The 55,614-nt window shown below is 67.8% G+C and carries 54 protein-coding genes, 1 pseudogene and 1 riboswitch (2 of these 56 only partly in view); of the genes and pseudogenes, 35 read left to right on the forward strand and 20 right to left on the reverse strand.

Going from position 1 to position 55,614, the window contains the following annotated elements; translation table 11 throughout:
- Window positions 1–71, reverse strand: partial view of an Lrp/AsnC family transcriptional regulator gene (locus tag AC4BCK_RS18380; RefSeq protein ID WP_251420397.1) — the 5' end (the start) only. The gene continues 958 nt to the left of window position 1, outside the view; only the first 71 of its 1,029 coding nucleotides appear in the window; its start codon is at window positions 69–71; its stop codon lies off the left edge, out of view.
- A gap of 135 nt (window positions 72–206) precedes the next feature.
- Here AC4BCK_RS18380 and AC4BCK_RS18385 point away from each other — a divergent pair, with 135 nt between their 5' ends.
- From AC4BCK_RS18385 to bcp, 10 genes are all read left to right on the forward strand, one after another.
- The gene (locus tag AC4BCK_RS18385) at window positions 207–1,436 is read left to right on the forward strand and encodes a M20 metallopeptidase family protein (protein WP_490566311.1); all 1,230 of its coding nucleotides are present in this window, start codon (window positions 207–209) and stop codon (window positions 1,434–1,436) included.
- A gap of 59 nt (window positions 1,437–1,495) precedes the next feature.
- Window positions 1,496–2,785, forward strand: coding sequence for an MFS transporter (locus AC4BCK_RS18390; RefSeq protein ID WP_490566312.1), 1,290 nt, complete (start codon window positions 1,496–1,498; stop codon window positions 2,783–2,785).
- A gap of 267 nt (window positions 2,786–3,052) precedes the next feature.
- Window positions 3,053–3,556: a hypothetical protein gene (locus tag AC4BCK_RS18395; RefSeq protein ID WP_490566313.1), complete on the forward strand. Its 504-nt coding sequence runs from the start codon at window positions 3,053–3,055 to the stop codon at window positions 3,554–3,556.
- A gap of 239 nt (window positions 3,557–3,795) precedes the next feature.
- Complete coding sequence (locus AC4BCK_RS18400) at window positions 3,796–4,596, forward strand: hydroxypyruvate isomerase family protein (protein ID WP_310113610.1); 801 nt, start codon at window positions 3,796–3,798, stop codon at window positions 4,594–4,596.
- Between the two features lie 50 nt (window positions 4,597–4,646).
- Window positions 4,647–5,525 carry a 2-hydroxy-3-oxopropionate reductase gene (locus tag AC4BCK_RS18405; RefSeq protein ID WP_251420386.1) on the forward strand — a complete coding sequence of 293 codons (879 nt, stop codon included), beginning with the start codon at window positions 4,647–4,649 and terminating at the stop codon, window positions 5,523–5,525.
- A 130-nt stretch (window positions 5,526–5,655) separates the two neighbouring features.
- A complete protein-coding gene (gene gcl / locus AC4BCK_RS18410) occupies window positions 5,656–7,434 on the forward strand; it encodes a glyoxylate carboligase (protein WP_400591741.1) in 1,779 nt (592 codons plus the stop codon).
- Window positions 7,435–7,464: 30 nt separating this feature from the next.
- Entirely contained in the window at window positions 7,465–8,679 is a 1,215-nt protein-coding gene (locus AC4BCK_RS18415) for a glycerate kinase (RefSeq protein WP_490566314.1), read from the forward strand.
- A complete protein-coding gene (gene allB, locus AC4BCK_RS18420; RefSeq protein ID WP_400591737.1) occupies window positions 8,672–10,015 on the forward strand; it encodes an allantoinase AllB in 1,344 nt (447 codons plus the stop codon). Before AC4BCK_RS18415 ends, allB begins: the two co-directional genes overlap by 8 nt.
- Before the next feature lie 9 nt (window positions 10,016–10,024).
- Window positions 10,025–10,711: a winged helix-turn-helix domain-containing protein gene (locus tag AC4BCK_RS18425; RefSeq protein ID WP_251420376.1), complete on the forward strand. Its 687-nt coding sequence runs from the start codon at window positions 10,025–10,027 to the stop codon at window positions 10,709–10,711.
- A gap of 80 nt (window positions 10,712–10,791) precedes the next feature.
- Window positions 10,792–11,271 (forward strand): thioredoxin-dependent thiol peroxidase, encoded by a 480-nt coding sequence (gene bcp / locus AC4BCK_RS18430; RefSeq protein WP_174175128.1) that lies wholly within the window; start codon window positions 10,792–10,794, stop codon window positions 11,269–11,271.
- 129 nt (window positions 11,272–11,400) lie between these two features.
- On the opposite strand, the gene AC4BCK_RS18435 is transcribed toward bcp, so the two are convergent.
- A complete protein-coding gene (locus AC4BCK_RS18435) occupies window positions 11,401–12,897 on the reverse strand; it encodes an MFS transporter (RefSeq protein WP_363957110.1) in 1,497 nt (498 codons plus the stop codon).
- 59 nt (window positions 12,898–12,956) lie between these two features.
- Window positions 12,957–13,160 (reverse strand): hypothetical protein, encoded by a 204-nt coding sequence (locus AC4BCK_RS18440; RefSeq protein WP_363957107.1) that lies wholly within the window; start codon window positions 13,158–13,160, stop codon window positions 12,957–12,959.
- A gap of 111 nt (window positions 13,161–13,271) precedes the next feature.
- On the opposite strand from AC4BCK_RS18440, the gene AC4BCK_RS18445 reads away from it, so the two are divergent.
- Window positions 13,272–13,850 carry a GNAT family N-acetyltransferase gene (locus tag AC4BCK_RS18445; protein ID WP_251420369.1) on the forward strand — a complete coding sequence of 193 codons (579 nt, stop codon included), beginning with the start codon at window positions 13,272–13,274 and terminating at the stop codon, window positions 13,848–13,850.
- A gap of 180 nt (window positions 13,851–14,030) precedes the next feature.
- Here the strand turns inward: AC4BCK_RS18445 and AC4BCK_RS18450 are convergent, their stop codons facing one another.
- The gene (locus AC4BCK_RS18450; RefSeq protein ID WP_251420367.1) at window positions 14,031–14,345 is read right to left on the reverse strand and encodes a hypothetical protein; all 315 of its coding nucleotides are present in this window, start codon (window positions 14,343–14,345) and stop codon (window positions 14,031–14,033) included.
- Window positions 14,346–14,567: 222 nt separating this feature from the next.
- Here AC4BCK_RS18450 and AC4BCK_RS18455 point away from each other — a divergent pair, with 222 nt between their 5' ends.
- The 4 genes from AC4BCK_RS18455 to AC4BCK_RS18470 are packed head-to-tail and all read left to right on the forward strand — an operon-like array spanning window position 14,568 to window position 18,396.
- Complete coding sequence (locus tag AC4BCK_RS18455) at window positions 14,568–15,680, forward strand: PP2C family protein-serine/threonine phosphatase (protein WP_251420364.1); 1,113 nt, start codon at window positions 14,568–14,570, stop codon at window positions 15,678–15,680.
- A complete protein-coding gene (locus AC4BCK_RS18460) occupies window positions 15,677–17,656 on the forward strand; it encodes a glycosyltransferase family 2 protein (protein WP_174175140.1) in 1,980 nt (659 codons plus the stop codon). Before AC4BCK_RS18455 ends, AC4BCK_RS18460 begins: the two co-directional genes overlap by 4 nt.
- On the forward strand, window positions 17,646–17,978 hold the full coding sequence (locus AC4BCK_RS18465; protein WP_174175141.1) for an STAS domain-containing protein: 333 nt from the start codon (window positions 17,646–17,648) through the stop codon (window positions 17,976–17,978). Before AC4BCK_RS18460 ends, AC4BCK_RS18465 begins: the two co-directional genes overlap by 11 nt.
- On the forward strand, window positions 17,971–18,396 hold the full coding sequence (locus tag AC4BCK_RS18470) for an ATP-binding protein (protein ID WP_310113590.1): 426 nt from the start codon (window positions 17,971–17,973) through the stop codon (window positions 18,394–18,396). The genes AC4BCK_RS18465 and AC4BCK_RS18470 overlap by 8 nt, the downstream gene beginning before the upstream one ends.
- Window positions 18,397–18,449: 53 nt before the next feature.
- Here AC4BCK_RS18470 and AC4BCK_RS18475 read toward each other — a convergent pair whose 3' ends face one another.
- Window positions 18,450–19,676: a GAF domain-containing sensor histidine kinase gene (locus AC4BCK_RS18475; RefSeq protein WP_174175145.1), complete on the reverse strand. Its 1,227-nt coding sequence runs from the start codon at window positions 19,674–19,676 to the stop codon at window positions 18,450–18,452.
- Window positions 19,677–19,948: 272 nt separating this feature from the next.
- Between AC4BCK_RS18475 and uraD the strand changes: the two genes are divergently transcribed.
- From uraD to AC4BCK_RS18525, 10 genes are all read left to right on the forward strand, one after another.
- A complete protein-coding gene (gene uraD / locus AC4BCK_RS18480; protein ID WP_174175147.1) occupies window positions 19,949–20,446 on the forward strand; it encodes a 2-oxo-4-hydroxy-4-carboxy-5-ureidoimidazoline decarboxylase in 498 nt (165 codons plus the stop codon).
- A complete protein-coding gene (uraH, locus tag AC4BCK_RS18485) occupies window positions 20,443–20,781 on the forward strand; it encodes a hydroxyisourate hydrolase (RefSeq protein ID WP_066279543.1) in 339 nt (112 codons plus the stop codon). Before uraD ends, uraH begins: the two co-directional genes overlap by 4 nt.
- Before the next feature lie 89 nt (window positions 20,782–20,870).
- Window positions 20,871–21,185, forward strand: a complete 315-nt coding sequence (locus tag AC4BCK_RS18490; protein ID WP_174175149.1) for a hypothetical protein — start codon at window positions 20,871–20,873, stop codon at window positions 21,183–21,185.
- A 58-nt stretch (window positions 21,186–21,243) separates the two neighbouring features.
- Window positions 21,244–22,923, forward strand: coding sequence for an amidophosphoribosyltransferase (gene purF, locus AC4BCK_RS18495; protein ID WP_174175151.1), 1,680 nt, complete (start codon window positions 21,244–21,246; stop codon window positions 22,921–22,923).
- A complete protein-coding gene (gene purM / locus AC4BCK_RS18500; RefSeq protein ID WP_490566315.1) occupies window positions 22,920–24,080 on the forward strand; it encodes a phosphoribosylformylglycinamidine cyclo-ligase in 1,161 nt (386 codons plus the stop codon). Before purF ends, purM begins: the two co-directional genes overlap by 4 nt.
- A 396-nt stretch (window positions 24,081–24,476) precedes the next feature.
- The gene (locus AC4BCK_RS18505; protein ID WP_363957091.1) at window positions 24,477–25,232 is read left to right on the forward strand and encodes an ATP-binding cassette domain-containing protein; all 756 of its coding nucleotides are present in this window, start codon (window positions 24,477–24,479) and stop codon (window positions 25,230–25,232) included.
- Window positions 25,229–26,086 (forward strand): ABC transporter ATP-binding protein, encoded by an 858-nt coding sequence (locus tag AC4BCK_RS18510; RefSeq protein ID WP_490566316.1) that lies wholly within the window; start codon window positions 25,229–25,231, stop codon window positions 26,084–26,086. The genes AC4BCK_RS18505 and AC4BCK_RS18510 overlap by 4 nt, the downstream gene beginning before the upstream one ends.
- Window positions 26,083–27,330, forward strand: coding sequence for an MFS transporter (locus AC4BCK_RS18515; protein ID WP_490566317.1), 1,248 nt, complete (start codon window positions 26,083–26,085; stop codon window positions 27,328–27,330). The genes AC4BCK_RS18510 and AC4BCK_RS18515 overlap by 4 nt, the downstream gene beginning before the upstream one ends.
- An 80-nt stretch (window positions 27,331–27,410) precedes the next feature.
- Window positions 27,411–28,961, forward strand: coding sequence for an ABC transporter substrate-binding protein (locus AC4BCK_RS18520; protein ID WP_490566318.1), 1,551 nt, complete (start codon window positions 27,411–27,413; stop codon window positions 28,959–28,961).
- Window positions 28,962–28,981: 20 nt separating this feature from the next.
- Window positions 28,982–30,793 (forward strand): ABC transporter permease subunit, encoded by a 1,812-nt coding sequence (locus AC4BCK_RS18525; RefSeq protein WP_490566319.1) that lies wholly within the window; start codon window positions 28,982–28,984, stop codon window positions 30,791–30,793.
- A 209-nt stretch (window positions 30,794–31,002) separates the two neighbouring features.
- Here AC4BCK_RS18525 and AC4BCK_RS18530 read toward each other — a convergent pair whose 3' ends face one another.
- The gene (locus AC4BCK_RS18530) at window positions 31,003–31,236 is read right to left on the reverse strand and encodes a DUF3073 domain-containing protein (RefSeq protein ID WP_050053419.1); all 234 of its coding nucleotides are present in this window, start codon (window positions 31,234–31,236) and stop codon (window positions 31,003–31,005) included.
- A 263-nt stretch (window positions 31,237–31,499) separates the two neighbouring features.
- On the opposite strand from AC4BCK_RS18530, the gene AC4BCK_RS18535 reads away from it, so the two are divergent.
- A complete protein-coding gene (locus AC4BCK_RS18535) occupies window positions 31,500–32,174 on the forward strand; it encodes a septum formation family protein (protein WP_490566320.1) in 675 nt (224 codons plus the stop codon).
- Window positions 32,175–32,220: 46 nt separating this feature from the next.
- On the opposite strand, the gene clpB is transcribed toward AC4BCK_RS18535, so the two are convergent.
- The 5 genes from clpB to AC4BCK_RS18560 all read right to left on the reverse strand — a co-directional run bounded on the left by clpB (window position 32,221) and on the right by AC4BCK_RS18560 (window position 38,207).
- Window positions 32,221–34,866, reverse strand: a complete 2,646-nt coding sequence (clpB, locus tag AC4BCK_RS18540) for an ATP-dependent chaperone ClpB (protein ID WP_363957070.1) — start codon at window positions 34,864–34,866, stop codon at window positions 32,221–32,223.
- Between the two features lie 204 nt (window positions 34,867–35,070).
- Complete coding sequence (locus tag AC4BCK_RS18545; RefSeq protein ID WP_490566321.1) at window positions 35,071–36,117, reverse strand: sulfate/molybdate ABC transporter ATP-binding protein; 1,047 nt, start codon at window positions 36,115–36,117, stop codon at window positions 35,071–35,073.
- Window positions 36,114–36,995, reverse strand: a complete 882-nt coding sequence (locus tag AC4BCK_RS18550; RefSeq protein ID WP_364271395.1) for an ABC transporter permease — start codon at window positions 36,993–36,995, stop codon at window positions 36,114–36,116. Before AC4BCK_RS18550 ends, AC4BCK_RS18545 begins: the two co-directional genes overlap by 4 nt.
- Window positions 36,996–37,020: 25 nt before the next feature.
- Window positions 37,021–37,758 (reverse strand): molybdate ABC transporter substrate-binding protein, encoded by a 738-nt coding sequence (gene modA / locus AC4BCK_RS18555; protein ID WP_490566932.1) that lies wholly within the window; start codon window positions 37,756–37,758, stop codon window positions 37,021–37,023.
- A gap of 41 nt (window positions 37,759–37,799) precedes the next feature.
- Entirely contained in the window at window positions 37,800–38,207 is a 408-nt protein-coding gene (locus AC4BCK_RS18560) for a TOBE domain-containing protein (RefSeq protein WP_174175169.1), read from the reverse strand.
- Window positions 38,208–38,462: 255 nt separating this feature from the next.
- On the opposite strand from AC4BCK_RS18560, the gene AC4BCK_RS18565 reads away from it, so the two are divergent.
- From AC4BCK_RS18565 to AC4BCK_RS18575, 3 genes and pseudogenes are all read left to right on the forward strand, one after another.
- Entirely contained in the window at window positions 38,463–39,332 is an 870-nt protein-coding gene (locus tag AC4BCK_RS18565; RefSeq protein WP_174175171.1) for a DUF4031 domain-containing protein, read from the forward strand.
- Entirely contained in the window at window positions 39,329–40,138 is an 810-nt protein-coding gene (locus AC4BCK_RS18570; RefSeq protein WP_251420322.1) for a 2-phosphosulfolactate phosphatase, read from the forward strand. Before AC4BCK_RS18565 ends, AC4BCK_RS18570 begins: the two co-directional genes overlap by 4 nt.
- A gap of 84 nt (window positions 40,139–40,222) precedes the next feature.
- A pseudogene (locus AC4BCK_RS18575) lies at window positions 40,223–40,610 on the forward strand (VOC family protein).
- Window positions 40,611–40,660: 50 nt separating this feature from the next.
- Here the strand turns inward: AC4BCK_RS18575 and AC4BCK_RS18580 are convergent.
- Both AC4BCK_RS18580 and AC4BCK_RS18585 read right to left on the reverse strand, forming a co-directional pair.
- A complete protein-coding gene (locus tag AC4BCK_RS18580) occupies window positions 40,661–41,062 on the reverse strand; it encodes a YccF domain-containing protein (protein WP_104186460.1) in 402 nt (133 codons plus the stop codon).
- Window positions 41,063–41,144: 82 nt separating this feature from the next.
- Window positions 41,145–41,756, reverse strand: coding sequence for a phosphoribosylanthranilate isomerase (locus AC4BCK_RS18585; RefSeq protein ID WP_174175177.1), 612 nt, complete (start codon window positions 41,754–41,756; stop codon window positions 41,145–41,147).
- A gap of 121 nt (window positions 41,757–41,877) precedes the next feature.
- On the opposite strand from AC4BCK_RS18585, the gene AC4BCK_RS18590 reads away from it, so the two are divergent.
- Window positions 41,878–42,486 carry a HutD/Ves family protein gene (locus AC4BCK_RS18590; protein ID WP_251420318.1) on the forward strand — a complete coding sequence of 203 codons (609 nt, stop codon included), beginning with the start codon at window positions 41,878–41,880 and terminating at the stop codon, window positions 42,484–42,486.
- On the opposite strand, the gene AC4BCK_RS18595 is transcribed toward AC4BCK_RS18590, so the two are convergent.
- Genes AC4BCK_RS18595 through AC4BCK_RS18620 form a run of 6 tightly spaced genes read right to left on the reverse strand, consistent with a single transcriptional unit; the run spans window position 42,476 to window position 49,422 of the window.
- Window positions 42,476–43,819, reverse strand: coding sequence for a Gfo/Idh/MocA family protein (locus AC4BCK_RS18595; protein ID WP_490566322.1), 1,344 nt, complete (start codon window positions 43,817–43,819; stop codon window positions 42,476–42,478). The genes AC4BCK_RS18590 and AC4BCK_RS18595 overlap by 11 nt on opposite strands.
- Window positions 43,820–43,822: 3 nt before the next feature.
- A complete protein-coding gene (gene ggh / locus AC4BCK_RS18600; RefSeq protein ID WP_377088176.1) occupies window positions 43,823–45,187 on the reverse strand; it encodes a glucosylglycerate hydrolase in 1,365 nt (454 codons plus the stop codon).
- The gene (locus AC4BCK_RS18605; RefSeq protein WP_490566323.1) at window positions 45,184–46,272 is read right to left on the reverse strand and encodes an ABC transporter ATP-binding protein; all 1,089 of its coding nucleotides are present in this window, start codon (window positions 46,270–46,272) and stop codon (window positions 45,184–45,186) included. The genes ggh and AC4BCK_RS18605 overlap by 4 nt, the downstream gene beginning before the upstream one ends.
- Before the next feature lie 23 nt (window positions 46,273–46,295).
- The gene (locus tag AC4BCK_RS18610) at window positions 46,296–47,180 is read right to left on the reverse strand and encodes a carbohydrate ABC transporter permease (RefSeq protein ID WP_251420304.1); all 885 of its coding nucleotides are present in this window, start codon (window positions 47,178–47,180) and stop codon (window positions 46,296–46,298) included.
- A complete protein-coding gene (locus AC4BCK_RS18615) occupies window positions 47,177–48,091 on the reverse strand; it encodes a carbohydrate ABC transporter permease (protein WP_217432137.1) in 915 nt (304 codons plus the stop codon). Before AC4BCK_RS18615 ends, AC4BCK_RS18610 begins: the two co-directional genes overlap by 4 nt.
- Complete coding sequence (locus tag AC4BCK_RS18620) at window positions 48,091–49,422, reverse strand: ABC transporter substrate-binding protein (RefSeq protein WP_174175187.1); 1,332 nt, start codon at window positions 49,420–49,422, stop codon at window positions 48,091–48,093. The genes AC4BCK_RS18615 and AC4BCK_RS18620 overlap by 1 nt, the downstream gene beginning before the upstream one ends.
- A gap of 127 nt (window positions 49,423–49,549) precedes the next feature.
- On the opposite strand from AC4BCK_RS18620, the gene AC4BCK_RS18625 reads away from it, so the two are divergent.
- The 4 genes from AC4BCK_RS18625 to AC4BCK_RS18640 all read left to right on the forward strand — a co-directional run bounded on the left by AC4BCK_RS18625 (window position 49,550) and on the right by AC4BCK_RS18640 (window position 52,228).
- Window positions 49,550–50,731 (forward strand): ROK family transcriptional regulator, encoded by a 1,182-nt coding sequence (locus tag AC4BCK_RS18625; protein ID WP_490566324.1) that lies wholly within the window; start codon window positions 49,550–49,552, stop codon window positions 50,729–50,731.
- An 86-nt stretch (window positions 50,732–50,817) separates the two neighbouring features.
- Window positions 50,818–51,348 carry a ferritin gene (locus AC4BCK_RS18630; protein WP_363939993.1) on the forward strand — a complete coding sequence of 177 codons (531 nt, stop codon included), beginning with the start codon at window positions 50,818–50,820 and terminating at the stop codon, window positions 51,346–51,348.
- 143 nt (window positions 51,349–51,491) lie between these two features.
- Window positions 51,492–51,557: riboswitch (guanidine-III (ykkC-III) riboswitch) on the forward strand.
- 9 nt (window positions 51,558–51,566) lie between these two features.
- Window positions 51,567–51,890, forward strand: coding sequence for a DMT family transporter (locus AC4BCK_RS18635; protein WP_251420290.1), 324 nt, complete (start codon window positions 51,567–51,569; stop codon window positions 51,888–51,890).
- On the forward strand, window positions 51,890–52,228 hold the full coding sequence (locus AC4BCK_RS18640; RefSeq protein WP_251420289.1) for a DMT family transporter: 339 nt from the start codon (window positions 51,890–51,892) through the stop codon (window positions 52,226–52,228). The genes AC4BCK_RS18635 and AC4BCK_RS18640 overlap by 1 nt, the downstream gene beginning before the upstream one ends.
- Here AC4BCK_RS18640 and AC4BCK_RS18645 read toward each other — a convergent pair.
- Window positions 52,203–53,255 (reverse strand): LacI family DNA-binding transcriptional regulator, encoded by a 1,053-nt coding sequence (locus AC4BCK_RS18645; protein WP_174175196.1) that lies wholly within the window; start codon window positions 53,253–53,255, stop codon window positions 52,203–52,205. The genes AC4BCK_RS18640 and AC4BCK_RS18645 overlap by 26 nt on opposite strands.
- Before the next feature lie 194 nt (window positions 53,256–53,449).
- On the opposite strand from AC4BCK_RS18645, the gene pulA reads away from it, so the two are divergent.
- Window positions 53,450–55,614 carry the 5' portion of a pullulanase-type alpha-1,6-glucosidase gene (gene pulA / locus AC4BCK_RS18650; RefSeq protein ID WP_490566325.1) on the forward strand. It continues 913 nt past the right edge of the window, so 2,165 of the gene's 3,078 nt are visible here — the first part of the coding sequence; it begins with the start codon at window positions 53,450–53,452; its stop codon lies off the right edge, out of view.

A 55,614-nucleotide genomic window follows, 5' to 3' on the forward strand; every position in this document is an offset into this window, starting at 1 on the left:
TCCGCCCAGCCGAGCCGCGGATACGTCTGCAGCACCTGGATGAGGGCCAGGTCTTCCTCGCTGAGTTCCATCAGGCACACCTCCTATTGCACGAATCCTGCGCATATTCGTTGCCGAAAGAATATTTCCAGTGCTTTCACGCGATGTGAGTTGCGCCACTCCAGAATAGTCCACAGACCCGGAAAGCTTAGCCAAGGAGCCGCACAGTGCCCGTAATTGAAGACGCCAAGGAACTGCACGGGGACCTCATCCGCCTCCGCCACGACCTCCACCGGCACCCGGAAATCGGGCTGCACCTCCCGCGGACCCAGGAGAAGGTCCTCCAGGCCCTCGACGGGCTTCCTTTCGAGATCACCCTGGGCAAGGAAACCACCTCCGTGACCGCAGTGCTTCGCGGGGGCAAGGCCGCGGCAGGCGGCGACGGTGCCCATCGGCCCGCAGTCCTCCTCCGCGCGGACATGGATGGCCTTCCTGTCCAGGAGAAGACGGGCGTGGAGTTTTCTTCCCAGGCCGACGGCGCCATGCACGCCTGCGGCCACGACCTGCACACCTCGATGCTCGCCGGAGCCGCCACCCTCCTTGCCGAGAAGCAGCACCTGCTGCAGGGCGACGTTGTCCTGATGTTCCAGCCCGGCGAAGAGGGCTGCGACGGTGCAAGCTACATGATCCGCGAAGGCGTCCTGGATGCCGCCGAAACCCGCGTGCAGGCGGCCTACGGAATGCATGTGTTCTCCTCGCTCGAGCCCCACGGCACGTTCTGCACGAAGCCCGGCGTGATGCTCAGCGCCTCGGACGGACTGGAGGTCACGGTGCTGGGCGCGGGCGGCCACGGTTCCGCCCCGCATGCCGCGAAGGATCCCGTCACAGTGGCTGCCGAGATGGTCACCGCCCTCCAGGTCATGGTGACCCGGCAGTTCAACATGTTCGATCCGGTGGTGCTCTCGGTGGGTGTGCTGCACGCCGGCACCAAGCGGAACATCATCCCCGAGACTGCCCGCATCGAGGCGACAGTCCGCACCTTCTCGGAAAGCTCCCGGCTCAGGATGATGGACGCCGTGCCGCGCCTGCTCCAGGGAATAGCGGCCGCGCACGGGGTGGAGGTCCACCTGGACTACCAGGAGGAATACCCCCTCACCATCACCAACGAAGACGAAACGCACACGGCGGAGAAGGTCATCTCGGGGCTCTTCGGCGAGCGCCGCCTGTCCCGCTGGGCCACCCCCCTGAGCGGTTCTGAAGACTTTTCCCGGGTACTCGCCGAGGTGCCCGGCACGTTCGTCGGCCTCAGCGCCGTCGCCCCGGGGGCCGATCCGGCCACCTCACCGTTCAACCACTCCCCTTATGCAACGTTCGACGACGGCGTGCTGGCTGATGGAGCTGCGCTGTACGCCGAACTGGCCACCTCGCGGCTTGCCGCGCTGTCGGCGGCGGCCTGACCCGCCGTCGTCCTTCCCATCCCCGCCATCCTCTTCACCACGAACCCGAGGAAGTAACCATGTCCATGGCAGTAACCAAGCAGCAGACTGGACGAGTGTCCACCCCCAAGACCATCGTCGGAACCGGCATCGGCAATGCCGTCGAATGGTACGACTGGGCCATTTACGCCACGTTCACGCCCTTCATTGCCAGCCAGCTCTTCAGCAAGGCCGACCCGGCGTCGGCGGTGCTGTCCACCCTGGCGATCTTCGCCGTCGGCTTTGTGGCACGGCCCTTCGGCGGCTTCCTCTTCGGCTGGATCGGCGACAGGGTGGGCCGCAAGACCTCGATGACCCTCGCCGTCGGACTCGCCTCGCTGGGCAGCCTGATGATCGGCATCGCTCCGACCTTCGCGAGCGTCGGCGCCTGGGCATCCCTGATGCTGCTCGTGGCACGGCTCATCCAGGGCCTGGCGCACGGCGGCGAGCTGCCGTCGTCGCAGACCTACCTGTCCGAGATGGCCCCCAAGGAGCATCGCGGATTCTGGGCCACCCTGATCTACACCTCCGGAACCGTGGGCATCCTGTTCGGCACACTGCTGGGCGCCGTCCTTAACATGACCCTGACTGCGGAGGCCATGAACGCCTGGGGCTGGCGCATCCCGTTCCTGCTGGGCGCGGCCATGGGGCTGTACGCGCTGATCATGCGGTCACGGCTGCACGAAACCGACGCGTTCGAGGGCGAATCGCTGGCCGAAAAGCGGGCGCCGCTCTGGCCGCAGATTGTCCGCCACCGCAAGCAGGCGCTGCAGGTCATCGGCCTGACGGTTGGCCTGACCGTCATCTACTACGTCTGGGGAGTTGTGGCTCCCAGCTACGCCACCACCGCACTGAAGATCGACCGCGGCGAAGCACTCTGGGCGGCCGTCATCGCCAACATCGTCTTCATCGCCGCCCTTCCCTTCTGGGGGAAGCTGTCCGACCGCATCGGACGCAAGAAGGTGCTGTGGTCCGGGGCCATCGGGTCTGCAGTGATGCACTTCCCCATGACCTGGCTGCTCAAGGATTCAGCCTGGCAGCTGGCCGTGGGCATGTCCGTCATGCTGGTCTTCATTGCTGCGAGCGCCGCCATTGTCCCGGCCGTCTACGCAGAGCTGTTCCCCACGTCCATCCGCACCGTTGGCGTGGGTGTGCCGTACTCCATCTGCGTGGCAGTGTTCGGCGGCACCGCACCGTACCTGCAGCAGTGGCTCGGAACCACCATGGGCGTTCCGCAGCTGTTCAACATCTACGCAGTGGTGCTCCTGGCCGTGAGCGCTGCATTCGTGTTCACCATTCCGGAGACGATGGGCAAGGACCTGACGCACTAGGGCAGGCTTGAAACGCAACCAAAAAGGGTAGACGCGGCCCTAGCGTGCGCCGAAGCGCAGGTGCACGATTTAAGTACCGGATCACAACATCCAATGAGGCCGGATAAGCGCCCCCACTAGCAGGGCGTGCAGTTTGAAAAGGGGACGGGCAGGCTGCGGCCGCCGCTGACCAACCGCGATGCTCAGTCAGGCGCTGGCTTACCCTGCCCCACATGGGGAATCGCGCCCTAACACAATTGGTGGATCGCATCCTTTTCAGGAGCACAAATGTCCATCACTCCAACAACAGGAATCCGCTCAACCCGGGCAAGGATCGCCCTGGTTCCGCTCCTCTCCCTGGGCCTGCTCGGGGGCTCCGTGGCATTCGCCGGCCCGGCCCAGGCACATGACGACCGGCGTGACGACCGGCACGGGTGTACCGTCAAGCCGCTGGACCCTAAGGACCTTCACGGAAAGTGGGTCGACTTCGGCATCAAGGTCAAGTGCGACGGCAAGAAGACTGTCCACATCCGCCAACTCCGCTACGAGGACGAGAAGGGCCCGCGGCGCACGGACGACTTCCTCGGCAGCTCGCACTTCTACGAGGAATTCGATAAGAAGGACGACGCCAGGATCATCCACAGCGTTGATAAGGTGCGCAACCTGGACAAGAGGGGCGCCGAAGAGGTGTACCACATGGTGTCCTACCGGGTGAAGAAGGACAACGGACACTGGTCCGACTGGTCCGAGTGGAAGAAGAGCGACGTCGTTGAAGTAACGAGAGGCCGGTAACCGGTTAGAACAGCACGGATCCATAAAAAGCACAGACGAAGAGCCAGGGGCCACGGCCCCTGGCTCTTTTGCCATGTGCGGACTGGACCAGGGACCCCCGACCACGCGCCCCTTGACTCCCCCACCCCTCATTCCCTACACTTTTCATAAAGCAGAATCTAAATTCCACAAAGCGGAAAGTTTGTAAAGACTGGAAGCAGGGGAAGATGGATCAAAGCCCCTCCTTGGAAGGACCTACGATGACGTACACAGTGAACTGCTCCATCCTCCTCACGGAGCTGCCCCTGCTCGAACGCCCCGCCGCAGCCAAGGCAGCGGGCTTTGACGCGGTTGAGTTCTGGTGGCCGTTTGAAAGCTCCGTCCCGTCCGACGCGCAGGTCACCGAATTCGAGAACGCCATCCAGGACGCCGGCGTTCAGCTCACCGGCCTGAACTTTAACGCTGGCAACATGCCCGGCGGCGATCGCGGCCTGGTCTCCTGGAAGGGACGCTGCTCCGAGTTCAAGGACAACATCGATGTTGTGGCCGGCATCGGCGGGCGACTGGGCTGCAAGGCCTTCAACGCCCTCTACGGCAACCGGCAGGAGGAGTTCACTCCCGAAGAGCAGGACGAACTGGCGGTCAGGAACCTCGCCGCAGCAGCAGAAGGCGTCGCCCGGATCGGCGGGACAGTCCTCCTCGAACCTGTCAGTGGGGCACCCAGGTACCCGCTCCTCACCGCCGACGACGCACTCAAGGTCATCGCCCGCGTGAAGGCGGAGGCCGGCGTCGGCAACATCAAGCTCCTCGCCGACTTCTACCACCTCTCAGTCAACGGCGACGACGTCCAGTCCGTCATCGAAAACCACGCCAAGGACTTCGGCCACATCCAGATCGCGGACAACCCCGGCCGCGGCGCCCCCGGCACCGGCACCCTCCCCCTCGGCGAGTGGATCGCCCGCAGCCGTGAACTCGGCTATGAGGGCTACATCGGCCTCGAGTACAAGGAACCGCAGGAAACGGCCTTCAGCTGGGCCATCCGCGAACACGCCGCCAAGTAATCCCCACCCGCCTGCCGCACCACCACAGACTTCCAGAAAAGAGAACCATCATGAGCAACGTTGCAGTTATCGGACTCGGAATCATGGGCCTGCCCATGGCCATCAACCTGGTCAAGGCCGGCCACACCGTCACCGGCTTCAACCGGAGCCAGGACAAGATCGACAAGCTCGTCTCCGAAGGCGGCAAGGGCGCCACCAGCATCGCGGACGCCGTCAAGGATGCCGACGTCGTCATCACCATGGTGCCGGACTCCCCCGACGTCGAGGGCGTCGTCAGCGGCAAGGACGGTGTCTTCGCCAACGCCAGGCAGGGCACGTTGTGGATCGACGCGTCCAGCATCCGCCCCGACGTCGCCAAGCGCCTGTCCGATGAAGCCCGCGAGGCCGGCATCCGCCCCCTCGACGCCCCGGTCTCCGGCGGGGAACAGGGTGCCATCGACGCCGTCCTCTCCATCATGGTCGGTGGCGACAAGGAAGACTTCGAGGCAGCCTCGGACGTCCTGAACGCCGTCGGCAAGACCATCGTCCACGTCGGCCCCTCCGGCTCCGGCCAGACCGTCAAGGCAGCCAACCAGCTCATCGTCGCCGTCAACATCGAGGTCCTTGCCGAGGCCATCGCTTTCCTTGAGGCCTACGGCGTGGACACCGACGCAGCCCTCAAGGTCCTCGGCGGCGGCCTGGCCGGCTCCAAGGTCCTCGACCAGAAGGGCCAGAAGATGCTGGACCGCAACTTCGACCCCGGCTTCCGCCTGGCCCTGCACCACAAGGACCTCGGCATCGTCACCTCCGCCGCCCGCGAAGCCAACGTCGCCGTCCCCCTCGGCGCCGTCGTCGCCCAGCTCGTTGCCGCCACCGTCAACCAGGGCGACGGCGCACTGGACCACTCAGGACTCTTCAAGCAGGTCCTCCAGCTCAGCGGCCGGAAATAAGCACCAGCGCCACAGGCGCCTCAGAAAAACCAGCAGGGGACCCGCCGTCGTCCATGAAAACGACGGCGGCTCCCTTAGCACACCCAATAACAGCCCAAAAGGGCCCCTAAAGTTTCCCAAGGAGCACACCATGAGCAAGATGCGTACCGTTGATGCAGCGGTTGCCATCCTGGAAAAGGAAGGCGCCATCGAGGCGTTCGGCCTGCCAGGCGCCGCGATCAACCCCTTCTATTCCGCAATGCGCGCCCACGGCGGCATCCGCCACACCCTGGCCCGCCACGTTGAAGGTGCCAGCCACATGGCGGACGGCTTCAGCCGCGCCAAGGACGGCAACATCGGCATCTGCATCGGCACCTCCGGCCCCGCCGGCACGGACATGATCACCGGCCTGTACGCCGCCTGGGCCGATTCCATCCCGATGCTCTGCATCACAGGCCAGGCTCCCGTGGCCAAGCTGCACAAGGAAGACTTCCAGGCCGTGGACATCGAGTCCATTGCCAAGCCCGTCACCAAGATGGCCATGACCATCCTGGAGCCCGGCCAGGTTCCCGGCGCCTTCCAGAAGGCTTTCCAGCTGATGCGCTCCGGCCGCCCCGGCCCCGTGCTGCTGGACCTGCCCATCGACGTGCAGCTGGCCGAGATCGAGTTCGACATCGACACCTATGAGCCCCTGCCCGTGGAAAAGCCGAAGGCCTCCCGGAAGCAGCTGGAAAAGGCCCTGGACATGCTGACCGCTGCCAAGCATCCGCTGATCGTGGCCGGCGGCGGCATCATCAACGCCGGCGCCTCCGCGCAGCTGGTGGAGCTGGCCGAGACCCTGAACATCCCCGTCATCCCCACCCTGATGGGCTGGGGCACCATCCCGGACGACCACCAGCTCATGGCCGGCATGGTGGGCCTGCAGACGTCCCACCGCTACGGCAACGAGAACTACCTGCGGAGCGACTTCGTGATCGGCATCGGCAACCGCTGGGCCAACCGCCACACCGGCGGCCTGGACACGTACACGGCCGGCCGCAAGTTCGTGCACATCGACATCGAGCCCACGCAGATCGGCCGCGTGTTCTCCCCGGACCTGGGCATCGCGTCCGACGCCGGTGCGGCGCTGGCCGGGCTGGTTGAACTCGCCAAAGAGCGCAAGGCGGCAGGGTTCCTGCCGGACTACAGCGCCTGGGTCGCGGAGTGCCAGGGCCGCAAGGCCTCCCTGCACCGCAAGACGCACTTCGAGAACATCCCCATCAAGCCGCAGCGCGTGTACGAGGAAATGAACAAGTCCTTCGGCCGCGACACCATCTACGTGTCCACCATCGGCCTGTCGCAGATCGCCGGCGCGCAGATGCTGCACGTGTTCGGCCCGCGCAAGTGGATCAATGCCGGCCAGGCGGGCCCCCTGGGCTGGACCGCCCCGGCAGCCCTGGGCGTGGTCCGCGGCAAGCCGGACGAGACCGTGGTGGCCCTCTCCGGCGACTACGACTTCCAGTTCATGATCGAGGAACTGGCCGTGGGCGCGCAGTTCAACCTGCCCTACATCCACGTGGTGGTGAACAACTCCTACCTGGGCCTGATCCGCCAGTCCCAGCGCGGGTTCAACATGGAGCAGAACGTGTCCCTGGCGTTCGACAACATCAACTCGCCTGAGACCAACGGCTACGGCGTGGACCACCTCAAGGTTGCCGAAGGCCTGGGCTGCAAGGCCGTGCGCGTGGAGGACCCCAACGACCTCGCCGCCGCCTTCGACAAGGCCAAGGCACTCATGGGCGAGTTCCAGGTTCCCGTGGTGGTGGAAGTGATCCTGGAGAAGGTCACCAACATCTCCATGGGCGTGGAAATCAACGCGGTGAACGAGTTCGAGGAACTGGCGGAAACCGCCGCCGACGCCCCCACCGCCATCCTGGCGCTGCAGGCCTAAACCCTGCAGGCCCTGGAAAGAAAGACAGCCATGCGCATCGTCATTGCCCCGGACAAGTTCAAGGGGTCGTTGTCCGCCCCCGAAGTCTGTGCGCACCTTGAGAAAGGGCTGCAGCGAGGCGCGGGCAACAACCTTGACGTGGTCCGGATTCCCGTAGCCGACGGCGGTGAGGGCACCCTCGACGCCGCCGTCGGCTCGGGCTTCACCCGCCGCAGCGCCGTGGTGGCCGGACCAACGGGGGAACGTGTCACGGCCGAGTTCGCCGTCCGGGGCAATGAGGCCGTCATCGAGATGGCCGCGGCCTCGGGCCTGGCGCTTCTCCCCGCCAGTGCCCTGGTGGACGGGCGCCCGGGTTCGATGGCGGCCCGCACCGCCACGAGCCTGGGCACCGGCCAGCTCATCCGTGCCGCCCTGGATGCCGGCTGCAACCGCATCATCCTGGGCGTGGGCGGCAGTGCCAATACCGACGGCGGCGCCGGAGTCCTGCAGGGCCTCGGCGCCAGGCTCCTCGATGCCGCGGGCACAGACCTTCCAGCCGGCGGCGCCGCCTTGGCCCGCCTGGACCGGATCGACTTCAGCGGGTTTGAACCCCGGCTGAAGGACACACGCTTTGTGCTGGCGTCCGACGTCGATAATCCCCTGCTGGGCGCCCAGGGCGCCGCGGCGATTTTCGGCCCGCAGAAAGGCGCCACACAACAGGACGTCGGCATGCTCGACGCCGCCCTGGCCAGGTTTGTCGAAGTCCTGGCCAGGGAAATCGGTTCGGAAGGCCCGTCCAACAGGGCCTTCAAAGCGGCGGAAGCGCCGGGCGCCGGAGCGGCGGGAGGCGTTGGCTACGCAGCCATCGCCGTCCTTGCCGCAACCCGGCGCCCGGGCATCGACGTCGTGCTCGAATTCACCGGCCTCGCCGATCGGCTGGCCGGCGCCGACCTGGTGATCACCGGCGAAGGCAGCCTGGACGAACAAAGCCTGCTGGGCAAGACCCCCATGGGCGTAGCCCGGGCAGCCGCCGCGCAGGGCGTCCCCGTGATTGCCGTCTGCGGGCGGACCACCCTGGCCGAGGGGCAGGCGGCCGCCGCCGGATTCGAGGACGTTTACGCTTTGACCGAGCTTGAAAGCAATGTAGACAGGTGCATAGCAGAGGCAGCGCCGCTTCTGGAGCAGCTAGGCACACAGATCAGCGGAAGGCTGGCAGCCACCACGCTGTCCCGCTCCGCAACCACCAAGGAGGACCTCCATGTCTGAAGAACGTTTTGACCTGGTCATCCGCGGCCAGCGCATCCTCACCACCGCCGGCCTGGCTCCGCGTGAAGTGGGCGTCCGCGGCGGAAAGATCGTGGCCCTCGAGCCGCTGGGCAACGGCCTGGCCGGCGCGGAAGTCATTGAACTGGCTGACGACGAAACCCTCATCCCCGGCCTGGTGGACACGCACGTCCACGTCAACGAGCCCGGCCGTACCGAGTGGGAAGGCTTCACCTCCGCCACCCGTGCGGCGGCGGCAGGCGGCGTCACCACCATCATCGACATGCCGCTGAACTCCGTCCCGCCCACCACCACCGTGGCAAACCTCAAGCTCAAGCGTGAGGTGGCCGAGGACCAGGCGTTCGTCGACGTCGGGTTCTGGGGCGGCGCGATTCCCGGGAACAAAGGCGACCTGCGCGCCCTGCATGACGAAGGCGTGTTCGGCTTCAAGTGCTTCCTCCTGCACTCCGGCGTGGACGAGTTCCCGCACCTGGACGCGGACGAGATGGAGGAGGACATGGCCGAGCTCAAGTCCTTCGACTCGCTCATGATCGTCCACGCCGAGGACTCGCACGCCATCGACCGCGCCCCGCACCCCGGCGGCGACCACTACCAGACCTTCTTGGCCTCCCGCCCGCGCGGCGCCGAGAACAAGGCCATCGCCGAGGTCATCGAACGGGCCCGCTGGACCGGTGCGCGCGCGCACATCCTGCACCTCTCGTCGTCGGACGCGTTGCCCATGATTGCCAGCGCAAAGCGCGACGGCGTGAAGCTCACCGTGGAGACATGCCCGCACTACCTCACGCTGATGGCCGAGGAAATCCCGGACGGCGCCACCGCCTACAAGTGCTGCCCGCCCATCCGTGAAGCCTCCAACCGCGAGCTGCTGTGGCAGGGCCTGCTGGACGGCACTATCGACTGCATCGTCTCGGACCACTCCCCCTCCACCCTGGACCTGAAAGACCTGGAGAACGGTGACTTCGCCGTGGCCTGGGGCGGCGTCTCGTCGCTCCAGCTGGGGCTCTCACTGATCTGGACCGAAGCCCGCCACCGCGGCATCCCGCTGGAGCAGGTGGTGTCCTGGATGGGCGAGAAGCCCGCCGCCCTGGCCCGGCTCTCCACCAAGGGACAGCTGGCCCTGGGCTACGACGCCGACTTCGCCGTCTTCGCCCCGGACGAGGCCTTCGTGGTGGACGTCTCCAAGCTGAAGCACAAGAACCCCATCACCCCGTACGACGGCAAGGCCCTCTCCGGTGTGGTCCGCAAGACCTTCCTGCGCGGCGCCGTCGTGGACGGACAGACCCCCACGGGCAAGCTGATCCGCCGCGGCGGAGTCTAAGGACGCGCCATGGCAGTGGAAGCCCACCATCCGAGGACGGGGGCACGTCCCGGATCCATCGCCAGGCCTGCCGCCACCGGGGCAACCGCCCGCGGCCTCGCCATGTGGGTGGTCCCGGAAGAAGGCACCAGCCCGGAACTCCTGGCCCGCGCCGCCCGGCTGGTCCTGGCCAGGGCCCTCGAAACTGCTCCGGAGGCGGAAGTCCACTGGCCCGCCGCCGGAGCTCCCACGCCGGGGTCCTCCGCCGACAAGGGGGGAGCCGCAGACGACTCCTCTCATTCCCCCTCCGCGGCGGAGGACCCTCCCGGCGCCCCCTGCGGGGCACCAGGGGAGGACGACGGCGGCACCCGGCTGCCGCCGTCGGCCGGCCCCGTGAGCCGCATGGCAGTGGACCTCGCCGCTGACCAGGTCCTCCTGGACGGGCGGCGGGTGCCGCTGACCGGCGTCGAATTCAAGGTCCTCCGGTACCTGGTCACCCACCTCTCCCGCACTGTGGGCAGGGAGGAACTGCAGGAGTTCCTGGACTCGTTCGAAACCCCCGGCGCCTCGGCCCGGTCCATCGACGTGTACGTGGGGAGGATCCGCCGCAAGCTCGGGAATGCCCGCCATGCCGTGGCCACCGTCAGGGGCGGCGGCTACCAGTTTGTGCCCGGTTCCTGCGCCACCGTCCGCGGACCGGCGGAATACTGCATATGACGCTGGAGTTGTATCACTGAGCGGGAAGCCGCTTCACTTGATGTTTTGCCAGTAATGACAAAGTCTTCCAAAGGAACACCATGAGCCCCACCCTGACCACCAAGCTCCAGCCCGGAACCCCGGCCCCTGACTTCACCCTTCAGGATGCCCAGGGCCGCGAGACTGCCTTGGCCGATTACCGTGGCAAGAACGTCATCGTGTACTTCTACCCGAAGGCCGCCACCCCCGGCTGCACCACCGAGGCCTGCGACTTCCGCGACAGCCTGGCCTCGCTGCAGGGCAAGGGCTACGAGGTCATTGGCATCTCGCCCGACGCCCCCGAGGCCCTGGCCGGGTTCACCGGGGACTTCGGCCTGACCTTCCCGCTGCTCTCCGACCCGGACCACGCAGTTGCCCTGGCCTACGGCGCCTGGGGCGAGAAGCTGGTCAACGGCGAAATCACCGAAGGGATTGTCCGTTCCACAGTCGTGCTGGACCCCGAAGGCAACGTCGTCCTGGCGCAGTACCAGGTCAAGGCCGACGGCCACGTGGCCGCCCTGAAGGAAGCCCTGGGAATCTGACCCCTCCCCGATCCTCTCTCACTTACTGCAGCTTTTCCCCAAACGCTCCCGCACTCAACGCGGCTTTTCCCCGAACGCTCCCGCGCTGGCCGCCAGTTCACTGGCCGCCCGTGCGGGGGCGTTCGGTGCTTATGCGGCTGTGTCCGTCGCCCGCGCCTCTTCTGCCGCCGCCTGTGCGTACGACGCCGAAACCCGGCGGTAGACCGGCGTAAGGAAAGCCAGCAGCGCTGCGATGATCATGATGACCCCGGCCACGAGGAAGACGAGGGCGATGCCGCGGGAGGTGCCCTCGCCCAGCAGCGGGGCCAACTGGGCAGCGCCGTCGGCGGACCGGGCGTAGGGGATGATCCAGAACTGGGCGATCGGGGCGATAAGGAACGCCGTCACGGGCGAGGCCGCAGATTCGAAGGCCATGGCGAACCCGAACACCCGGCCCTGCCGCTGCAACGGCACCACCTGCTGGATGACAGTCTGCTCGGCTGCCTCCACGAAGGGGACCAGGACCAGGTAGGCCCAGATGCCGGCGATGTAGAGCCACGCCCACTCCCGGATTGTGAAAACCGCACCGAGGAAGCCCATGAGGGCCACCGCAAGGAGCAGCGTCCGCAAGGGGTTGGACCCCAGTCCGAACTTGCCGATCAGCGCGCCTCCCACAAGGATTCCCGTGAACCCCACGGCGGAAAAGATTCCCCACAGCTCCACAGGGAACATCTCCAGGCCGTAGGGATCCATCAGGGCCATGTAGACGCCGCCAATGAAGTTGTTGAATGTGGAGAACAGGATCAGGGCGAACAGCCCGGAAATGGCCAGCACGGCAGCGAGCGAGCCGCGCAGGTCGAAGCTTCCATGGGCATCCGTGGCCGCTGCCCGGACTTCCTCGGGCATCCGCAGGGTGAGCAGGTGCAGGAACGCCAGTGCCGTGAGCGCCAGCGCGACGGCGATGGTCCAGCCCATCCCGAGCAGCCCCACCGAGAGCCCGGAGAGCACGGACGTGACTATGAACATCAGTCCCTGCACCATGCCCACCAGCCCGTTGGCGTTGGCGCGGCGGTCCGGCTCGATCAGGATGGTCACCGTGGTGGACAGGGCAATGTTGCGCATGTTTTCAACCACCGCGCCGATCAGGATGACCAGCGTGAAAACCCAGAACCACGGCCGGGCCAGGTCCAGCAGCCAGGCGGTGGGCGTCAGCAGGAACATGGCCCCGGACAGTGCAAACATCACCAGGGTGAAGGCCGCGGCGAAGCGCATCACTCCCAGTTTGCGGTAGCGGTCAACGAAGGTGCCGAAGCTGATGCTGGAAGCGGCGATCAGCAGCATGTACGCGCCGCCCACCACTCCGGTGGCGATCACGTTGCGCGTCTCCAGGTACACCCAGAAGGTCAGCGCGAACCAGAGATAGCTGGTGGTGAGGTTGGCGGCCGCGGTGTTCACCAGGATCCCGGCGAAGGTGCGGGACCGCTGCGCCGGGGTGCGCACAGAAGTGTCGACGGCGTCCGGATCAGTCAGGTGCGGAACGTCGCCCCCATCGAGCGCGGCGGACGCCACTGCAACGTCCTCGCCAAGTCTTTTCCCGCCGTCGGAAGCCGCAGCGGCGCGCGGCGGGACCGGCTCCTGCTCGGTCATGCGTCCCAGTGTAATGACAACCCGGGAGCAGGGACACGGTCAGGGTTTGGGGTTTTTGGTCAGCGCTTGTCGCGGTCGCTGAATTCCTCGTCCAGCTCGTAGTGGCGGAACTCGGTTTCGCGGTCCGATTCGCCATCCACCACCATCTCGTGGTCGAGCTGGCGCTGGACCTGGCTGTCCAGGACCTGCAGTTCCTGGTCCGTTAACTTTTCCAGGTCCTCCGGAAACTGGTCGTCCGGAGTGAGGTGCAGCTTGTCGTTCATTGTGCCCGCCATGTCTATCCGCAGTTGCCGTGTCGGTACAGTGTAGCGGTGCTTTCGCCGGCAGATGCAGGCGCCGTTGCGGGAGGCAGGACCCGGTGACAGGATGGCCGCATGGGCATCGAGGTCCGTCCCGCAACCAGCTTCGAGGACGTCAAAACCATGGTCGGACCCAAGCGGCCTGACGCCAACGTCTGCTGGTGCCTGAGCTACCGCATCCCGTCGAAGCAGAACCAGGCCCTGCGCGGGACCGAGCGCGGGGAGCTGGTGAAGCAGCTGGTGGCACAGGATCCCCCGCCGGGGGTCCTGGCGTACGACGGCGGCGAAGTAGTTGGGTGGGCGGCGGTCCACCCCCGCGCGGACACCAGTTTTGCCGGCAACCGAAAGATCCCGCATGTGGACGACGAAAAGGTGTGGTCCATCTGGTGCATCAGGGTGCGGCCCGGGTACCGGGGCAAAGGAATCTCGCACCAGCTGCTGGCCGGCGCGGTGGACATGGCCCGGACCTACGGGGCACCGGCAGTCGAGGGGTACCCGGTGGACAACGGCGGCCGGAACGTGGATCTCACCATGGCCTATGTGGGCACCCGCAAACTGTTTGAGGATGCGGGCTTCACCAAGGCCGCGGACACCAATTCCGTACTCAACGGGTTCCCGCGGGTCCTGATGCGGCTGGAGCTTCAGCCGCACTGATGGTGTCAGGGTTTCTTCCACCAGCTCCGGGGCCAGTCTTCGTCAATGGCCCACAGCGCCAAAAGGAGCGCGTCCACTGTCATGAGTCCCGCAATGAGGTACGCCCAACCTGTCCACCAACCCATAACAATCTCCTGACCCGGTAACCCCCAGCCACTCGATTGCTCATAAGTGTGGCACCTAAAGCGCCAGGACGGAACGCCCTCCACCCGCAGTCTTGAAAAGCGCCTCCAGCCTCACGTGTGCTTCCGTCTCCAGCTTGAGCCGGCGGGTCAGGCGTTCCACCTGCTGGGACATCTCGTCCCCTACCGGAAGCCGGTCTCCCGGCCAGCTCCAAACCTCCCGCGACTCCGCCAAAGCCGCCGCCAGCGCCGTGGCCGCAGCGCGCACTTTCCGCCTGTGGAAGTAGACCCGCAGCAGCGCCCTGCCTTTGTCCAAAGTCCCCAAGGCTGCGGCCTGGACCCGCGTCGCGTCTATGATCTTGATCTGCCCCATGACCTGCACCTTTTCCGAGCCGTCCAGCTTTCCGGCTGGCCGTCCTTGGCCCTGGTCCGGTGAAAGCTGCTCCGTGCCTTCGAGTGTCCCGGGCGTACCTCAATGTCCGGGCAAGCAGGTCCAAGGATTTCCACAAGATCTATACTCGCCGGTAGCAGCTTTGCACCCCGTGTGAAGCGCTGCGACATGCCCCGTAGGGGTTAATACGGTAGAAGTAGACCTATGGTCTCTCCCACCGAATCCCGGCGTGCCGTTGTCATCGAGGATGACCCGGACATCCGCGGGCTGCTGGTCCGTGTCCTTGTTAAGCAGGGATTCGACGTCACCCAGGCGGGAGCGGGCCTGGCGGGGGTGGAGGAAGTGCGCCGCGTGCAGCCGGACCTGGTCACGCTGGACCTGAACCTGCCGGACCTTGACGGCCTGGAAGTCTGCAAGCTGCTCCGTGAATTCTCGGACGCCTTCATTGTGATGCTGACCGCGCGGGCCGATGAGCTGGACAAGCTGACCGGCCTGGACAACGGCGCGGACGAGTACCTCAGCAAGCCGTTCAGCCCGCGCGAGCTCCAGTCCAGGATCAATGCCCTCTTCCGCCGCCGGCCGTCCGCAGCCGCGGATTCAGCCGCGCGCAGCGAACTGCAGCGCGCCACGGAGGTGCAGAAAAGCCTCCTGCCCCAGGAGGATATCCAGGTTGAAGGCTACGACGTCGCCGGCTTGTTCCGGCCTTCGCGGAACGTTGGCGGGGACTTCTATGACTGGTACCAGACCCCGGACGGGCTCCACCTGACCTTCGCCGACGCCATGGGCAAAGGCATGGGTGCCGCGCTCATCGCCGCAACGGTCCGCGCGGTGATGCGCTCCACGGGCCTGCAGCATGACCTGGACACTGCCTTCGGCTCCGCCAGCAAGGCGATCGCCGCTGACCTGGACTCTTCCAACTCCTTTGTCACCCTCTTCCATGCCCGCCTCAATGCCGCTTCCGGAACGGTCAGCTATGTCGACGCCGGCCACGGGCTTGCGCTGCATGTCCAGTCCGGCGGGACGGTCCGCCGCCTTCCCTCCGGCGGTCCCCCGGTGGGCGCCTGGGCAGGAACGGAGTGGCCGCAGTCGGCCCTGGAACTGCTGCCGGGGGATTCCCTGGTGGTGGTCAGCGACGGCGTGCTGGACGTTTTCGAATCCGTGGAGGACTTCACCGACGCCGTACTCCACGCAACGCACCACCAGGGGTCGGCGCAGGATGCCAGCACTGCCATCCTCGCCCTCGCGCCGGCCGCCACGGCCGAGGACGACGTAACGGTGGTTGTGGTCCGCAGGCTTCCGCAGGAGGCTGCGGCATGACCCGCTTCTGGACCCGGCTTGTTGTTGTCCTGACCGTCATCACGGGCGTCAACTACATCGCCTGGCGCTGGGCCGCCTCACTGAACTGGGACGCCTGGTGGATCGCGCTGCCGCTGGTGGTCGCAGAGACCTACAGCCTCATCGACGTCATGCTCTTCGGCATGACCGTCTGGAAGCTGAAGATCCGCAAGGCCGCCCCGCCGCCCCCGCCGGATGCCACCGTGGACGTCTTCATCACCACGTACAACGAAGACCTGGACATGGTGATGACCACCGCGCTGGCGGCGCAGAAGATCCGGCACCCGCACAGCACCTGGATCCTGGACGACGGCGCCCGCCCCGAGCTGAAGGCCCTCGCCGAGCAGCACGGCCTGGGCTACGTCACCCGGAGCGAGGACTGGACCTCCAACCTTCCCCGGCACGCCAAGGCCGGCAACCTCAACAACGCGCTGATGCAGACGCACGGCGAGTTCCTCCTGATCCTGGACGCGGACCAGATCCCGGAGCCGGACATCCTGGAAAAGACCCTCGGCTACTTCAACAACCGCCGGGTGGCGCTGGTCCAGACGCCGCAGTACTTCAGCAACGTTCCCGCCGACGATCCGCTGGGCAGCCAGGCTCCCCTGTTCTACGGCCCCATCCAGCAGGGCAAGGACGGCTGGAACGCCGCCTTCTTCTGCGGCTCCAACGCCATCCTGCGCCGCGAGGCCCTGATGCAGCTGGGCCTGGTGGGCTATGTCAAGGAGACCGAGAAGAGCATCCGCCGGGCGCTGGCTGCCTCGCGCTCCGCCATCAGGCAGGCCCGGAAGTCAGCGGATATGGAAACGCCGCTGGTGGGCCAGGTGCTCGATGAGGTCGAAGCCGCCACCCGCGAGGCCCAGCAGGAACTCGACGCCGGGCAGCCGCTGGGCGAAATCACCTACCGGGTCCGCCGCCGCGTGGACGCTGCCGTGCAGACCCTGGTGATGGCCGACGTCGAAGCCCTCCAGGCGGACCTCGAAGAGATCGCCGCCATGGAAATGGCCCACGTTGGCGAGTCCGGCGTTCCGGTGGTGGCGGACGACGCCGTGCAGCGGATGTCCGCCCGCGACTGGTCGCCGCTGGGAGCCCTTGAATCGGTGCAGGCCGTCCTGGACGCCTTGTCCGTGGAACGCAACGACGAAGCCCAGCCGGTCATGCCGCTGGCCACCATCTCCGTGACCGAGGACATGGCCACCGCCATGCGCATGCACGCCATGGGCTGGGAGAGCGTCTACCACCACGAGGTCCTGGCGTACGGCCTGGCGCCAGAGGACCTGAAGACCATGCTCACGCAGCGCCTCCGCTGGGCGCAGGGCACCATCCAGGTGCTGCTGCGGGAAAACCCGCTGGTCCAGAAGGGCCTCAAGCTGGGCCAGCGGCTGATGTACTTCGCCACCATGTGGACCTACCTGAGCGGCTACGCAGCAGTCATTTATTTCGCCGCGCCCATCATCTACCTGCTGCTGGGCATCCTGCCCGTCACCAGCCTCAGCTGGGACTTCTTCATCCGGTTCATCCCCTTCATGGTGGTCAACCAGCTGCTGTTCGCCGTTGCCGGCCGCGGCATCCCCACCTGGCGGGGGCAGCAGTACAGCCTGGCGCTGTTCCCCACCTGGATCAAGGCGTGCTCGACGGCGGCCCGGAACGTCTGGTTCGGCCGTCCCCTCGGGTTTGCCGTCACCCCCAAGGCCCGCCAGAGCGGCGGACCCAGCTGGAGCCTGATCCAGCCACAGATCGTGGTGTCAGTCCTGCTCGCCGTGGCCGCCGTCGTCGGAATCATCCGCCTGGCCACCGGCCTGGCGGAACCCCTGGGCACCCTGGTGAACGTGGCCTGGGTCATTTTCGACCTGGTGGTCATGAGCATCCTGGTCCGCGCCGTGCTCTACAAGGGGTACGAACCGGCCGCAGAACCCACAGAAGCAACCACTACGGAGAGGAATCCCGATGGAGTTTAGTTATGAGGTCAAGGACTCGTACGCCGAGGTGAAGGCGGACGGGCGGCTCAACATGGTCTCCGCGCCGAAGCTGCGGGAGTTCGTCACCGACGTGATCGCGGGCGGGTCCAACCGGATCGTGGTCAACCTGGAAAACACGGCGTTCATGGACTCCTCAGGCCTCGGGGCGCTCATCGGCTGCCTCAAGGCTGCGCGCCAGGCCGGCGGCGACCTGCGGATCGCGGCCGTCCAGCCGCAGGTGAAGATGGTCCTGCAGCTGACCAGCATGGACAAGGTGCTGACGTCCTACGGTTCAGCCGACGAGGCGTTCAGCAATGACTAACGTCCTGGCATCCCGCAGCTTCCGGGGACCGGCTGCGGACGAGGCCATCGAAGCCGTCCACAACCACCTGGACAGCCTCTGGCTCGACGTCCCCTTTGTGGGGGACATGGACCAGATGACGTTTACGACGGCAGTCATCGAGTCGGCGTCGAACATTGTCCAGCACGCGGAACCCGTGGGGCAGGATCCTGTGGAGCTCGGCGTGGACATCGAGGTCCAGCCCGCACTGCTGCAGGCCCGCGTCAGCGCCTATAACGCCAAGCCGCCGTTCGGACCAATGATCCCCGGATCACCGGACGAGGACGCCGAGTCGGGCCGCGGGCTGGCGCTGATCGAGGCGCTGGTTACCACCGTCACGTTCGAACGCCAGGACGGAACCAACACCTGGGTCCTCACCCGGACTTCCCAGCACGACTGACCACCCCCACGCCCGGCCACCCTGGTCTGGCCACGCCAGTGGGTGGGGGCTGCCTAAGGCTCGGCGGGGAACAGCACGGAGACAGTGGCCCCGCCGCCCGGGGTGTCCGTAATGGAGAGCTCTCCCCCGTGCGCCTGGGCGATCCGCTGGCAGGTGGACAGGCCCAGCCCTGTTCCGGGGCCGTCCCCGGGCCGGTTGAGCCTGACCAGCGGCTCCACGGCCCGCTGCCGCTCCGACGGCAGCATGCCCTTTCCGTTGTCTGCCACCTGGACAGTGACGCCGAGCGGCCCGGTGCCGGCGCTGACGGACACCCGCAGCGGGCGGGTGCCGCTCCGGTAGTTCAGGGAGTTGGCCAGGAGATTCTGGACCAGGGTCCGCAGCTGGGACCGGTCCGCAAACAGTTCGGCGTCCTCGCAGGAAATTCCACTCCCGGCCCCCAGGTCCACGCCAAGATCGCGCATTGCCTCCGCCGTCACCGCCAGCAGGGACACCCGCTCCCGGTTCAGCGCCCCGTCCGCCCTGGAGTAGTCCAGCACGTCCTCCAGCATTCCCAGCATGCGGCGCCCGCTGCTGCCGACGTAGCCCAGGTACTCCACGGAGGGGTGGCCCGCCGGGATGTCCGGATCGTCCTCCGCCAGCTCCACGTACCCCAGGATGGCGGTGAGCGGGGCGCGGAGGTCATGGCTGACCCTCCCGGCGAACTCGGACAGCAGCGCGTTACTGCGCCGCAGCTCGGCCAGGGCGTCGCTGAGCTGCAGGGTGCGGTGCTGCAGCTCCAGGAGCTCCACCACCTGCTGGGCCAGCATTTCCAGCATCCCTATCTGCCCGGTGCTGGGGCGTCCGGGCTCATTGGAGAAGACGCACAGGGAGCCGAGCACCAGCCCGGACGGGGTCTCCAGCGGCACGGACGCGTAGAATCGGACGTCGGCGATCTCTCCGGTGACGAACGGGTTGGCGGCAAAGCGGGAATCCTGCGAGGCGTCGGCCACCACCGTTGTGCTGTGGCTCAGGAAGACCGTGGCGCACATCGAGTCCTCCCGGGAGCAGATCCCGGGGTCGATGCCGAAGGCCGCGATCTGCAGCTGACGCTCCGCGGTGATGATGTTGACCACGCTGTAGGGCACGCCGCACAGGGAAGCGGCGAGCTTGACCAGGTTGTCCAGCGCGCTCCGGGTGGAGGGGTCCGCAAGGACCGGCAGCTCATCCGCAGCGGCCGGGACCAGCCCGTACTTCCGCAGCCCGGCCTCGCGTACCGCGTCCTGATCGGTCAGCATTTGCATAGCCGTCCCGTCCATCTTCTTATGAGCCCCCAGCATCATCCACTCGAGCTCCCCGGCTCTCCCGTGATGATACCGGCTGGCCCCGTGCGCTGTTGTAGTCTTCTTGACACCACCGGAAGCCTGCCTTTGAATATTACGTATGCTGAAATAACAGTTCCATGATGCGGAAGCCTAGGATGACGGAAAGTTGCGTCGCCGGGTGCCGGGAAGTCCGGCCTCCGCATAGCCGTCACCATGGATGCCAGCAGATTCTCACCAAGGGACCAGCCAGCATGAAGCTTGCCGAATTCAACTCCGCGGAACCCGCCCGGGCCGCCGACACCCTCCGACCCTGCATCGACGTCGCCCGCTGGGTGGAGACCGTCGCCGCAGCCCGTCCGTTTGCCAGCAAGGACTCGCTCCTGGCCTTTGCGTCCCAGGCTGCTAGCCCCTTCACGTCCGCCGAGGTCGAGTCCGCCATGGCGCACCATCCGCGCATCGGGGAACGTCCGACGGCGGCCACCACCGAAGCGTCCATGTCCCGTTCGGAGCAGGCCGGGGTGGACCCTGCGGACAGCGCGGTCACCGAGGCCCTGGCCCGGGGCAACAGGGACTACGAGGAAAAGTTCGGCCGGGTCTTCCTGATCCGCGCCGCCGGCCGCACGGCCCCTGAAATCCTGCGGGTCCTGAATGAACGGCTCGCCAACACACCAGCCGAAGAGGACACCATCGTGGCCCAGCAGCTGCGCGAAATCGCCGTACTGCGGCTGGAAGGACTGATCACCGAATGAGCGTCTCCCACGTCACCACCCATATCCTCGACACAGGCGCCGGACGCCCGGCGGCAGGGGTCGCCGTCGTGCTGTACCGGAACGACGGCGGCACCTGGCGGCATGTTGCCGACTCCACCACGGATGCCGACGGCCGAGCCAAGGACCTTGGCCCCGAGCAGCTGGAAGCCGGGCACTACAAGCTCAACTTCGCCACCGGGGACTACTACGCCGGACTGCAGACGGCCACGTTCTTCCCCGAGGTGGACCTGGTGTTCGAGGTGACCGGCCCGGAGCACTACCACGTGCCCCTCCTCCTCAGCCCGTTCGCGTACTCCACCTACCGCGGCAGCTGATCCCGCCCGTTGCCCTGCCACGTACGGTCCCTATCCTGGGGCCAGGCAGCCGTACCGGGAGGGCAACGGCGGAAATGTAGGCTTGATGCATGCCTTCTGAACAGCCCCCCGCCGAGCGCCGCGAAGTCACCGTCCGCCGCGCACCCAAGTATGTGCCGTTCCTTATCCTGGGCGCACTGGTGGGTGTCGCGGCCGCAGCGGTGGCCGCCTACGCGGTGCCCGCGAACCCCAGCTTCGACGCCGGCGCGGTCTTCGGCTTCTTCATGGTGTGGTTCGCCGGCGGCGGCGCGATCCTCGGTGCCATCCTGGCGCTGATCCTGGACCGCCGGAGCATCAAGCGGCAGCAGCGGGCCGTGGTGGAAGCCGTGCCGGACTCCGAACCGGACACGGACGCCCAGCCTTAGCCCGGTCATAAACGGGCAGCCGGAAAAGTCATACCCCATGTCGTGAGATAATCGACCAGTGGCACGCGGCGATGGAAAACTTTCCCATGATCTTCTCCCCGGCGAAAAAGGCCCGCAGGACGCTTGTGGCGTCTTCGGCGTTTGGGCACCAGGTGAAGAAGTAGCAAAACTTACCTATTACGGGCTGTATGCACTGCAGCACCGCGGTCAGGAGTCGGCTGGTATTGCCACCAGCGACGGCAAGCGGATCAACGTCTACAAGGACATGGGACTCGTCTCCCAGGTCTTCGACGAGACCACGCTGAACACCCTGACCGGGCATCTGGCGGTGGGACACTGCCGCTACTCCACCACCGGAGCCAGCCACTGGGCCAACGCCCAGCCCACCCTCGGTGCCACCAGCACCGGAACCGTGGCCCTGGCGCACAACGGCAACCTGACCAACACCGCCGAGCTCAACGCCATGATCCAGGAACGGAACGGCGGCCAGCTCACCGGCGAAATGAAGCAGGGCAACACCTCCGACACTGCCCTGGTCACCGCCCTGCTGGAAGGCGAGCCGGGCAAGAGCCTTGAAGAAACCGCCACCGAGCTGCTGCCCAAGATCAAGGGCGGCTTCTGCTTCGTGTTCATGGACGAAGGCACCCTCTACGCGGCGCGCGACACCTACGGCATCCGTCCGCTGGTGCTGGGCCGCCTGGAGCGCGGCTGGGTGGTGGCCTCCGAGCAGTCCGCCCTCGCCACCGTGGGCGCCAGCTTCATCCGCGAGATCGAGCCCGGCGAATTCATTGCCATCGACGAGCAGGGCGTGCGCTCCCAGCGTTTCGCGGAGCCGACGCCAGCCGGCTGCGTTTTCGAGTACGTCTACCTCGCGCGTCCGGACGCCGCCATCGCCGGCCGCTCCGTGTACGAGTCCCGCGTGGAGATGGGCCGCCAGCTGGCCCGCGAAAACACCCAGGTGGCGGACATCGTCATCCCCGTCCCGGAATCGGGAACACCCGCAGCCGTGGGCTACGCCGAGGAATCCGGCATTCCGTTCGCGCACGGCTTTGTCAAGAACTCCTACGTCGGCCGTACTTTCATCCAGCCCTCGCAGACCCTGCGCCAGCTCGGCATCCGGCTTAAGCTCAACGCCCTCGAGTCGGTAATCCGCGGCAAGCGCGTGGTGGTGGTGGATGATTCGATCGTCCGCGGCAACACCCAGCGCGCCATTGTCCGGATGCTCCGCGAGGCCGGCGCCGCGGCCGTCCACGTCAAGATCTCCTCCCCGCCCGTGAAATGGCCCTGCTTCTACGGCATCGACTTCGCGTCCCGCGCCGAGCTGATCGCCAACGGCGCCACCATCGAGGAAATTTCCCAGGCCATCGGCGCCGACTCGCTGGCCTACATCTCCGAAGACGGCATGATCGGCGCAACCCGCCAGCCGCGTGAGCGCCTCTGCACCGCCTGCTTCACGGGCAAGTACCCCATCGAGCTTCCGGGCTCGGACAAACTGGGCAAGAACCTGCTGGAACGCAAGGACCTCGGCGGACTCAAGCCCTCGCCGTCCGCCCTTCCGGGCGCCACGGCGGCCCTTTCCGTGGATTCCGAGGAGGATCCGGCAGAGAAGGCCGGAGCCACCGGCTGCGATCCCGGGCCGGACTCCGAGTTTGAAAACCTGCTCACCGAAGCCGACCTCGTGCCAGAGACCCATCACGTAGCCACCACCCCCGGCGCCGACAAGAAAGAGTCCGTATGACTTCCGCTGCCCCCGCCTCCGGCAACACCTCCGGGAACACTGCCGGCATCACCTACGCCTCCGCGGGCGTCGACGTTGAAGCCGGCGACCGCGCCGTCGAGCTCATGAAGGGTGCCATCAAGGCCACCCACAACTCCTCGGTTATCGGCGGGGTGGGCGGCTTCGCCGGCCTCTACGACGTCTCCAGGCTGCTCACCTACAAGAAGCCGCTGCTGGCTACGTCCACGGACGGCGTTGGCACCAAGGTGGCCATCGCCCAGGCCATGGACATCCACGACACCATCGGGTTCGACCTGGTGGGCATGGTGGTGGACGACATCGTTGTGGTGGGCGCGGAGCCGCTGTTCATGACGGACTACATCGCCTGCGGCAAGGTGGTACCCGAGCGCATTGCCGACATTGTCCGCGGCATTGCCGCCGCCTGCTCCGTGGCCGGCACCGCCCTGGTGGGCGGCGAAACCGCTGAGCACCCCGGCCTGCTGGGCGAGCACGAATATGACGTGGCGGGAGCCGCCACCGGCGTTATCGAGGCCGACCACCTGCTGGGACCGGACCGCGTCCGTGCCGGCGACGTGGTAATCGGCATGGCCTCCTCCGGCCTCCACTCCAACGGCTACTCCCTGGTCCGCCGCGTCATCAACCACGCAGGCTGGGCACTGGACCGCCAGGTCTCCGAGCTGGGCCGCACGCTCGGCGAGGAACTCCTCGAGCCCACCCGGGTCTACGCAGCGGACTGCCTGGACCTTGCCCGCACCTTCCCCGTCACCGGCGGTGCAGCCGTGCATGGATTCAGCCACGTCACCGGCGGCGGCCTGGCCGCCAACCTGGCCCGCGTCCTCCCCCACGGCCTCGTGGCCACCGTGGACCGCTCCACCTGGGAACTGCCCGCAATCTTCAAGCTGGTGTCCGAGCTGGGCAACGTCCCGCTGGCCGACCTCGAGCGCACGCTGAACCTGGGCGTGGGCATGGTGGCCATCGTGTCCCCCGAAGCCGCAGACGCAGCAGTTGCCCGCCTCAACGACCGCGGCCTGCCGTCCTGGGTCATGGGCACCGTCACCGAGGACTCGGACGCGATCCTCAAATCCGGACCGAACTACGTGCAGGGCGCCAAGGGCGTGGACGGCGGCGCTGTCCGGCTGGTCAACGCCTACGCCTAGACCCTTATCGAGTGCTCCGTACCGGCCGTTTTGACCCTTCAGAACGCCCGACACGGAGCACTCGATGCGCTTGTGCAGACATCGGTTCAATCGCGGTTCTCGGCGAAGCAGTTGATGCCACCGGCTCCGAGGAAACCGTCTGCGACACCGCGACCGGCCCGGTCCGCATCGAAAACAACAGGTAGGCGGAGCCACTTGAGGGACAAGCGGCAGCACACCCCACCCAGCACCCTCGTATAGAGCTCCACGCGAAGAGCCCCGGCCACCGGCCGGGGCTCTTTTGCGCACTCATGCCGGAGGTGGATGGCTTCATTATTTCGTTGCATCTTAATGCGAATGATTATTGATAGCATGTGAGTCGATCACTACTCAGTCCTCACATGAAACGACGTCGCCATGCCTGCAGCCGCCCTGTCCGTGAAAGACCTCGCCCTCTCGAGCGGCGGCCGGCAGCTGGTGCACCCCCTGACCTTCTCCGTGGCGGCTGGGGAGCGCGTTGCGCTGCTGGGCGCCTCAGGATCGGGCAAATCGCTGACGGCCTCCGCCCTGGCCGGTTCGCTTCCCGAAGGGATAACAGCCGGGGGAACCATTACCTTCGGGGCAGGCCCCGGCAAGGGCCGGGCCGTGCTGATCCGCCAGGACCCGGCAACGGCCCTCAACCCCCTGGTTCCGGTCGGCAGGCAGCTGGCCATCCCCCTGCGCTCCGCCGGATACAGCCGGGCAGCAGCAAAGGCCGAAGCCGCCCGGCTGCTGGAGCGGGCGGGCATCGGGGACCCCTCTCTCTTCCTGCCGCGCTACACGGGCCAATTGTCCGGCGGGCAACTGCAGCGCGTCTGCATCGCCCTTGCCCTGGCCTGCGGCGCCCCCGTCCTGGTAGCGGATGAGCCCACCACGGCCCTGGACGCCGTCACGCAAAACACCGTCCTGGAGACCCTCCGGATGTGGAGCACTGAGGGCCGCAGCCTCCTGTTCATCACCCATGACCTGGCAGCGGCCGCCTCCATCTGCACACGCGCCCTGGTGATGGAGGCCGGGCGCATCGTGGAGCAGGCTCCCATGGCGGACCTGCTGCGCAATCCCTGCCACCCCTACACCGTGCGCCTGGTGCAGGCTGCCTCAGGGTCCGTGAAACCGCTGGTGGCTGCAGCGTGAGCAACGGCGGCGGTGGCGTGAGCAACAGCGGCGGCGTGACAGGAGCACTCGCCGCAGACGGCGTCTCCTTTGCCTATCCGGCACCCCGCGTCGGCAGTTGCGGGGTGCACGGCACCCGCCACGACGGCACCCTCAAAAGCGTCAGCCTCCACCTGGCACCCGGCAGCAGCACCGCCCTGATGGGAAGCTCGGGTTCCGGCAAATCCACCCTGGTGCGCATCCTGCTGGCGCTGGCACAACCCTCCGCAGGAACGGTGGCCCTGGGCGCCCGCGAGGTGAAGCCCGGGCCCGCGCGGTCCCTCCGCTGGTACCGGCGGGCGGTGCAGTACATCCCGCAAAACCCGGCAGGAAGCCTGGACCCGCGCATGACCGTTTCCCAGCTGCTGAGGGAGCCCTTGCGCCAACTCCGCGTGGCGGGCAACCACAGGGCGCTGGTGGGTGAGGCGCTGGAACGCGTCGAGGTGCCTGCCGGGCTGCTGGAGCGCCGGCCGGGCGAACTGTCCGGCGGCCAGAACCAGCGGGTGGCCATCGCACGGGCACTGGCAGTGCAGCCGGCCTACCTGCTGGCCGACGAGCCCGTCAGTGGCCTGGATCTTCCCCTGCGGGACACCGTCCTGTCACTGCTCGGCACCCTGGTGCGCCAGGAGGGACTGGGCCTGCTCCTGGTCACCCACGACCTGGGCACCGCTGCCCGGGTGTGCGGCACCACCGCCGTCATGGCGCACGGCCGGATTGTGGAGCACGGACCTACACAGCGTGTACTGGATAGACCGGGCAGCCCCGAGGCGGCCGCGCTGGTGCAGGCATCAGCGGCCTTGCACTTTCCGCCAGCCATCCCGGCCGGTGCCGCGTGACGACGCTTGAGACCACGGGGCGGACGGCCACAGCGCTGCGTCCCGCTTCAGGTTTGCTCCTGGCCAGCCAGCTGGTCTTCAACATCGGCTTCTACGCCGTGGTGCCTTTCCTGGCCCTGGTCATGACCCGCGACTTTGGCCTGGCGGCAACGGCTGTGGGCATCGTCCTGGGCGCGCGCGTCTTCAGCCAGCAGGGGCTCTTCCTGGTGGGCGGCATGATCACGGACCGTTGGGGAGCACGGCGGGCAATGCTGGCGGGCTGCCTGGTCCGGGTTTCGGGCTACCTCACGCTGGCCATGGCCGGCAGCTTTCCGCTGTTCCTCCTGGGCGCGGTGCTCACGGGCATGGGCGGCGCCCTCTTCTCTCCGGCGTTGGAATCACTGGTGGGGACGGCGGAAGAACGACGGCGGAGCACCAGCGGGAAGGCACCGGCGCTTTTTGCGCTGCTTGCCATCTGCGGGGAAATCGGAGCCGTGGCAGGTCCCCTGCTGGGCGCCCTGCTGCTGGGCGTTTCCTTCACCTGGGCGGCGCTGGCCGGGGCAGTGGTCTTCACCGTGATGGCCGCGGTGCTGTGGCACAGCCTGCCTGCGGAAGACCCACGACCGGCACCGGCCACGCAGAAGCGCGGCATCGCGCTGCGGACAGCCGCCATGCTGCGGGACAGGCGATTCGTGGCATTTGCCGCCCTGTACAGCGTGAACCTCCTCGCCTACAACCAGCTGTATTTCGGCCTTCCCGTCGAGCTGGCCAGGACCGATGCAGGCCCGGAGGTGCTGGCAGGCCTGTTCGCCGTCGCGTCCCTGCTGACCGTTGCGCTGCAGTGGCCGATTTCCCGGCTGACAGCCAAGATAGGCGCAGGACGGGCCCTCACTGCGGGATTCATCCTCAAGGGCCTCGCCTTCGGCACCAGGGCCGTCCTGGCCCAGGTTCCGGCCACCGGCACCATGCAGATCCTGCCGCCGCTGCTGCTTGTGGTGGGACTGTGCCTCGGCCACATGTGCATCGGCCCGGTGGCCATGCCGCTGGTCCTGGACTTTGCCAACGGCCGCCGGACCGGAATCTACTACGGCCTCCTCGCGAGCATGGGCGGCTGCGCCGTGCTGCTTGGCAACATCGTCCTGGGACCGCTGTACGCAGGAGCCGCCCAGCCGGGACCTGGCGCCGCCTGGCCCTGGGCGCTGCTGGCGGCACTCACGGTGATTCCCGCCGTCGGACTTCCCCGGCTCCTGCCCACCAAAACGTAACCTGCCGGCAGCTGGCGCGGGCGCCCACACCCGGCACCACAGCATTCAAACAACCCAACCGAAGGAAAAGGTACTCCCCCATGTCCAGACCCCGCCTCCGCCCGGCACTCACCGGCCTGTCAGTGCTGCTCCTGGCCACTGGCCTGACCGGCTGTTTCGCGGCCGGAACCGACCAGGCAGCCGGACCCGGCACCGATTCAGGCCGGATCAAGCTGGCCATGCTCCAGCCGCCGCGGTCCGGTTTATCCCCGCTGAGCGACGACGCGTTCAAGCTGTCCCGCTGGAAAACAGCCGAAACGCTGGTGGAGCTGGACGAACTCGGCGAGGCACAGCCTGCGCTGGCCACCGAGTGGCAGCAGGCCGGTCCGGCCTCCTGGAGCTTTACCTTGCGGGAGGGTGTCGGGTTCCATGACGGAACAGCGATGACCGCGGCAGAAGTGGTGGCTTCGCTGACCGCCGCGGCGCAGGCCAGCCCCAAGCCCAGGATCCTGGATGGCGTTGAGCTGACTGCCCAGGCCGGGGACGCCAACTCCGTCACCATCACCACGGCGACGCCCGACCCCCTCCTGCCCCAGCGGCTGTCCAGCCCCCAGCTGGCCATTCTCGCGGCCTCGGCGTACGGGGAAGGCGGCGTTGTCAGCCCGGTCAATGCCGGAACGGGTCCCTACCGCCTGGTTTCAGTCGACGGCACATCCTCGGCCAGGCTGGACCGGTTCGACGGATACTGGGGCCCGCAGGCGGAGGCGGAGGGCGTGGATGTCCAGTTCGTCCCGGACGGAACAGCCCGGGCTGCCGCACTCCGGACCGGCGATGCGGACATCGTCGAGGCCATCCCCGTGGGCCAGGTGGCCCAGATCGATCCGGCGCTGGTGCACGAGGTGCCCATGCCCCGGACCAACACGCTGTACCTCAACACCGCCTCGGGCCCGTTCGCCGATCCCGCTGTCCGCGCCGCCGCCCGGGCCGCCGTCGACGCCGGCACCATCGTGGACAGGGTCTACGAAGGCCGGGCGGACCAAGCCTCCGGGCTGCTGGGCCCCGCCCTTCCCTGGGCCGCGGAGCAGCGGAACAGCGGGGAGTACGCGGCCGCCCTGGCCACCCGGGCGGCGGCAGCCGCCGTCGCGGGAACGCCCATCCGGCTCGGAACCTTCACCGACCGCGCCGAACTGCCGGAGGTGGCCGTCCAGCTGGAGCAGCAGCTGGAGGCTGCAGGCTTCGTGGTGGAACAGGACGTGCGGGAGTACCAGCACATCGAGGCGGACGCCCTGGCCGGTAAGTTCGATGCCTTCATCCTCTCCCGCGCCACGGTGCTGGACTCAGGTGACCCGGTGGCCTACCTCTACAGCGACTTCTCCTGTGCCGGCTCCTTCAACATCTCCCAGTTCTGCGACCCCGCGGTGGACGCCGCCCTGGCCAAGGCCGCGGGTATTCCTGCCGGACCCGAGCGAAGGGCCGCCATTTCCGCGGCCGAAAGCCTCATCCTCTCCCGCGACGCCGCCGTCCCCCTCCTCCACGAACGCGTCATCCAGGGCGAATCCACCCGCGTGGGCGGAGTGGAGCGTGACCCGCGCGAACGCGCGCTGGTGACCAGCAGGACCCGACTTGCCGCCAGCACAGGCACTGCAGGCTGATGCCCGGCGGAACGGCTTTTGTGAAAGTCACCGTCTCACGGGTCCTCGCCCTGGTGGCCCTGGTGGTGCTGATCGGCATGATGCCGTGGCTCTCGGGCCGCGGCGCCGAGTACACGATCCTCCGGGCACGGTACTCGGACCGGGAGCCAACTCCCGAGGCGCTGGCCGCGGTCCGGGCGGAACTCGGACTGGAGCAGGGGCCACTCCCCCATTTCCTGTCCTGGATCCGCGGCGTGTTCGCCGGAGACCTGGGCACGTCCTGGATCAGCAACACGCCGGTGGCGCCCGGCATCGCGTCCGCCCTCAGTGTCTCCGTGACCCTGATGGCCTTTGCCCTTGCCGCGGCCGCCATCATCGCCCTGCTCCTCTGCACACCCGCGGTCATGGACGGGCTGCGGCAAAGGAGGAGGCCGGCGTCGGGAGCCCTGTCCGCAGCCCTCACCTCCCTGCCGGAGTTCCTGCTGGCCGCCATGCTGCTGGTGGCCGGTGCCATCTGGCTCCGGTGGTTCCCGCCCTTCGGATGGAAGGGGCCGGAGTACGCGGTGCTTCCGGCACTGTCGCTGGGCATTCCTGCAGGCGGGCTGATCGGGCTCCTGGCCTCAGACGCCATCCGTGCTGGGTTCGCCGAACAGTGGGTGGCCACCTGGCGGATGTCCGGGGCCGGGCCTGTCCGGCTGACCGCCGCGGTGCTCCGCCGAGCAATGCCGGCAGTGCTGCCGCAAATCGGGCTGGTCCTGATTGGACTGACTGGCGGTGCAGTAGCTGTGGAAAAGGTCTACGCCATCCCGGGGCTCGGCCGGGCGCTGCTCGGAGCCGCCAGCGCGCAGGACATCCCCACGCTCCAGGCGGGCATGCTGGCGCTCATGGGCCTCGCCCTGCTGGTGGGAACGCTGACGACGGCGGCGCGGTACCTGCTGATCGGGCCTGCGGTCCGCTTCGGCACGCTTCCGCTCGCGGAACCTCCGCGGCCGGGGAACCGCCGCCAACTGGCCCTGCCTGCGGCGGCCGGCGTCACCCTGCTCCTGATTGTTGTGGCCGGGCTGCTGCGCGATCCCTTCACCTCGGACCATGCCAGGCTTGCGGCCCCCGGCTGGCCGCTTCCGTTCGGTGCCGATGCCAGTGGACGCGACCTGCTGGCCCGCGTGGGGCACGGCGCCGTGGGGACGCTGGGTATGGCGCTGGTGGTGGTGCTGGCCTGCCTGGCCGTGGGAATCGCCGTGGGGCTCTTTCCACTGGCGGCGGCCGGGCCTGTGGAGGTGGCCAACGCGGCGCCGCCCATCCTTGCCGGCCTGGTGGTGGCGGCGCTCACGGGCCCCTCGGCGCACGGCGCTGCCGTGGCGGTAGCTGCCGTCAGCTGGGCACCCCTGGCCGCACACACAGCGGCCCTGGCCCAGGAGGCGCGCGCCCAGCCCTACGTGCAGATCCTTCCGGTGCTGGGAGTGGGCAGGGCGCGGATCATGTTCCGGTACGTCCTCCCGGCGGTGGCATGGCCGCTGCTGCGCCACGCGATGCTCCGGCTGCCGGGGATTGCCCTTGCGCTGGCGGGCCTCGGTTTCCTGGGACTAGGCCCGCAGCAGCCCACGCCGGAGTGGGGACTCATCCTGGCCGAGGGCATTGGCTACGTCGAACGTGCGCCCTGGGCGGTGCTGGCACCCGCGTCCGCGCTGGTCCTGGCGTCAGTGGTGGCGGTGGGGCTGGCTGGAGCCGGACACGGGGCCAGGGTGTCCACCGGGAACACTGCGGGAGGCGTCACACTGCCCGGGACAGATCCGGTGCGGGCGCCGGAGCACGTGGGGGCGCCAGAGCACGTGGGGGCGCCAGGGGCGCGGTAGGCCCCCGGGGCAGCAGAAAGCCCGCTGCCTGCGCCGTTTCCGGTGCGGGCAGCGGGCCTAATAACTGAAGTCAGCCCCTGCGGTCCAGCTGGACCGGGGGCCGAAAAGAAGCGCTGCACTGGTCCAAAGACCAGGATCCATGTACTGGGTCCACTGGTGCTGCGGCGTCACCAGGGCTGCGCCTTTACGGCAGCAGCACCTTGCGACAACTAGCCGATCCGACGGGTGTCTACCTCGTCGTCGTCTTCTTCCAAATCATCCGCGTACTTATCCACATAAGCCGAATAGTCAGGTTCGACTGGCTCATTCGCATAATGGCTCGTGGCACGACTGCCCGGACCCGTCAGCTCACGCTGAAGTGCCGAATAGTCAGTGTTCGGGGAGTAGTACTTGATATCCCGAGCCTGCTTGGTAGCTTTTGCCTTTTGACGGCCGCGCCCCATGGCGTGACCCCCTTTTGTACTTGGACCGGAGGTGGTCACCTTGGCGTAGGTGAGGCCCCGGAATGTTTGGTCAATTTGTCGTACACCTAGATTACATGCTTTCGACTGCCCCCGCTTGCCACGCGCGGCGCCCTGAGGTGGTCTGGGTTACCATCAGGGCGCCAAACCGCGGGTTTCCCGCTTTTTTCTTCGGTAGAGTCGCTAAAACATCTGTTGATATCCGGGCAGCGGGCCGGCCCGCCGCTGCGCAGAGCACCAGGAGGATGCACCACGTGAACCACCAGGACGTCCCGCCCAAGCCGGCCTCGCCGCCCACAGCGGGCCTGCCGCGCGTGCCTGCACCAGCAGCCGAACCGGTCCTGCACCCCCGTATGCAACCGGAGGACCCAACGGCGGCGCCTTCCGGGAAGGTCAACGGGCGGACGCTGTGGATTGCAGTCTTCGTTGTTGTGCTGCTGGCGGTCGTCGGTTCCCTGGTGTGGCTTGCCCTGTGGCTGAACTCAAACCAGGAGCCGGGCGCTTCCGGAAGTGGTGCTGAGGGGGTGCTGGAAACCACGGTGGCGCCTCCCGCCACGGCGCTGCCACTGCCCCGCGAGGGGGTGGCGCCCGCCGACTTCGCGCTGGGCGACTGCTTCAAGGATTTCGATCCCGAGGCACTGGAGTCCACCGTGGTGGCGTGCGATACCGGGCACTCGGCCCAGCTCGTGGCGTTGTTCCGGTATCCGGAGGGTGACTCCTATCCTGGTGCCGAGGCATTGAAGGCCAAGGCGCTGGAAGCATGCCAGGCCGCCAGGCTTGGCCCGGCCGCCAACGACTACGACCTCAACTACGAGCGCAGCTTCCCGAGCACCACCAGCTGGGAATCCGGTGACCGCAGGGTGGACTGCTACGTGACGGCCACCGGCGGGAACGTGATCAACGCAAGCGTGCTGCCCTAGCGGCCACCCGCCAGGACAGCACCCGCCTGTTGTTTTCCGGACGCCCCTAGTCCTTCCGGCGGACCGAGAGTCCGCTGCTGCGGCCCTCCGCCGCCGGGAGGTCGGTCCCGGCCGCAGTGAGTTCTCCCACGTCCGCGGCCGTGTCCACCACCACTGTGTCGCCGTCGCTGATATCGCCGGCCAGGATGGCTTTCGCCAGGCGGTCGCCGATCTCGCGCTGCACCAGCCGGCGCAGGGGCCGGGCACCGTAGGCGGGATCGAACCCGGACAGGGCCAGCCAGGCCCGCGCGCCTTCGGTTACCTCGAGCGTCAGGCGGCGGTCGTGGAGCCGGCGGCCCAGCTCGTCCACGTGCAGTTCCACGATGTGCGCCAGCTCTTCAACGGTGAGGGCATCGAACAGCACCACCTCATCCAGCCGGTTCAGGAACTCAGGCTTGAAGGATGCGTTGACGGTGGCCATCACGGCGTTCCGCTTGGCGTCCGGATCCAGGGTCTGGTCCACCAGGAACTGGCTGCCCAGGTTGGAGGTCAGCACGAGGATGACGTTGCGGAAGTCCACGGTGCGGCCCTGCCCGTCGGTGAGCCGGCCGTCGTCGAGCACCTGCAGGAGGATGTCGAAGACCTCGGGGTGGGCTTTCTCCACCTCGTCCAGCAGCACAACCGAGTACGGGCGGCGGCGGACGGCTTCGGTGAGCTGGCCGCCTTCCTCGTAGCCCACGTACCCCGGAGGCGCACCCACCAGCCGGGCCACGGAGTGCTTCTCCCCGTACTCGGACATGTCGATGCGCACCATGGCGCGTTCGTCGTCGAACAGGAAGTCCGCCAGCGCCTTGGCCAGCTCCGTCTTTCCGACGCCCGTTGGCCCCAGGAAGAGGAACGAACCGGTGGGGCGGTTGGGGTCGCTGATGCCGGCCCGCGCGCGCCGGACGGCGTCGGACACCGCAGTAACGGCCTTCGTCTGGCCGATCAGCCGCTTGCCCAGTTCCTCCTCCATGTGGAGCAGCTTCTGGCTCTCGCCCTGCAGCATGCGCCCGGCCGGGATGCCGGTCCAGGCGGAGATGACCTCGGCGATGTCGTCGGCGGTCACCTGCTCGGCAACCATCTGCGTGGATTTGTCCACGACGGCGGCCTCGGCTTCCGCGGCAGCGTTCAGCTCGCGTTCAAGGGCGGGAATCTCGCCGTAGAGGATGCGGGAGGCCGTTTCCAGGTCACCTTCGCGGGCGGCCTTCTCGTAGGCGCTCCGCAGTTCATCCAGCTTTGCCTTGAGGTCGCCCACCCGGTTGAGGCCGGCTTTTTCGGCTTCCCAGCGCGCCTTGAGGGCGTTCAGCTCCTCTTCCTTGTCCGCCTTGTCCGCCCGGAGTGCGGCCAGCCGCTCAACGGAGGCGGCGTCCTTTTCGTCCTGGAGGGCCAGCTCCTCCATGGTGAGCCGGTCCACCAGCCGCTGCAGCTGGTCAATTTCCTCGGGCGCCGAGTCGATCTCCATGCGGAGCCTTGACGCGGCCTCGTCCACCAGGTCGATCGCCTTGTCCGGCAGCTGCCGGCCCGAAATGTAGCGGTTGGAGAGCGTGGCGGCAGCCACCAGCGCGGCATCCGCGATGGTCACCTTGTGGTGCGCCTCGTAGCGCTCCTTCAGGCCGCGGAGGATGCCGATGGTGTCCTCCACGCTCGGCTCGCCCACGTACACCTGCTGGAACCTGCGCTCCAGCGCCGGGTCCTTTTCGATGTTCTCCCGGTACTCGTCCAGGGTGGTGGCACCGATCAGCCGCAGTTCGCCGCGGGCCAGCATGGGCTTGAGCATGTTGCCGGCATCCATGGATGAGTCGCCGGTGGCGCCGGCGCCCACCACGGTGTGGATCTCGTCAATGAACGTGACGATCTGGCCCTCGGAGTTCTTGATTTCCTCCAGGACGGCCTTGAGCCGCTCCTCGAACTCGCCGCGGTACTTGGCGCCCGCCACCATGGACGCCAGGTCCAGGGCGATGAGGGTCTTGCCGCGCAGGCTTTCCGGCACGTCCCCGGCGACGATGCGCTGGGCCAGGCCCTCCACCACGGCGGTCTTGCCGACGCCGGGCTCACCGATGATCACGGGGTTGTTCTTGGTGCGGCGGCTCAGGACCTGGACGATCCTGCGGATTTCGGCGTCCCGGCCGATCACGGGATCAAGCTTGCCGGAGCGGGCCATGGCGGTCAGGTCCGTGCCGAACTTTTCCAAGGACTGGAAGGTGTTCTCCGGATCCGGGCTGGTGACCTTCCCGTCGCCGCGGACACCCGGCAGGGCGGCGAGCAGCGCTTCGTGGGAGGCACCGGCGTCGCGCAGCAGGCGCGCCGCGGCGTCGTTGCCGGCCGAGAGTCCCAGGAGGAGGACCTCGGTGGAGACGAAGGTATCGCCGAGCCGGTCCGCTTCCTCCTTGGCGTTCTGGATGGCCTGCAGCGCGGGGCGGGAGAGCTGCGCCTGCTGGCTGGATCCGCCGGAGGTGGCAGGGAGCGCCTTGATGGCGCTGCTCGCCTGGACACTGACGGAGTCCGGGTCCGCACCCGTGGCGCGGAGCAGCGCCACGGCGACGCCTTCGCGCTGGTCCATGAGCGCCTTGAGCAGGTGGGCCGGCTCAACCTGGGGATTTCCGGCCGTGGAGGCGTTCATGGCCGCAGCCGAGAGAGCCTCCTGGCTCTTGGTGGTGAATTTGACGTCCAAAGAGAACTCCTTCCGGGGGCAGTTTTTATTAACTTGAGTCTACTACGCTCAACTTTGGTTTGTTGCCGTTCCTGACAAGTGTTTGCCTACAGCGAAACAGCTCTACGCGGCCGGCGACAGGGGCGACAGACCCTATTTCAGCGGGCGGGTGCTTCGCCCCGCAGCGGACAGTCCCGCTGCAGGACATCCCCGCAGCTGACAGCCCTACAGCGGGTAGACGGACACTGCTGCGGCCTTGACCACAAGGTGCACCGTCATCCCCGGGACCAGCCCGAGGTCCGCCAAGGCGGCCGGGGTGATGTCAGCCGCCAGCCCGCCGCCCCGCACGCGGATCTGGTCCCCATGAGGTTCCAGGTCCGTAATGGCCACCGCGAAGGAGTTCCGGGGGCTGCCGTGCGCGTCGGTGAGGAATACAGAAACGGCCGACGGCGGGAACACGGCCACCGCGGGACGGCCGGCGGGGACGGGGTCCTCGCTGTGGCCGGCAATATGCCCGCGGGCGGCCAGGATGCCGTCACCGGCGGAGGTTCCCACCACAAAGTTGAGTCCCGCCAGCCCGGCGGCGAACGCGCTGCGCGGCTTGTGCAGGACCTCCCGGGTGGGGCCTTCCTCCGCAATCCGGCCGTTCTCCAGGATGACCACCCTGTCGGCGAGCATCAGTGCGTCCAGGACGTCATGCGTGATGATGAGGGCTGGCCGGTCCGCGAGGACGCGCTTGAGCAGGCGCCGGAGCAGCGGGGCGGAATGGATGTCCAGGGCCGCCATCGGTTCGTCCAGGAGGAGGAGTCCTGGATCCGCGGCGAGAGCCCGGGCCACGGCCACACGCTGCGCCTGCCCGCCGGACAGTTCGGCAGGACGGCGGGCCGCAAGGTCCCCGGCTTCAACATCGTCCAGCCAGCGCACCGCCTGCTGCATTGCCTGGCGCCTCGGAGTCCCCGCGCTCCGCGGCCCGAATGCCACGTTGTCAGCCGCAGTGAGATGAGGAAAGAGCAGCGGCTCCTGGGCCAGCAGCGCCGTCCCGCGGTGGTGGGGGGCGGTCCACCGCTTCTGTCCTTCCTCCAGGTGGAACAGGATCCGGCCGTTCAGCTCGGCCCGTCCCCCGTCCGGCCGCACAAGCCCGGCGATGACCGAGAGCAGGGTGGACTTGCCGGCGCCGTTGGGACCCATCACGGCCACAGTTTCCGTGGGGCCCAGCGACATGGCAACGTCGAAACCGCGCTCCGCCAATGCTGCCTGGAACGAGAACGTCACGTGAGGGCACCGCCCGCCCCGGCAGCCGTCGTCGGCCGTTCCGCCGAAGCCTGCTTCCCGGCTTTCCCATCCGGGCCCCTGCTGCCCGGGCGCCGGTAGGCAAGGGCCACCACCGCGACGGCCACGGCCACCAGCACCAGGGAAAGCGCGACGGCGGCGTCCGGGTCGGTTTCGCGCTGCAGGTAGATTTCGAGCGGCAGCGTCCGGGTTACCCCCTGCAGGCTGCCGGCGAACGTAAGCGTGGCGCCGAACTCCCCAAGGCTCCGGGCGAAGGAAAGGACCGCCCCGGACGCCAGGCCCGGCAAGACCAGCGGGAGCGTGACGCGCCGGAAGACGGTTCCAGGTGTCGCCCCCAGCGTCGCGGCCACAGCCTCATACCTCTGGCCGCCGGTCCGGAGGGCGCCTTCGAGGCTCACCACCAGGAACGGCAGGGCCACAAAAGTCTGGGCCAGCACCACGGCGGTAGTGGAAAATGCGATTTGCAGCCCCAGCACCTCAATCGCCCCGCCCAGGAGCCCCTGCCGGCCAAACGTGTACAGGAGGGCGATGCCGCCCACCACCGGCGGCAGGACCAGGGGCAGCAGCACCAGCGAGCGCAGGAGCCCCAGCAGCGGAAACCTGCCCCGGGCCAGGACCACCGCAAGAGGCACCCCAAGCACGATGCAGAGGGCGGTGCTGGCCGCAGCCGTGCGCAGGCTCAGTCCCAGCGCCGCCAGGGCCGGCGCGGACGTGACCAGCGGGATGAAGTTGGCCCAGTTGACCCGCGCCACCATCGCAACGAGCGGAAGGACCACCACCAGGGCGGCCAGGACTGCGAGCCCATACAGCCAGCGGGGAACGCCGGTGTACGCCTGGCGGCCCGCGTGCCCGCCGGTCACCTGGCGCCAGCCCTGTGGATGCGCATCACGCCGGACCCGGTCCAAAGCCGGCCGCCGCCAGGACCTCCTGGCCTTCGGGGCCGGCCAGAAGGTCCAGGAACCTGCCGGCTGCGGTTTTATTGCGGCTGCCGGCCAGCACGGCGGCAGGGTACGGGTTCACTGCGGCGGCCGCCTCCGGGAAGGGGATGCCCTTCACCCGGGCGCCGGCTGACCGGACGTCCGTGACGTACACGAGCCCTGCGTCCGCTTCACCGGAGATGACTTTGCCCAGGACGTCCGTCACGGAGTTTTCTTCGCTGACCGGGCTGAGCACGGTACCGGTACTGTCCGCCACCCTGGCGGCAGCCGCCCCGCAGGGCACTTGCGGGGCACAGGCCACGAGTTTGATACCGGTTTTGGCCAGGTCCGCGAAGGAGCGGATGCCTGCCGGGTTTCCTGGCGGGACTGCGATGGCCAGGGTGTTGGAGGCAAAGTTTCGCGGTCCGCCGTCCACCAGGCCGGCCTCCTGCACCTTGGCCATGGTGCCGGAGTCCGCGGACGCGAACACGTCCGCGGGCGCTCCCTGGCTGAGCTGGGTGGCCAGGTCAGCTGATCCCGCGAAGCTGAGGGTGACGGTGGTGCCGGGGTTTTCCGCTTCGAAGCGTTCGGCGAGTTCGGTGAAGCTGCTTTTGAGGGATGCTGCGGCGAACACGGTCAGTGTGCTGCTGCCACTGCCGGCGCCTGCTTCACCCTTGCCGGTGCACGCGGCCAGCGTGGCGGTCATCAGAACCGCCAGCAGCAGCGCCGTCAGCTTCCGACTCCCCGTCACAGCGCCTTGCCCCGGGGCGTTTCGATGATCACCGTGGTGGCTTTGACCACTGCGGTGGCCACGGAGCCGGGTTCCAGCCCCAGCTCCCGGACGGCTTCGCTGCTCATCAGCGACACCACACGGAACGGCCCGCACTGCAGTTCCACCTGCGCCATGACCTTGTCCGCGGTGATGTTGGTGACCAGGCCCACGAACCGGTTGCGGGCCGAGCTCCCCGTGCGGTGGGGATCGTCCGGAAGCTGCGCGAGCTTCTGCGCATGCAGGGCCAGCTCCAGCCCGTCGACTGCCAGCCGGCCGGCGTCGTCCTTCACCGGGGTGAGGCTCCCGTTCTCCGTCCAGCGCCGGACGGTATCGTCACTGACGCCGAGGAACCGGGCTGCCTCGGCCACACGGATAATGTTCATGCCGTCAGTCTAATCCGCAGATACGGATGAAAGCGCGTCCTGCTGCCGCATTTCCGGCGCGGCTTGGGCGGCGGACGCCACTCCGGTGGGCGCCCGGAGTCTGCCTGGTTCCGGCCCGGCGTGCGCTCCTGCCCGGTTGCCTGCCCGGACACGCCGGAGCTGACGGCGGGTCGGGGCGGAAACCGGCCGCCGCCACCACGTAACCGGGCGGGAGCGCACCCCCTCCGCGGGTTCGGGCCCAATTAGACTTCCCCCATGGCCATCTTCATCGACCCGCCGCTGTGGCCTGCGCACGGAACCCACTTCTCCCACCTCGTTTCGGATGAGTCACTGGAGGAGCTGCACTTGTTCGCAGCCGCGGCGGGCATCCCCGAGCGGGCGTTCGACGGCGACCATTACGACGTCCCGGAGCGCCGCTTCGATGACCTGGTGGCTGCCGGTGCCGTTCCGGTCGAAGCCCGGATCCTGGTCCGCACGCTGATCGCCAGCGGACTCCGCATCCCCGCTCGCCGGCGCAACAAGTCGTTGAAGGTTCCGCTGCTGAACCGCTGGAACGCCGTGATGCCCGGCCACGACGCCCTCTTCCTGGACCTCCTGGACCGGTGGAGCGAGCCGCACCGCCGGTACCACGGCTGCACCCACCTGCTGTCCGTCCTCGAGTCCCTCGACCTGCTCACCGATCCCGCCGACCCACCACGCACGGTCCTGCTGGCGGCCTGGTTCCACGACGCCGTCTACCGCGGGGTGGCCGGCCAGGACGAGGAGGAGTCCGCCCGCCTCGCCGAAGACCGCCTGCAGGCGGCAGGCCTTCCGGAGGCTGAGGTGTGCGAGGTGGGACGGCTGGTCCGGCTGACCTCGGACCACCGCCCGGACCAAGGGGACGACGACGGCGCCCTCCTCTGCGACGCCGACCTCTCCGTCCTTGGCGGGGAACCTGGGGAGTACGCGCGGTACGTTGCGGCCGTCCGCCAGGATTACGCGCACATTGGCGACGCTGACTTCGCCGCCGGGCGCACCGCCGTCGTGCGCCGCCTGCTGGAACTGGACCCGCTGTTCCACAGCGGCAGGGCACGGGAGCTGTGGCTGGACGCCGCGCACCGCAACTTGAAAGGCGAACTGGCGTGAACGCATCCACCTCCAACCCCCGCCACACCATGACGGCAAGCGCGGCGCACCGGCAGCTGCCCTCCGCAGTCCGGATGGAGTGGGGGCTCGACGGCGCCAGGACAGTAGCGTCCGGCGCGGACCTTGCCGTGGTGGTGGACGTCCTGTCCTTCAGCACCTGCGTCAGCATCGCCCTGGACCGCGGAGCGGAAGTTTTCCCCTTTCCGTGGAAGGACACCGGCGCTGAGGACTTCGCCGCACGCCACGGCGCGCACCTGGCAGGTCCCCGCGACGGAGGCGGACTCAGCCTCTCCCCCGCAAGCTTCCGGGCCGCGGCATCCCTGGACCGGGTGGTCCTGCCGTCGCCCAACGGCTCCGCGCTCTGCCACGAACTGGCCCGCGAAGTCCCCTTAGTGGCCGCCGTGAGCCTCCGCAACGCTGCCGCCACCGCCGAGTGGGTGGCCGCCAACCTCCCCGCGGATGCCGTCATCGCAGTGATTGCCGCCGGCGAGCGCTGGCCCGGCGGGGGACTCCGGCCAGCCGTGGAGGACCAGATCGGCGCGGGCGCGTTCATTGCCGGCCTGGTGGCCGCGGGCAAGGGCGGGTACGAGCCGGAGGACGGCCGGCACGGCTACTCGCCGGAGGCTGTAGCGGCCATGGCCGCCTTTGAAGCCGCCGAGCCGCGCCTCCGCGAGATGCTCCACGGCTGTTCCAGCGGCCGCGAGCTGGCCGGCGGTGGCTACGGGGCCGACGTCGATATCGCCGCCGAACTGGACGACAGCGACGCCGTGGCCCTCCTGGTCAACGGGGTGTTCAGTCCGCGCTGACGGTGCCGTCCGCCGGGACCGGTGGTGCGGGGCTTCTCCGGCTGAACCTTTACGGCTGCCGCGCCCGGGTGCAACACTGCTCGGATGACTGTGCGCATCCAGGCCCTCTGCATCGATTCCACCAACCCGCAGGTACCTGCCGGCTTCTGGGAACGGGCCCTGGGCTGGCGTCGGACCTACGAGGCAGACGATGAAATCGTGCTCGAACCACCGGCGGGCAGCCCGGAGGCCGGCGTGGTCCCGGACCTGCTGTTCCTTAGGGTGCCCGAGCGCAAGGAGTCCCAAGAACCGGCTGCACCTGGACCTCCGGCCCGAGGACCGGGACGCGGAAGTGGCACGGCTGGAAGGCCTGGGCGCCAGGCGCGTGGACGTGGGCCAGGGCCCGGACGTTACCTGGGTGGTGATGGCTGATCCGGACGGCAACGAGTTCTGCGTGCTGCGCGCCCTGCGGCCGGACGAGGCTGCCGGCTGAGCTGGTTGCCCGACGCGTGCCCGTCTACGGGCAGGCCGACGCGTGTCCGTCTACCGGTAGGTGGAGACGAACGGCTGGCTGGTGGGCACGATCTGCTTGCCCAGCGGCATCAGGGACACCGGGATGAGCTTCAGGTTGGCGATGGCCAGCGGGATGCCGATGATGGTGACCGCCATGGCAAAAGCGGTGACCACGTGCCCGATCGCTATCCAGACGCCTGCCACCAGGAGCCAGATCACGTTCCCCAGCAGCGGGAAGACGCCGGTGCCGCCGGGCTTGTCCACCACGGTCCGGCCGAAGGGCCAGAGGGTATAGGCGGCGATCCGGAACGAGGCGATGCCCCACGGGATGGTGATGACCAGCAGGCAGCAGATGACACCGGCAGCGAAATATCCGAGCGCGAGCCAGAACCCGCCAAAAACCAGCCAGATGATGTTGAGCAGTGTCTTCATTCATCCATTGTCCCCTGCGTCCGCCGGCACACAGCTCAGGGACTTCCCTGAGGCGCCCCTGAACCGGCTCCCGCCGCATCGCCTAGACCGTGGACTCGGCTTTCGCCGCATGCACGAAGGCGCGGACCTTGGCCAGGTCCTTGACACCGCGGGATGCCTCAACACCGGAGGAAACGTCCACGCCCCAGGCGTGGGCGGCAGCTGAAGCCTTCCCCACGTTCTCCGGGTCCAGGCCGCCGGCCAGCAGCCAGCTGCGTCCCTGCAGGGCAGGGAGGCCGGCCACCGAACCGTAGTCCCAGGCCTCGCCAGAACCGGGAACGGCGGCGTCGATCAGGAGCAGGTCCTCGCCCCAGTCCTCCAGTTCCTCGGGCGTGGCACTCAGGGTGACGGCCCTGACCAGCTTCATCCCGGCGTCGTGCACGGTGGCAACGTCCTCGCGGGTGCGCGTGCCGTGCAGCTGGATCCATTCCAGCCCGGCGGCGCGGGCAATGGCCACGGCGTCAACAACGGGCTCGTCGCGGAATACGCCGATCGGCAAAACCCGTTCCGGGACCTCGGCCAGCAGGGCCGATGCCTGCGAGGGCGAGACCACGCGGGGGCTGGCGGTGAGGACGAAACCCACCGCATCCGCTCCCGCGGCCACCGCTTCGCGAACAGATTCCGGCGTGCTGAGACCACACACTTTGACGAACATTCCCGGCTCCTTCAGGCTGTTTTCGTGTTGTCCCCCCGGAGGAGAGTAGCAGGGAAGGATGGGAGCTGCCGACACCCTGCCGCCTGCACACCGCCGCCGGGCGGGCAACTAGGCTGAACAGATGGAGATCATCCGCTTTGCCGACCTTAAACCTGAACCGTGGCGCAACGGCGGTGGGGTAACACGCCAGATCGCGGGCCATTCCGGCGTCGACTCCGGACACGACGGCGGGTGGGACTGGCGGGTCAGCATCGCCGAGGTGGGCAAGGCCGGGGAGTTCTCGCCGTTTCCCGGAATGGAGCGGGTGCTCACCGTGGTTGAAGGCGAGCTCCTGCTGCTTACCGTGGATGGCGCTGAACATCCCCTCGAAAAGTACCGCGCGTTCCGGTTCCCCGGCGGGGCCGAGACCACCTGCGCCCTCCCCACGGGGGACGTCCGCAACCTCAACGTCATCACCCGGGCCGGGAAGTACAAGGGCTTTACGTCCATCATTGAGCTCTCGAAGAAACGGGCCCATCCCCTTTTCGCCGGCCAGCTGGGCGTCCTGCTGCAGGGCCAGGCGACTGCCTCTTCCCCTGCCGCCCCTGGCGCTGCCTCTGCCGGGTCCGGGGCGCTGGGGCCGGTGGCCCTTGACCGCTACGACGCCGTGGTGGGCTCGGACAGCGGTTCCCCGGAGGTCCTGGGCCGCGGCTTCCTGGCCGTTGTGTCCATCGATGAAATTACTGGCTGAGGCTGAAGCGCCCGACGTCCACTACGGCATGGTTCCGGCGCGCTTCCTCGGCGGCGAAGACGGCGGCGTGGCTGACCAGGGACTCGTCCAGTCCGGACACCACTCCTGACCAGTCCCCGCCGGCGAGCGCCGCAACCCAGGCGGAGATGAGGCCGCGGTCGCCGCCTTCGTGCTTTTCGCCCCGGACCTGCGGCACGGCGGCGGGCACGGGGTGGACAGTTGTTGATCCGGTCAGGAAGTCGTAGACGGAGATGGCTCCGGCTTCGATGGTGATCTCTCCGTGGCTGCCGAAGATGCGGGTCCGCCGGGGGCCCGCGGCGGTGAAGGCCGTGGCGGTGAACGCGGCGGTTGTGCCGTCCTCGTATTCGATGTTCACCACCTGGTGGTCCACGACGTCGTTGTCCGAGAAATAGACGCAGCGGCCGTAGGGGCCCGTGGCCAGGGCGTGCAGCAGTGATTCGGGGGTGCCACCCGGATCCACGACGTCGGCGAAGTACGCCCGTGCCGGGTCCGGCCTGCCGCCGTTCGATGGCCGCCCGGCGCCGTAGATCTTCAGTGCGGAGTAGGGGCAGCTTGGTTCAGCCGGGCAGTCGGTGCAGCGCCGGGTTGCGCCTTCCGGCGCCCCCTCGGGACGGAAGTGGGCCAGCTGCCCGAAGGAGGATACCCGCAGGGGCCTGCTGCCGATGATGAAGGAGAGCCAGTCGACGTCGTGCGTGCACTTGGCCAGCAGGAACGGACTTGAGTTCTCCTCGCGGCGCCAGTTCCCGCGGACGTAGGAATGCGCGAAGTGCCAGAAACCAACGGGCTCCAGGTGCTGGACGGAGATAATGAGGCCAACTGCCCCGCCGGCCAGGAGTTGCTTGAGCAGTGCCGTCAGCGGGGTGTAGCGCAGCACGTGGCAGACCGTTGCCCTGGTGCCGGTTTCACGGCTGAGGCGGTCAAGTTCGGCGCAGCCTGCGGGGTCGGCGGCGACGGGTTTTTCCAGGAGGATCTGGTAGCCGTGGGCTGCGGCTGCTGCGAAGGGGCCCGCATGTTCACGGTCCGGTGTGGCGATGATGATGCCGTCGGCGGGCAGGCGGCCGGCCAGCATCGCCTGCCAGTTGTCGAAAACCCCGTTGTCCGGGACACCGAGTTCCTTCGCCAGGGGGCCGCGCAGCTCGGCGCGCGGCTCGGCAAGGCCCACCACGGTGGCCCGGCCGGTGGCGGCGGCGAGGCGGGCGTACGCGGCGCCCCTGGCTCCGGCGCCGGCGATGAGGAGGCGCACCGTGCCTGCGTGCCTGCCGGCCGCGCTGTCGCCGTCGTTTACGGGGAGCCCCTGCGGCAGGGCGCCCACGGGTCAGCCGTTCCCGGGATCGGCAAGCCATTCCAGTGCCACGGCCGCTGTCCACGACTGGTCCATGCTGCCCAGCGGTTCACCGGTGAAGGGTTCGTAGTACTCACCGAAGTGGCCCTCCATGAGCTGGGCGAGGGAGGCCTCGCGCAGTTGGTGGTAGCGCTTCTGGTCGCCGCGCCTGCGCAGGCAGTGGGCCAGGTACCAGTTCATCACCGGCCACACCGGTCCCCGCCAGTACTGCCGGGGCTTCAATCCTTCGTACGTGGTGGACGTGGAGGCCGGGAGCGGGAAGGCCAGGCGAGGGTCTCCGGTCCAGTCCGGCCCCTCGAAGATCTCCAGTTGCCTGTCGAGGAGGGCCTGGTCCGCGGTGGAAACCAGGGGTGCGAACCCGGCGATGGTGGGCGGTCCGATCCATTCGCCTGTCAGCACATCCCTGTCCCGCGCCAGTCCGGTCTCCTCATCCACGGTCGCGTCGACGCCGTCGCGGAATTCCCTGGCCCACTGCCGCAGCTGGGGCGCTTCCTCGGGCAGGCCGAACTGTTCAGCCAGCACGGCAAGGTCCTCGCTGGCCGCGGCAAAGATAGCCGACATGAAGACATCCTTGACCTGGAAGGACATCACCGCCGGCAGCCGGGCGTCGTCGAACCCCACGGCGGCCATCTGCTGCACCAGCCACAGGTAGCGGCTGTACTCCTCGTCGCTGGGTCGCTGGCTGTGGTCGGTGACCTTGAGCGTGTCCGTGCGGACAAACGGCTCCATGTCGCCGGGCTGGACCCTGGAGTACGGGCCGTCGAAGCGCGGTGAGTTGTCCATCCCGGACTCCCAGCCGTGGTAGATGGTGAGCAGGCCCGAGCCGTCCCCGCCGCGGGCGCTCCGGAGCCAGGCGTGCCAGTCGATCCAGTGCGGCAGGGTCCGCCGGGTGAATTCCTCCGCGAGCATGGCGTCCTCGCCGCCGGCCGCCGTCGCGCGCTCCACGATGCGGCGCAGCATGGTGGCGTGGACCGGCGGCTGGCAGATCCCGCTGGACTGCACGCCCTCCGGCGCCACGCCGCGGGTCCCCCAACGGTCCACGTCGGGGAAGTAGCCGGGGACGTCGGAGAAGACGATGTGCGGGATCATCCCGCTCTTCCACTGCGCGGCCACGAGGTAGTCCAGCTCCTGCAGGGCGCGGGCCACGCTCACGGTGGAGAGGCCGGTGGCCACGAAGGCGGCATCCCAGCTCCACATGTGCGGGTAGAGGTTCGGCGCCGCCGTGACCATGGTGCCGATGTCGTTGGCTGCCAGGACGTCCCTTGCCCGGCTCCCCAGTTCCTCAAGGGTGCGGATTGGATAGCTGTCTCCGCTGTTCCCTTCCGGCGCCTGGCTCATGCCGTCAATCCAAGCTGGGTTTCCGTGTCGAAGAACCGGATTGCAGCCTGGTCGAAGCGCAGCCCCACCTTTTCCCCCGAGGAGACCCGCACGGTGGAGGCCACCTGCACTTTGATGGTCTGCCCGCCCAGGTCCATGGTCAGCAGCGTGGCGTGTCCCAGCGGTTCCACCACTTCCACGGTGGCGTCCAGGGTTCCCGGCGTGCCGCGGTCCTCGAGATAGATGTTCTCCGCCCGGATTCCGACCATCACGGGAAGGCCGCCGGACCGGGCTGCGGAGCGGGCCAGGAATTCGGGGGCCGCGGTGCTTTGGCCGGCGACTTCCAGGGCGCCCTGCTGGGTGACGCGGCCCTCCAGGAAGTTCATGGGCGGTGAACCGATGAACCCTCCCACGAACCGGTCTGCGGGTTCCTCATAGACCGTGATGGGGTAACCCAGCTGGGCGATCTGCCCCTTCTTCATCACGGCGACCCGGTCCGAGAGGCTCATGGCCTCCACCTGGTCATGGGTGACGTAAAGGGTGGTGGAGCCCAGCTGCTGGACGATCTTTTTCAGCTCCGCCCGGAAGTCGAGGCGCAGGAGCGCATCGAGGTTGGACAGGGGCTCGTCCATGAGCAGGACGTCGGCGTCCATGACGATGGCGCGTGCGACGGCGACGCGCTGCCGCTGCCCGCCCGACAGCTGGGCGGGATACCGGTCAAGGTAGGGGGTCAGCTGGAGCAGGTCCGCCGCCCACGCGACCTTCTTCTCCAGTTCGTCCCGGGGAACCTTCTTCATGACCAGGCCGAACCCGATGTTGGTGCGGACCTTCCGGTGCGGGAAGACGGCGTAGGACTGGAACACCATGGACAGGTTCCGGTCCTGCGGCGGCAGGTAAGTCACGTCCCTGCCGCCAATGGAGATGCTTCCCTCGTCCGGGAAGTCCAGTCCCGCCACCATGCGCAGCAGGGTGGTCTTTCCGCAGCCCGAAGGCCCCAGGAGCACCATGAACTCGCCCTCGGCAACATCAAGGGAAACGTTGTTGGTGGCCAGCTCGGTGCTGCCCGGGTAGGTCTTCTTGAGACCCTTGATCGAGATGTCAGCCATGGAACAGCCTCTCTGGAACGCACTCAGCGGATGGTGGAGCCCCACATGTTGGTGAGGTAGCGGCGCATGAAGAAGATGAAGATCAGTGCCGGGATCACCAGCAGGAAGCCGCCGGCGAACCGGTAGGCCAGCGGTGACTCGGCGAGGGAACTGAGGACCTGGGCCGGCAGGGTGCGCTGGTTCAGGGTAAGGATCGACGCTCCCAGCACCTCGTTCCAGGACATCACGAAGGTGAAGATCGAGGCCGCCGCGATGCCCGGGATGGCCATGGGCATGACCACCTTGAGGAAGGCCTGCACCGGGCTGCAGCCGAAGATGCGGGCGGCTTCCTCGACGTCGCGCGGCACACCCAGGAACACCGAGGAGGTGATCAGGATGGTGGTGGGCAGTGCCAGTGCTGTGTGGAGCAGGACGACGGCCAGGACGCTGTCATACAGCCCTGTCTGGAGGAAGAGCTGGGCCAGCGGCACGGAAAGCACCACGATGGGCAGGGCCCGGGTGAAGAGCAGGAAAAGCTGGTACGGGTCCCTGCCGGGAAAGGCGAAACGCGCCACCGCGTAACCGGCCGGGACGCCGATGATCAGGGACAGCAGGAGCGTGAAGATGCCCACCTGGACGGAGTTGATGAGGCCGCCCAGGATGCCCGTGGACTGCAGGAACGTCTGCATGGTCTCAAGGGAGAAATTGTTCGGGATGAAGCTCAGCGGGAACTCCTGCAGGGCCGCCCTGCTGGAGGTGGCGGACAGGGCGATCAGGTAGATCGGCAGCGCCATGAAAAGCGTGATGAGGATGCAGCCCACCTGGAGCAGGATCCGGTTCCGGCGCCGCCTAGCCAGCGGCCTGCGGTCCACCTCCGGCACCGGGCGGTCTGCCGGGGCCGTTGCCTTGTTGGTGGTGGCGTGGCTCATCGCGGGGCCTCCGACTGGTCTTTCAGGAGCTTGAGGTATCCGACGGCGGTGACCATGGACACAGCCATCACCACCAGGGCCAGGGCGGACGCCACGTTGGCGTCCTGGAGCCCGGTGTACCAGCGGTAGGTCTCGCCGACCACCAGCGGGAAGTTCTGCCCGGTGAGGGCCAGTGCCACCGCGAAGGTCTGGAAGGCCAGGATGGTCCGCAGGATCAGCGCGGTCTGGAGGCTGGGACGCAGCAGCGGCAGGGTCACGTGCCACAGCCGGTCCCAGAAGCCGGCCCCGAAGACGCCGGCCGCCTCCTCATAGTCCTTGGGAATGGACTGCAGACCGGCAACGACGATCACGAACACCAGTGACGTTGCCCGCCAGACTTCCGCGATCAGCACGGCCATGAACATGGAGGCGTAGTTGTCGTAGGCGAGCCACGAGACCGGCTCAAGGCCCACGGAGGCAAGCACGGAGTTCAGGTACCCGCGGTCCGTGAAGACCGTCAGCCACACCAGGCCGGCGGCAAGGTCGCTGACCGCCAGGGGGATGGCCCAGATATAGAAGTACACCGAGGACCCGCGCGGTTTGGCCCGGATCAGCAGGGCCATGGCCAGCGCCAGGACGAACTGGATCGGAATCATCACCACGATCAGCAGCAGGGTGTTGCCCACTGAAGACCAGAAGTAGGGGTCCTGCGCCATCCGGGTGAAATTCGCCGTCGTCAGTCCTTCCGGGCCGCCAAACGCCTGGAGGATGCCGCTGACCATGGGCCAGCCGAACAGCAGGGTCATGAAAACGATGGACGGGGCAATCAGCAGCATTGCCGCCGAGGTTCCGCTCCTCCGCGGCGGCCGGCCGCGCGGCCTTGCGGGCCGGGGCCGGGGCCTTACGGCAGCGGGTGCGTCCGGGGAAGCCATCACGCAACCCTGCACTGGTCAGCGTCGGGATCCGGGGCCCAGCAGGGAACATTCAGCGTGTCCATGATGCTGGCCAGCTCCGCCCCTTGGCGGTCCAGCGTCGCCTTGACGTCTGCGTTGTTCAGGCAGATCTCCTGGAAGCAGTTCTTGAACAGCTGCGAGACCTGCGGGTCCTTGTCGCCCAGGCCCACCGGCGGGAGCGCAAGGATGGCGTCCGGAGCTTCCTGCTGCGCCTTGACGGCCTTGGCCTCGAGGGCGATACCGCCCGGGAGGTCGCTTCCAATATCCGCCTCCACCACCGGGAAGAAAGCATTGGACTTCAGCGTCTCGATTTGCGCCTCCGGCTTCGACAATGCCTTGATCAGCTCGAAGGCCTTGTCCTTTTCCGGCGAACCCTGGGGGACGGCCATGCCGCCGACGACGAGCAGGTAGCCCTTGCCCTTCGGACCGGACGGGGCGGGCACCATCAGCCAGTCGTCGGGCTTGTCCTGGACCGCGTTGATGAGGCGTGCCACGTGGTCCCACGCCACCAGGACTTCCCCGTTGCCCAGCGGCTCCTGCATGAAGTCGTAATTGGCGGAGGCCGGATTCATGTTGGCCCACAGGTCGCGCATGTACGTCCAGGCGGTGACGGCATCGGCGTTGCGGAACGTGGTGATCTGCCCGCCGGTGAAGCTTGGGAGCAGGAAGCCCTGGTAGAAGCGGTGGTGAAGGCCCTTCGGCCCGGCGGGAATGCCGAACACAGGGCGCCCCCCGTTCGCCGCCTTGGCTGCCTGGGCCCACGCCAGGAAGTTCTCGTAGGTGAGGTTGTTGACGTCGGCGCCAGACGGCAGCCACTCCAGCGCCTTCTTGTTGACCGCCACCACATACGTCGCCTGGATCCAGGGGATGTACCGGGGAGAATCCGTTCCGAGCTTTGCCAGCTCCAGCAGGTCATCGGAATAGCCGGCAGACGAAAGGTCGCTGGTCAGGGAGCTGAGGTCCTCGAACTGGGACGCGAAGGGGATGAGGTCGCTGTGCAGGCCCGCTGCAATGCCTATTTCAACCTTCCCTGCGGCAAGCTGGGACTTCAGGGTGGTGTTGAAGATGCCGGTGTCCACGGGGTTGTAGGCCACCTGGATATCGCCGGCGAACTTTTTCAGCGTGGCTTCATATTTCTGCCTCTCCTCCACGGGGGAGAACTGGGTGGAAAGGAAGTTGACCGACCCTTCCCCTCCGCTCCCGCTGGTGTTCACGCCGCAGGCTGCCAGCAGGGGGCCGGTGGCCAGGGCCATCAACCCTCCCTTCAGCATGGTCCGCCGGCTGAGGTCACGGTGGGCAAGATCCGACATTGGAACCTCCTGCTGCGAGGGCAGATAGTATTTTTGTCTGGTGATCGATCATAATTGTGTGATCTAGATCACGTCAATGGCCAGGCCGCGGCGCGGGCAGGCCACCTACGCAAAGGAAGCGGGCAGGATGACCCAGCAGAGGACGCTCGTCGGGGGCTCAGGCCAGCCTCCCGCGGGTCCTGCCACCAGCGCCGGCCACGTCCTCCAGCTCCTGCGGTCAAGCACCGCCGGATACAGCCGGGCGGACCTGCTGGACATTACCGGCATGGCCCGGTCCACCCTTTATGAGCGGCTGGACGCCCTTTTCGCTGCGGGCCTGGTCTATGAATCCACGCCGCTGCGCTCCCAGCGCGGCAGGCCGCCCCGGGCCCTCCGCTTCGAAAACCGCAACAAGCTGGTCCTCGCGATCGAGATCGGGCACACCCACGCCAGCATCCACCTCCTGTCCCTGGGCCGGGACATCGTGGCCTCCGCCCGGCTGCCAATCCAGATCAGCCAGCCTCAGGAAGGCGTGGCCGGCGCTGTCATCGAGGAGTCCCTGCGGCTCCTCGGCGGGCGGCAGCCGGTGGGAGCAGGAGTGGGGCTGCCGGCCCCGGTGGACCCCCTCCACCGGCTTGGCCTGGAACGCACCGTCCTCGCCCACTGGGACCTGCAGCGCCTGCAGGACGTTATGGAGGCGAGGCTCGACTGCCCGGTCCTGCTGGAAAATGACGCCCGTTCGATGGCGGTCGGCGAGGTCCGGGAGCCGCTCGAGTCCCTCGTGGCAGTGAAGGTGAGCACCGGCGTCGGCTCCGGCATCATTGTGCGGGGAGCCCTGGTCCGCGGCGCCCACGGTGCCGCCGGGGACATCGGGCACGTGCGGATTCCCGAGGCCGCGGGCCGCCGCTGCCGCTGCGGGCGGGACGGCTGCCTCGCGGCGGCGGCGTCAGGACGCGCGCTGCTCTCGGCACCGGAGCTCGCCGGCTACGGCACCCTGCGCCGGCTCGTTGATGCGTGCGGCAGCGATCCCGCCGTGCGTTCCGCCGTCACGGAAGCCGGGCGGGTACTGGGGCGTGCGCTCGCAGCGACGGTGGGGACGCTGAATCCCGGCCGGATCGCAGTGGGCGGACTCGTGGGCGTGCTTCCGGATTTCCTGGCGGCCTGCCGGCAGCAGATCCTCGACGACGCCTTTGAACCGTCCCTGGTGGACCTTGAGGTTGTCTCCGCGGACAGCCGGACGGCCACGGCTGTGGGACTGTGCAAGCTCGTGGAGGAGAGCCTTTACGCGCCGGAGCGGGTGGAACAGCTGCTGGCGCAGCGGGCCGGCTGAGCAAAGTGCCACAGGGCAGCCTTGCCTTGCAGAAGCAGAGCCTTTCCACACTGGTGGCCCATCCGGGCCGTCCCTAGACTCGGGCTATGACCACTTCATCGTTCAATGCGCTCCTGTCCACCCAGATCGGCAACGAGTTCACCGCGTCGCAGCAGTACATTGCCGTGGCCACCTGGTTCGCCAACCAGGACCTCCCCCAGCTGGCGCGCTACTTCTACCGCCAGTCCGTGGAGGAACGGAACCACGCCATGATGATGGTGCAGTACATGCTTGACCGGGACATCCCCTTCACCATTCCCGGCGTTCCGGCTGTCCGGAACGACTTTGCCTCCGTCACCGAGCCGCTGGCCCTGGCACTTCAGCAGGAAAAGGAAGTCACCCGCAACATCGAGGACCTGTTCCGGGCTGCCCGCGGCGAAAACGATGCCCTGGGCGAGCAGTTCATGCTGTGGTTCCTGAAGGAGCAGGTGGAGGAAGTGGCGTCCATGACCACCCTGCTGAACATCGCAGAGCGCGCGGACAACCTGTTCGACATCGAGAACTTCATTGCCCGCGAAACCATCGGCGACGGCGGCCGGGACACCTCCGCCCCCGAGGCTGCCGGCGGGGCGCTCTAACCGCCGCGGCCCAACTGGGTCGCAGCAGATGTCGGATTGAGCCCCCAAAAGAGCATCTGCTGCTACCTAGTTGGGCGGGAGGGCACCTGGTGAGGTTGGGCACCAAACCTGCCCGCCGCCGTCGTGCGTTGCTACTCTGGAAACCAAGGCTCCGCACCTGGGCCTCCGGACGACGGTTCAGTACCCGGAACGCGACAAGACTGGCCAAAGGATCTGCCATGTCGTGGTTAATACTTCTTCTCTCCGGGGCGCTCGAGGCAGTCTGGGCCGCATCCCTGCACCGCGCTTTCCAGGCTTCGGGGCGGAAGCGCCTCGCCCCCGCCGCGCTCTTCCTGGTCTCTGTCGCCGCGAGCACGGGCGGCCTGGCCATCGCGATGCAGTCCATCCCCACCGGTACCGCCTACGCAGTGTGGGTCGGGGTGGGCGTGGTGCTGACCTCCGCCTACGCCATCGTCACCAAGGCGGAACGCCCCACGGCGGCGCGCCTCCTCCTGCTGTCCGGCATCGCTGTGTGCGTGGTTGGCCTGAAGGTGGTGGCGTAATGCTGCGGCGTTCGCTCCCCTGGCTGGTGCTGCTGGCCTCGGCCGTCCTCGAAGCCGTATGGGCCACCGCGCTGGGACTGTCCAACGGGTTCAGCCAGCCCGTCCCCACCCTTGTTTTCGCCGTGACGGCAACCCTGAGCATGCTGGGCCTGGGCTGGGCCATCCGCACCATTCCGCTGGGCAGCGCCTACGCCGTGTGGGTGGGCATCGGCGCCGCGCTGACGGTGGGCTGGGCGATGGCCACCGGCGTGGAGCCGTTCAGCGTGCTGAAGGTTGTGTTCATTGCCGGGATCGTTGGCTGCGCCGCCGGCCTCAAGGCGCTGCCGCAGGACCGGTAGAACCCCTCAGGACAAGGTCGGACCCCAGGACCACCGGCGAGCGCGTGGACTGCTCACCGGCCATTTCGGCTGCGAGCGCATGGACTGCAGCGTGGGCGATCGCGGCGGCCGGCTGGCGGAGCGTCGTCAGCGGCGGATCTGTGAGGGCCATCAGAGTCGAGTCGTCAAAGCCCACGATGGATACGTCCTCAGGCACCCGCAGCCCCCTGGCCCGTGCCGCGCGGATGGCCCCCAGCGCCATGACGTCGGATGCACACACGATCGCCGTGTGGCCGGAGTCAAGGAGCTCGTTGGCCGCGCTCTGGCCGCCCTCCACCGTGTACATGCTCGTGGCCGTGTGGGGTGCGGGATCGTCGACGCCCAGATAGTCCGCAAGCGCGGTCCGGAAACCTGCCAGTTTCTGCCGGCTGGGAATGAAGCGGTGCGGGCCGACTGCAAGCCCCACCTTCCGGTGTCCCAGGCTGGCCAGGTGCTGGACCGCCGTCCTGATCGCGGCGGCGTCGTCATTGGACACCGAGGCCGCCCCGAGCTCAGGGCGGGGGCCGTTGACCAGGACGTACGGGATGCCCCGGCCGCGCAGCCGGTGGTAGCGCTCCAGGCTGGCCTGGCCGTCCGCGTGGGCGCTGCAGATGAAGATGATGCCGGCTGCCCCCTGCGCCACGAGCATCTCGATGTACTCGTCCTCTGAACGGCCTCCGCCGGGCAGCGCACAGATAACGGGGATGAAATCCTCCTGGGAGAGGAGGGAGACCACCGCCTGGGCGATGGCCGGGAAAATCGGGTTGGTGAGGTCGGGGACAATGATTCCCACCTGCCCCCTGGCTGCGCTGCGGGTGCGGTCGGGCCGCTCGTACCCGAGATCGTCCATGGCAGCGAGAACGGCCTGGCGCACCTCCCGGGACACGCCTTTCCGCCCATTGACCACCCGGGACACCGTGGCGATGCTGACGCCGACCTTCCGTGCAAGGTCTTCCAGTTTCGGCCGCTCGGCCGCGGCGGTTTCCGTCCCGCTCCCGGTCATACTCATGGTGCTCCTTCGCCGGAACAGCATTCCGGAGGTCTCGTGCTTCCCAGTGTACGGACACAGGAGTACACGTGGCATGAAAACAAAGCGTGAAATTTTCAGCAAACCGTTGACGTGCGTAGGAGGCGAAACTTAGGCTCTTGGGACACCCCGCTCCCCACCGTTGCCGTTCGGGGCGTTTCCAAGGAAGGTCTTCCATGTCCCACAAATCCCTACCGGCCGGGCCACCGCCTGCGCTCAACAGAAAACTGGCAGCCGCCCTGGCGGCAGCCTGCGCCACTCCCCTGGCGCTGGGCGGCCTCGCCCTCCCGGCCTCCGCGGACCACACCGCTGTGCCGCAGGCCGTGGCCCTCGTCGGTTCGCTGCAGTCCGAGATCGGCTGCCCCGGGGACTGGCAACCCGACTGCGCGGCCAGCAGGCTGCAGCCGGTGGAGGGCTCCGCCTCGCTCTACCGCGCCACGTTCGATATCCCTGCGGGCACCTACGGGATGAAGGTTGCCCTGAACAATTCATGGGATGAAAACTACGGCGCAGGCGGCGCTGCCGGCGGCGGCGACCTGGTGCTCAACGCCCCGGGCGGGCCTGTGACCTTTACCTACGACCACGCCAGCCACACCCTCACGGACAATGTCCCCGATGCCCTCGGCGCCGAGGCTGGCGCGCACTGGTTGTCGGCGGACACCATCGCGTGGCAGGCGCCGGCGGCGGAGGGAACCACCTACCGGCTTTACAGCGCGCCCGACGGCGGCCTGGCTGTGGCGGACGGCCAGGTCACCGGCGGCAGCTACGTACCACTTGAGAAGACGAACCAGACCTTGGATGCGGGACTGGCAGCCAAGTATCCCCACCTCTCCGGATTCGCCTCCCTGCGGCTGGCCGAAGGCGACGCAGCGCGGGCCAAGGAACTGCTGAAGGGCCAGCTGCTCGTTGCCGCCGTCGGTGCGGACGGCCAGGTCACCGCCGCCACCGGAGTCCAGGTCCCCGGGGTCCTGGACGCTCTCTACCAGGACGCGGCGGGGCGTGAACTCGGGCTGGGCTGGAAGGGCAACCGGCCGGAGCTTTCCCTGTGGGCGCCCACGGCGCGCAGCGTCACCATCCACACCTACGCATCAGGCTCCGGCGGCGACCCCGTCTCCAGCCGCCCCATGGAACCGTCCCGGGACGGCGTCTGGTCCATGACCGGAGAGAAGGACTGGAAGGGCGCCTACTACCTGTACGAGGTGGAGGTCTTTGTTCCGGAAACCGGCAAGGTTGAACGGAACCTGGTCACCGACCCCTACAGCGTGGGCCTGTCCGCCAACTCCGGGCGCAGCCTCTTCGTGGACCTGGAGGACAAGGCGCTGGCCCCCGAGGGCTGGAAGAAGCTGCAGAAACCGACCCTCACCAAGCCCGAGGACCTCTCCCTCTACGAACTCCACGTCCGCGATTTCTCCATCACGGATGAGACCGTGCCGGAGGCGCACCGGGGAACCTACAAGGCCTTCACGGACACCGACAGCAACGGCATGCAGCGCCTCCGCGAGCTTACGGACGCCGGGATGAACGCAGTCCACCTGCTCCCGGTCAATGACATCGGCACCATCGAGGAACGGCGCAGCGAGCAGCTCGAACCGGCCTGCGACCTCGCCGCCCTGCCCGCGGATTCGGAGGAGCAGCAGGCCTGCGTCGCGGAGACTGCAGCCAGGGACGGGTTCAACTGGGGCTACGATCCCCTGCACTACACAACACCGGAGGGCTCCTATGCCACCAATCCCGACGGCGCCACCAGGATCACCGAATTCCGCGAGATGGTGGCTGCCCTGAATACCTCCGGCGCGCGGGTCATCCAGGACGTGGTCTACAACCACACCTCGAGTGCCGGACAGTCCGGGAGCAACAACCTGGACCGCATCGTTCCGGGCTACTACCACCGCCTGAACCCCGGCACCGGGTCCCTTGAGACGTCCACCTGCTGCGCCAACACGGCAACCGAGAACACCATGATGGGCAAGCTCATGATCGATTCCCTGGTGACGCTTGCCAGGACGTACAAGCTGGACGGCTTCCGCTTTGACCTCATGGGCCACCACTCGAAGCAGAACATGCTGGACGTCCGGGCGGCCCTGGACCAGCTGACCCTGTCCAAGGACGGCGTGGACGGCAAGGCCATCACCCTGTACGGGGAGGGCTGGAACTTCGGCGAGGTGGCCAACAACGCCCGGTTCGTCCAGGCCACCCAGGAAAACATGGCCGGCACCGGCATCGGCACCTTCAACGACCGCCTGCGCGATGCCGTGCGCGGCGGCGGCCCCTTCGACCCCGACCCCCGGGTCCAGGGTTTCGCGTCCGGACTCTATACGGACCCGAACAGCTCCCCTGCCAA

This window comes from Pseudarthrobacter sp. As-47, assembly GCF_058215595.1.

Excerpts from the sequence above, each read along its gene's own strand:
- AC4BCK_RS18585 (WP_174175177.1), bottom strand. The coding sequence starts at position 41,756 with ATGTTCGTCAAAGTGTGTGGTCTCAGCACGCCGGAATCTGTTCGCGAA.
- gcl (WP_400591741.1), top strand. The coding sequence starts at position 5,656 with ATGAGCAAGATGCGTACCGTTGATGCAGCGGTTGCCATCCTGGAAAAG.
- AC4BCK_RS18405 (WP_251420386.1), top strand. The coding sequence starts at position 4,647 with ATGAGCAACGTTGCAGTTATCGGACTCGGAATCATGGGCCTGCCCATG.
- AC4BCK_RS18530 (WP_050053419.1), bottom strand. The coding sequence starts at position 31,236 with ATGGGGCGCGGCCGTCAAAAGGCAAAAGCTACCAAGCAGGCTCGGGAT.
- AC4BCK_RS18615 (WP_217432137.1), bottom strand. The coding sequence starts at position 48,091 with ATGGCTTCCCCGGACGCACCCGCTGCCGTAAGGCCCCGGCCCCGGCCC.
- AC4BCK_RS18450 (WP_251420367.1), bottom strand. The coding sequence starts at position 14,345 with ATGGGGCAGATCAAGATCATAGACGCGACGCGGGTCCAGGCCGCAGCC.
- uraD (WP_174175147.1), top strand. The coding sequence starts at position 19,949 with ATGAAGCTTGCCGAATTCAACTCCGCGGAACCCGCCCGGGCCGCCGAC.
- AC4BCK_RS18425 (WP_251420376.1), top strand. The coding sequence starts at position 10,025 with ATGGCAGTGGAAGCCCACCATCCGAGGACGGGGGCACGTCCCGGATCC.
- purM (WP_490566315.1), top strand. The coding sequence starts at position 22,920 with ATGACTTCCGCTGCCCCCGCCTCCGGCAACACCTCCGGGAACACTGCC.
- AC4BCK_RS18565 (WP_174175171.1), top strand. The coding sequence starts at position 38,463 with ATGGCCATCTTCATCGACCCGCCGCTGTGGCCTGCGCACGGAACCCAC.
- AC4BCK_RS18505 (WP_363957091.1), top strand. The coding sequence starts at position 24,477 with ATGCCTGCAGCCGCCCTGTCCGTGAAAGACCTCGCCCTCTCGAGCGGC.
- ggh (WP_377088176.1), bottom strand. The coding sequence starts at position 45,187 with ATGAGCCAGGCGCCGGAAGGGAACAGCGGAGACAGCTATCCAATCCGC.
- AC4BCK_RS18435 (WP_363957110.1), bottom strand. The coding sequence starts at position 12,897 with ATGACCGAGCAGGAGCCGGTCCCGCCGCGCGCCGCTGCGGCTTCCGAC.
- AC4BCK_RS18445 (WP_251420369.1), top strand. The coding sequence starts at position 13,272 with ATGGGCATCGAGGTCCGTCCCGCAACCAGCTTCGAGGACGTCAAAACC.
- AC4BCK_RS18560 (WP_174175169.1), bottom strand. The coding sequence starts at position 38,207 with ATGAACATTATCCGTGTGGCCGAGGCAGCCCGGTTCCTCGGCGTCAGT.
- AC4BCK_RS18475 (WP_174175145.1), bottom strand. The coding sequence starts at position 19,676 with ATGCAAATGCTGACCGATCAGGACGCGGTACGCGAGGCCGGGCTGCGG.
- AC4BCK_RS18645 (WP_174175196.1), bottom strand. The coding sequence starts at position 53,255 with ATGAGTATGACCGGGAGCGGGACGGAAACCGCCGCGGCCGAGCGGCCG.
- AC4BCK_RS18415 (WP_490566314.1), top strand. The coding sequence starts at position 7,465 with ATGCGCATCGTCATTGCCCCGGACAAGTTCAAGGGGTCGTTGTCCGCC.
- AC4BCK_RS18520 (WP_490566318.1), top strand. The coding sequence starts at position 27,411 with ATGTCCAGACCCCGCCTCCGCCCGGCACTCACCGGCCTGTCAGTGCTG.
- bcp (WP_174175128.1), top strand. The coding sequence starts at position 10,792 with ATGAGCCCCACCCTGACCACCAAGCTCCAGCCCGGAACCCCGGCCCCT.
- AC4BCK_RS18455 (WP_251420364.1), top strand. The coding sequence starts at position 14,568 with ATGGTCTCTCCCACCGAATCCCGGCGTGCCGTTGTCATCGAGGATGAC.
- AC4BCK_RS18460 (WP_174175140.1), top strand. The coding sequence starts at position 15,677 with ATGACCCGCTTCTGGACCCGGCTTGTTGTTGTCCTGACCGTCATCACG.
- AC4BCK_RS18620 (WP_174175187.1), bottom strand. The coding sequence starts at position 49,422 with ATGTCGGATCTTGCCCACCGTGACCTCAGCCGGCGGACCATGCTGAAG.
- AC4BCK_RS18470 (WP_310113590.1), top strand. The coding sequence starts at position 17,971 with ATGACTAACGTCCTGGCATCCCGCAGCTTCCGGGGACCGGCTGCGGAC.
- AC4BCK_RS18465 (WP_174175141.1), top strand. The coding sequence starts at position 17,646 with ATGGAGTTTAGTTATGAGGTCAAGGACTCGTACGCCGAGGTGAAGGCG.
- AC4BCK_RS18625 (WP_490566324.1), top strand. The coding sequence starts at position 49,550 with ATGACCCAGCAGAGGACGCTCGTCGGGGGCTCAGGCCAGCCTCCCGCG.
- AC4BCK_RS18390 (WP_490566312.1), top strand. The coding sequence starts at position 1,496 with ATGTCCATGGCAGTAACCAAGCAGCAGACTGGACGAGTGTCCACCCCC.
- AC4BCK_RS18630 (WP_363939993.1), top strand. The coding sequence starts at position 50,818 with ATGACCACTTCATCGTTCAATGCGCTCCTGTCCACCCAGATCGGCAAC.
- AC4BCK_RS18535 (WP_490566320.1), top strand. The coding sequence starts at position 31,500 with ATGCACCACGTGAACCACCAGGACGTCCCGCCCAAGCCGGCCTCGCCG.
- allB (WP_400591737.1), top strand. The coding sequence starts at position 8,672 with ATGTCTGAAGAACGTTTTGACCTGGTCATCCGCGGCCAGCGCATCCTC.
- AC4BCK_RS18440 (WP_363957107.1), bottom strand. The coding sequence starts at position 13,160 with ATGAACGACAAGCTGCACCTCACTCCGGACGACCAGTTTCCGGAGGAC.
- AC4BCK_RS18490 (WP_174175149.1), top strand. The coding sequence starts at position 20,871 with ATGCCTTCTGAACAGCCCCCCGCCGAGCGCCGCGAAGTCACCGTCCGC.
- AC4BCK_RS18635 (WP_251420290.1), top strand. The coding sequence starts at position 51,567 with ATGTCGTGGTTAATACTTCTTCTCTCCGGGGCGCTCGAGGCAGTCTGG.
- AC4BCK_RS18610 (WP_251420304.1), bottom strand. The coding sequence starts at position 47,180 with ATGAGCCACGCCACCACCAACAAGGCAACGGCCCCGGCAGACCGCCCG.
- AC4BCK_RS18590 (WP_251420318.1), top strand. The coding sequence starts at position 41,878 with ATGGAGATCATCCGCTTTGCCGACCTTAAACCTGAACCGTGGCGCAAC.
- uraH (WP_066279543.1), top strand. The coding sequence starts at position 20,443 with ATGAGCGTCTCCCACGTCACCACCCATATCCTCGACACAGGCGCCGGA.
- modA (WP_490566932.1), bottom strand. The coding sequence starts at position 37,758 with ATGACCGCCACGCTGGCCGCGTGCACCGGCAAGGGTGAAGCAGGCGCC.
- AC4BCK_RS18395 (WP_490566313.1), top strand. The coding sequence starts at position 3,053 with ATGTCCATCACTCCAACAACAGGAATCCGCTCAACCCGGGCAAGGATC.
- AC4BCK_RS18580 (WP_104186460.1), bottom strand. The coding sequence starts at position 41,062 with ATGAAGACACTGCTCAACATCATCTGGCTGGTTTTTGGCGGGTTCTGG.
- AC4BCK_RS18400 (WP_310113610.1), top strand. The coding sequence starts at position 3,796 with ATGACGTACACAGTGAACTGCTCCATCCTCCTCACGGAGCTGCCCCTG.
- AC4BCK_RS18605 (WP_490566323.1), bottom strand. The coding sequence starts at position 46,272 with ATGGCTGACATCTCGATCAAGGGTCTCAAGAAGACCTACCCGGGCAGC.
- AC4BCK_RS18640 (WP_251420289.1), top strand. The coding sequence starts at position 51,890 with ATGCTGCGGCGTTCGCTCCCCTGGCTGGTGCTGCTGGCCTCGGCCGTC.